This window comes from Xanthomonas pisi DSM 18956 (genome assembly GCF_001010415.1).
Lineage (GTDB): Bacteria > Pseudomonadota > Gammaproteobacteria > Xanthomonadales > Xanthomonadaceae > Xanthomonas > Xanthomonas pisi.
In genome coordinates this window covers 1-57,671 of the sequence record NZ_JPLE01000028.1, presented here as the reverse complement: position 1 = coordinate 57,671, position 57,671 = coordinate 1, and the positions used below count along the sequence as shown (strand labels likewise).

Sequence of the window (57,671 nt, the reverse complement as noted above, 5' to 3'; positions counted from 1 at the left end):
CGAACCACTTGCCAAGGTGCTTGGAATCGTCGGGGAAGCGCGCGCCATCAGCGCTGATGAAAAGGCCGTATGGCGCAAGCTGGCTGCGACTGCCATGACGCTAGCCATAGGGGTGTCGCTCGCCCTACCTGTGCGTGCAGAGGCGGTGGTAAAGGGCTTCAAAGCACCTACCAGGCTATACATTATGCGAAATGACGTATCGGGCGGCCCGAGTGCGGCTGCGCTGGATCTGGCTTTGGATCAAATCTTGCCTGCCCAACCGTTCCCCTAGCGAAACGGAAATCGCGGCATGACTGACACGTACAACCTCGACCTTCGCCCGCCGTGCTGGCCTGTTGGCGAGCAATGCCCGAACAGCTGCGCAGAAGATCTACACCGCCGTGTCGTCACCAACCACGTGGAGCTCACCGGGCCTTGGGCTGGCTGGCAATTGGCTGGACGCGACCTCGTTGCACCCAGCGGCGAACGGATACCAGAACGCCGGCTGCGCGGATTGCTCTGGCATGCCAATGCGAGCGACATACGGGATTCTGTCCGCAGGCGGAACGCCAAACGCAAGGCGGTTCGGCAGTCGATGGTCAAGGTGGTCGTGGTGGATCTTGGCGAATGGCGAGACCGCCACTTCGGGCGCATTGCGGGATAGGCATTATCTGTAGGGGCTGTGCCCCTACACCCCCGCTCTACAATGCGTGCTCACACAACGGGGGCGGCATGGAACGCAGGTACAGAGAAACAGAATCAACAGATCTGTGGTGGCAGATTGCACTGGGTGGATTCATCGCTCTGTTAGCTCACAGCATCGTGGTTGGGCTATACACCAGATATGAGACGCGACAGGCGCTCGCACAGCTTCAGAAAGAAGCGAAGAGTGCATCCCAACAGATCCAGCGCTCAGTTGCGCAAAGTATCCCGGCACAGAGGCCATCTCAGGACGTGCCCGAATATGAGCCGCGAAGACCAGTGAGCGACGGCGAACGCTGCTTACAAGGGCGCCGGTTCAAACGTGTCTCCAACGGGTGGGTACAGCTGCCCCATGATCCTTGCTGATGAGGCGTTATACGTAGGGGCTATGCCCCTATAGCTCAGGTCATGCGAGATTATTTAATCGTCAGGTTATCCCTTCGCCTACAAGAGCATTCCTCCCAAGGCCTCAATGCGCTTGCCGGGATCCAACGACTGCCTCCCGCCAGGTCATCAGTACTCTAGAATTCCGCCTCCTTGGTAGCAGCAGGTTGCAGCACTTGCTGTCCTAGATCATTGCCGATGTTGAGGAACCCGATCCCGCCCGACAGCCCCTGTGCTCGCATAGCCTGCGGTTGCACGACCGAAGAATAATCCGCAAAGAAATCGGGCTTGCGCCATTGCGCGGAAATCGAATCGCGACTGCCGCCCAGGTCGTTGTTCCAGGTTACGGCCTTCTGCGAACCAGGCGAACCGAACTTGCGCTTGAGCAGCTCCATCACACGCGGCTGCGCCTCGAACCCCGTGGTGTTGAAGCGCAAGGCGATCACACGCCCGTTATGCAGCAACACCAGGCCGCCCGCACCTTCCAGAGAGAAAGCGTCACCTGCGCCCGCGCCGATTGACATGCCGATCGGCGCAACCCACGCCGGGAACTCAGCCGTGGCGAACACCAGGTAACCGTACTCGCCTGGCCCAAACTCGGTATTGCCCACCGCCATGTTTGTCGTGCCGGGCGCGACGCACAACCCTGTTGCGGGCGGGGTGGCCTTCAGCGGCTCCGGCGGCGGGGCCGTCAGCTTGTTGAACGCCCTAGCCCCCAACCCGATGTTGCTCCTGCGGGCAGCTGGAGCGGGTGAGGAGAGCTCGCAAACGGGCAGCGTTAGTGGTGCCCCTAACTTGATGCCGAATATGTCAATTTCCGCCGCAGATACCGAGACGGTGGACGACATGGTCAGTAAAGCGACAAGCGAGCTGGCGGCTGCAGTGAAACGCATGGGCTGTAATTCAAACTGGATCACGATTGAGGCGGAAGTATATCCCCTGCTCTGTCGAGCAAGTGCACAGCGGTCCCCTGCACTCTCCATTGGCATTGCTACCGGCAAGCGATGACATGCAGAACAGACGCGGCAGCCCATTGCGCAGCGATAACTCGCCACCTCAAGCGAACGCGAGCTTTCCCGCGAAGCGCGCGCTCATGCATGTACGCAAGTGTCGAAGCGTAGATTTGTGCATCCGCGCGCTTTTGTTATAGGATAACAAAAAGGGGATACACCGTAACAATTCGACCATGCGCAGATCTACGGCGTGGCCATTAGTCGCGCTTACATATCACCGGCCAGTATGAAAAACCTTTCTGTTGTCAGTTCGCCAGCGTTGCTGGCTGCGAGCATCATTGCCCTATTGTCTGCCGCCCCGCCGCTGCAGGCGCAGCAAATCCCCCTCACCGAGGCAGGCGATCTTGCGGAGAACGCAGAGGCCGTTTCCGGCTATCGCGCAACGACGCTTGCGCCGGTGCTTGTAACCGGCAGCCATATCCGGGAGACCGCGGCCGGCGGTGCGTCTCCAGTCATCGTTTTCGAGAAGGAAGCGATCGAGCGGGTCGGTGTGGCGACGCTGCAGCAATTCTTCGAAAAGCTGCCGCAGAATTTCGGTGGTGGCGCCAATGGTGCCAATGTCGCCAATTTGGGCCTGGACCGCGACACCGGGAACAACTTCGGTCAAGGCACTTCAATCAATCTGCGGGGATTGGGCACCGGTACGACGCTGACGCTGATCAATGGCCACCGTATCGCCTCGTCCAACCGCTACCAATATGTCGATGTGTCGCTAATTCCGCTCAGCGCGGTGGAGCGCGTTGAAATCCTCACCGATGGCGCATCTGCCATTTACGGCGCGGACGCGGTTGGTGGCGTCGTCAACATCATCTTGCGCCGTGATTTCACCGGGTATGAAACTGCGGTCCGTGCCGGGACCACCACAGCGGGTGGCATGCACGAGTACCAGGCATCGCAAGCCGGCGGTTGGGCATGGGACGGTGGCCATCTGCTGGCCAGCTATGAATTCCTGAAGCAAGACAACCTGTCTGCAACCGACAGGGATTTTTCCAAGGATGTCACCGTCAAACCGTACGATCTGTACCCGGGGTCCAGGCGCCACAGCCTGTATGTCGATGGTGCCCAACAACTCACCGACACGCTGCTGCTGACGGTCACCGGCTCCTTCGCCCAGCGCGACATGGACACCACCATCTCGGGAACTAACGATGAAACCCATCTGTTCCCGCAGACACGGCAGTTCGATCTCTTCGCCGGATTGACACTGGACCTGCCGCGCCAGTGGCAGGCACGCTTGAATGGCGGATATGGAAGAAACACGGTGCGCTACGAGCGCACCACGATCGCCGGCACCTCTGCAATCACGGCGCGTCCCACAGAGATGCGCTCTGATACGCGCTATCTGGAACTGATCGCAGACGGCGAATTGGTGACCCTGCCCGCCGGTGCTGCACGCGCGGCGCTTGGAACCAGCATCCGGCGCGACAGCTATGATTTTTATGATTATCGCGGGTTGGAAAAACCGTTCGACGTGCACCGCACCATCACCTCGGCCTTTGGCGAGTTGAACGTGCCGCTGCTGAAGGATCTTCCCGGGCTGCGCAAACTGTCACTCACAGCAGCAGTGCGTTACGACGACTACAGCGACTTCGGCTCCACCCTCAATCCCAAGCTTGGCCTGCTGTGGGAAGCCACTGAAGGGCTGACCCTGCGCGGCACCTATGGGCGCTCGTACCGGGCACCGGTGTATCAGGACATGCAGCCGAACAACACGGCGGTGGTGGCAAACATTCCCAACCCGAATGCACCCACCGGGCGCACGGTGCTGTTGATGCTGGCCAACGGCAACCCGGATCTGGGTGCGGAACGTGCCAAGACCTGGACTGGCGGGTTGTCATTCGCACCAGCTGTTGTTCCGGGGTTGAAGATCGATGCCAGCTACTATCGCATCACCTACGAAGACCGCATCGATAGCGGGTTCGCAGGCAGCTTTCCCTCGCTGTTCCTGGGGCCTACTGCAGCCTATGCCGACATCCTGACGTTCGCGCCAACGCCCGAGCAGATCCAGAGCGCCCGGCAGATCGGGCTGGCCGGTCTGGGCCTGTTCGTCTCGCGGGTCGGCCCGTTCGCGCTCGCGCCCGGAACGGACGAAACAAGTACCGAGGTCATTCTCGACAATCGCTTCCGCAACAACGCCTCCACCGCGCAGCGCGGGGTCGATCTGGATGCGTCATACGCGTTTGATGCAGGCCAGACCAACATCGCGCTGAACCTGGCTGGGCAGTACATCATCGATTCCACGCGTCGGGTGACCAGCACTGCCCCGGAGGTGGATGCTTTGAACGCCGTGTATCTGCCAATCGATCTCAAGCTGCGTGGTGGGCTGGCCATGACCCGGCGCCAGCTGTCGGGCGGCGTATTCGTCAATTACGCCGACCGCTATCGTGATCCGGCAAACCGGGTCGATCCGCACGTTGCGTCCTGGACTACGGTGGATCTGAACATCGGGTACCGCTTTGGCGTATCGACACGATCGCAGGACGGGACACGCCTCGCCCTCACTGTGCAAAACCTCTTTGACCGGGATCCGCCCTTCGTCATCAACGGTATCAACACCGGGTTCGATCCCACCAATGCCACTGCCTTGGGACGCTTTGTGTCCATGACGCTGACGCATCAGTGGTAATCGACACAGGAGTCTTGCATGGCCGCTCGCGTTGCCGATGACACCGTCGTGGTGCCTGCGCTATCCCAAACAGTCGGCATCGCCGCAGCGCAACTCGTCCTGATGTGGCGCGAAAGGCGCGTGCTGTGGCTGGCGCTCGGGGTGCTGTTTCTGGCCTGCACCTCGATCGTGACCAACGCTGTGCACCTGTCGGCTCAGGCGCGAGAGCGGCAGGCAGTTGCCGCCGAAGAAGCCCGGCTTTGGAACAGCCAGGGCGCGATCGATCCGCATGCGGCCGCGCACGTTGGCCGCGCCATTCCGGCGCCGATACGGCCACTGGCGAGCTTCGATCCAGGGATCTCGAATGTGGTTGGCTCCTCGGTGTTCATCGAGGGCCATGCACAGAACCCGGCACGCCATCGACCGATCGAGGAAGGCGCGGCGCTGAGCCGCTTCGGCGGTTTTTCGGCGGCCTGGGCGCTGCAGGTCGTCGCGCCTTTACTGCTGATCCTTGCCGGTTTTTCCACCATGTCCGGCGATGTGGCACGGGAACGGCTGCGCCAGGAACTTGCTGCCGGCGGCGCCACCTCGGCCTTGGTGGGTGGACGGTTGCTCGCCCTGGTGACAACGGCTGGTTTGCTTGCCGTCGCGCTGCTGAGCGTCAGTCTGCCAGCGATCGTCCTGCAGGACGCAGGCCGTGCCGAGCTGAGCGCACTGCTGGCCATTGGCGCCGGCTACCTGCTCTACCTGGTGGCGTTCTGTGGGCTGACAGTTGCGATCTCGGGGCTGTGCGCTTCGGCGCGCATGTCCCTGGTGGTACTGCTGTGTTTTTGGGTGGTGGCGACCCTGCTTGCACCGCGCATAGCGCCGGCGGTCGCCGAAAGCCTGGTACCCACACCCTCTGCGCCGGCCTTCAGGGCGGCCGTCAGCGAGGAGGCCGAACGCGGAGCCGATGGGCACGATCCGGCCGACAAGCGTCTGGAGGCCATCAGGGCTGCGCTGCTGGCCCGGTATAACGTCAAGGACGTTACGGACCTGCCAGTCAACTTCAGGGGCGTTGCCTTGGAATTTGCCGAGAGCAACTCAACGCAGACCTATGCACGGCACTTCGAGCGCCTTTACGCCGCGTATCAGCAACAGGAACAGGTGCAGCGCACTTTGGCTGCCATCTCGCCGACACTCGCGTTGCAGCCATGGTCGCGCGCTTTTGCCGGGACCGACTTCGCCACCCACCTGGCCTACCTGCGCGGTGTGGAAGACTACCGCTACCGGCTGATTCAAGCACTGAATCATGAAGTCAAAACCCACAAGCCCGCACCTGGCGAGCATCACCATCTTGCCGATATCGCAACGCTGACGCGTGCGGTGGTCTACGCGCCGCAAGTGCAGACGCTGACCACCACCGCTGTCGCGCAGGCACCGAATCTGGCCATCCTGCTGGGCTGGGCGCTACTGAGCCTGTGCCTGGCGATGATCTCTGCTGCACGTCTGGGGCGGTTGGTATGAGCAGCCTGGCAGTCACTGGTTACGAGATACGCCGCCTGCTGCGCGACCGCGCCCTGGTCAGCTTGCTGCTCTTGCTTGCCGCACTCGCCACCTATGCCGCGTGGAACGGACGCGCATGGGTGGACCAGCGCACGACAGCTATCAGGCTACTGACCGCTGAGGAGCAGCAGATGCTCACGCGCGCACGCAGCTTTGTCGGGAGGGCGCCGTCGGTACTGCCACGTGTGCAGCCGGTACTGCCGCCGGGGCAGATGGCCGCGGTGTCGATCGGCCAGGCCGATGCCTATCCTTTTACTGCCGACGTCGTTGCGCTGGGCGACGCTACCGCCCTGTTCAAACACGTCTGGGCGGATATCGGCAGCCCCACTGCCCGAGCAGCGGGACCGTTCGATCTGGCCTTTGTCATCGTCTTCTTGTTGCCGCTCGTGGTTCTGGCAGTCAGCTACGACCTATGGTCGCGCGAGCGCGAACGGGGTGTCGCGGCCATGGTGGTGTCGCAACCGGTCGCGATGGGCGGACTGATTGCCGTGAAAGCGCTGGCGCGCGGCGTGATCGTGCTGCTGCCGGCCATGGCGATTATCGTTGCCGCAGCCGCATGGGCCGGTGCGCGGGATCCGCGCGGGCTGGCCTGTCTGGCGGTGATCGTTCTCAGCTACGGCGGCTTCTGGCTGGCCGTAGCCGTGCTGATCGGTCTGCGCGCGCGGCGCTCCACTGAAGCGGCGATCGCCGCAGGCGCGGTCTGGCTGTTGCTTGTGGTCATGGCGCCGTCGCTGGCATTGGCCGGCATTGATCTGCGCCTGCCCCCCCCGTCGGAAATGCGCCTTGCCACTGATGTGAAAGCGCGGATGACCGAGATTGCCGAGCGTCAACGCCTGCATCATCTGGCCGATCCACTGCGCGTACGGACGCCGCCGCCCAGCATTCCAGATCAAGTGCGCGTCAGCTATGCCGACCTGGTTGCGACCGACCGGCAGCTGGCCCCGATGCTTGCCGATCACCGGCGAGCCCGGGACGCACGCCGCGACGTAATGGACACCGTGCGTCTGCTGCTGCCGTCGGTGGCCGCACAGGATGCGCTGGACCGTCTCGCTGGCGCGGATGCCGATCGCGCGCTTGCCTTCCAGGACCAGGTCACCAGGTTCTGGCAGCAACGTCGACAGCAACACCAACACTACCTGGAACGCGATGCTCCCCAGACGCTGGCCGAGTACGACGCCCTGCCGCGCTTTGAATTCCAAGATGGTGGCGGCCACGTGCAAGCCGGCGTGCTGGCCGATCTGGGAGCCCTGTTCACTGCCATCGGGTTGCTGCTGATCGCCACCTGGGCCATGCGTGGCCAACTGACAACGCCCTGAGGACATACCGCATGCTTAGCGCAACGCATTTGACCAAGCACCACGGCGCGCTTCGGGCACTGGACGATGTGAACTTCACCGTCGCGCCCGGGGAAATCTATTGCCTGCTCGGTGCCAACGGTGCCGGCAAGTCAACCACGATCAAGCTGTTTCTCGGCTTCATGACGCCAACCTCGGGCGCAGCCGAAGTGGACGGCCTCAATGCCCAACGCGCGCCGCAGGCGGTACGGCGCCGTCTGCTCTACATCCCCGAGACGGTCGCGCTCTACGAGGAGCTGAGCGGCTACGAGAATCTCGATTACTTCGCGCGGTTGGCGCAGGTGGCCGACCGCTCGCCTGCACGCCTGCGCGAGGCCCTTGCAGCGGCGGGATTGAAATCGAACGTCTTCGATCGCCGCGTTGGCCATTATTCGAAGGGCATGCGGCAAAAGGTCGGCATTGCGCTGGCTATCGTCAAGCAGGCAAAGGCCTTGTTGCTGGACGAGCCCACCTCAGGCCTGGACCCTGAGGCGTCTGCCGAGTTCCACGACCTGCTCGTGCGCCAGCGCGACCGTGGCGCAGCGATCCTGATGGCGACCCACGACCTGTTCCGTGCACGCGAAGTGGCCACCACCATCGGCCTCATGCAGGCCGGTCGCCTGCGCCGCACGGTCGACGCAGGCAGCATGACCGCTAACGATCTGGAACAGCTCTACCTTGAGGAGATGAGCCGGCACCGCTAGGCCACGATGGCTTGGCCGCCTGCAGCATGCGCCGACCAGCGACGTAGCCAGGCTTCGATATTCAACTGTGGACCAAAGATTCCCAGCGCCTGTAGCGAGTGATCCGGGCTGACGCGGTAGATGCCCGCATCGGCCAGCTGGCTGTCGATCAGTCCGCGTTGGGCCAGGCGCCCGTCGACCAACAGGCGTCGGATGAAGTCCCTATGGTGCCGGGTGACCGCAACCGAATGATCGTCCAGGTAGCACTTCACCTTGCGCGACAGGATCGCGGGCGGAAGCAAGCCTTCAAAGGCACGGCGGGCGATCGTTCGATCCTCCGCATCGGCCATGAGCAGATGCAGCGGGATGCGCGCGAACAACTCCACCACCGGCTGCGCGGTGATCGGCGACACGCCATGCCACTGCCCCGCACCCTCGAAGGGGTCCAGCACGCTAACGGGAAACACCATTCGGCCGATGTGCGCCATCTTGTACGGCGAAACGCGGTGCCCCTGGGCAATCGCATGCCGCATCCAGGATGGCTGCGGGGCAGCCTGCGCGCTGGCGTCCACCAACACCCACTCGCACGGATTCCCCCAGTTCTCGTTGATGCGTGCCGGCCGCTTGAGGATGCCGTGAAGCAACGCATCCTTGATCACCCCATAGAACGAATCGCCCGACTGCGCGGTCTCGAACGCCACACGCAGGAAGTTACGATCGATTCCGCGCTGCCAGGCGTAGTCGATTGCGGCTGCGTTGCCTTTGAAACGGAGAAAGACCCCATCGCCCCCGACTCCGGTGAATTGCACTGGCTCCTGGTCCGGGTTCTTCCCCAATCCCGTGCGCCGATGGAGCAGATAGCCCGAACAATGCGCAGGCCTGGCCGTCACCGGAAAGGCCATGATGCCTTCCAGCGCGCACTGCGGCGCGCGCTCGTATTGGATGAACTCGCAGCTGCGCCCCGACGACGCGCACGCCCCCTCCACGGCCATGCGTGCAAATGTCCTTTCGTCTGCGCCAATACCGGAATCGTAGTGATGGACACACTGCACTTGCGGATGCGAGGGTGCATTGAGCAGCCCGGCGAGAATGATCGAAGAATCCAGGCCGCCGGAGAGCTGCAGTTGCACTTGTGCATGCTCGCCGGCCAAGGCGCCGATGCATCCCAGCAAGGTGGATCGCGCCAACCGCACGGCTTCGTCCAAATCGGTGATCGGGTTCTCGACGGCCTGCTTCACCACGTCCCAGTGACACTGCCGTGCAATCGGTCTTCCGGCCTGGATCGTGATGCCCTCCCCGCCCTCGAGCGCCTGGACCTCTTCAAAAGCGGTCTGCGCCGTTTCGCGGAATGGAAACAACAGCGAGTAGGTCAGGTAGGACCAGCGAATGGAGAACTCCTTGAGTTCCAACTTCAGGCAATCCTCCATACTGGAAAACACGATGGTCAGCGCCCCGATCACCGTGATGAAGCATGGAAGTTCTGCAGTGGGATCACGCACGGCAAACCAGCTACGCGCTGCGGCGTCGTAGCCGAAGGCGACGTAGCGTCCCCAGTAGCGCTGTACCAGAATTCCACCTTGCGTCGTGCATACCGCATGCGCTGCGCTGTCATCGAACAAGGCCTTTTCCGGCACCACGCCGTCAGCAAAGGACTTGGGGAACACTTTGCCGAGGATGACGAGGTGCTGTGCTCTGGTGCACTCGAAGAAGCTCGGGGTGTCGGTCTGGCAATACATCGCCGCACCATGCTCGTGCAGCGCGCATGAGACGCCCGGAAGGACCGCCTGTATCCGTTGGGTGACCCGGGTTGCCTGCTCGACCGATGCCGGTGATTCCACGTTCCAGAAGACAGCAAGATAGCGATACATAGGCTCGCAGCGTCAGAGCACGAGGATGGGAACCATCCGGCGCAGGTTGAATGGAATATCGGTCAGCACATAGTCGCCGTACTGCAACCAGCAGTGCGCCGTGAACGGGGATGTTCTCACCGCAAACACCCATGTCGGGAAGAACCCGTAGCTGGACAAAAATTCGCTTAGCGCGAAGCAATACAGAAAGCATTCGTCCGTTTTTCTGAACGCAAGCGGCCGCAGCCAATCGAAGATGCGGACCAACGCGGCTAGCTGATCCAGTTGCGCGTCGGGTCGCGATTGGCGCAACGATCGTCGCTGCGCTCGGGTTACGATGGTCTTGAGTGAAGCGCACTTCTTGGCGCACCCGGCAAAGGCCGCCGAAAACGCAAATCGGCGCAGATCGCGCAGCGCGAAGTCCGGACGGCCTCGCGGCTCGCCTTCGCGCAGCCACCGCACCGGTAGCGCAATTGTCGCGCCTGTCGCAGGCTTGCCCAGCGCCGGATCGGTGGTCACAAGACGTCGCTCGATCAATGTTTGCAGGACCGGAGAGATGTCTTGACCCTGCGCCTGCACCGGCCAGCCCAGGATATGACGGCCCAGCAAGGCCGCCTGTTGCCTGCCGATGGACAGATACTTTCCGGTGGCAACGTCCAGCAGCACGATGATTCCGCCGGCAACACACACGTGCGCATCTGTGGACAGCAGATAAGACGGTGGCGAGGCCATCGCGCGCATGCAATCTCCTTCTACAAGAAGGGCGATGCATGGGCTACATGCACCGCCCTAACCTTCAGCAGTGTCGGTTACGGAGACGTGGTCGGAAAGATGCCGTCCCACAACGTTCCATGGCCGTGCGCCTTTGTTTCAGACACCACGGCGCCCAGCTCGATGAGGTCGCTGCCAGCATCCTGATCCTGCTGGATGGACTGTTCTGCCAAGCCGAGTTCGATCAATGCGTTCATGAACATCTCCTCTGGTCATTTAGTGGGCGCGTCCAACGGTGATGTCGTTGGACGCGAATGAAACAGCCGCAGCTTGCGTCGGATTCTGCAATTGCGTGTGCGGCAAGCCAATGTTACAAGGTAACAATTGAGAAAGTCCCGATTTATTCTTTGAAACTGGAATCCCCGCGTGACAATAATCACAGAACAGCACAACGCAGCTGCCGGAAACTCCCCCATCAAGAACCCCGCAACAGAAGCGGGCATGCATGTTGAAGACACGACCGATGCATTTGACCCGACGCTGGTGCTGCATGGGCTGTTCCCCTTGTCCAGGCTGATTCGGTTCGTGCGCGAACGCTGCCCACCCGGGCATGTGGACGAAGCAGAGCAACTTCAACGATGGCGAGACGCACGCGCTGTGGCACTAGAGCTTGCTGCCAGCGAAGCGGGCTATGCCGATGCGATCGACGTGCAAGCGCTGCCGGACGATTTGCAGGCTCTGGGGGCGGCAGCCTTGCGACAACCGTCGATGCACCGCATCACCAGCTTGGTGCCGCGTGCATGGCGCATGGTGGAGGTGGATCGCATGGTGGTCTTCCAGGATTCCCTCAATCTTCGTCATCTCGCGACGCTGAGGGAGTTTTTTCCTGCCGCTCCGAGCGCTCGCGAGGTGATGGCGCTTGCCGCCGGCCAAGGAGTTGGTGCGCATCCGCCAGTGCGCTATTCCCAGGCCGACGGGGACTACGCGTTTGCCTCGGCATCCAACGACCTGCGCTTTCTCGATGTTGCAGTGCTCGACCCATCCGCGATTACGTCCTACGAGCCATTCGGCGCAGCCAGCCATGCGATCGTGATCTATCTTGGCTTCAGCGATAATGTCATCAGCGCAACCCGGTTCGGCGACCGCATCATCCTGACAAATGGCTCCCACCGCGCCCATCTGCTGCGCTCGCTTGGCATCCGCCACATCCCCTGCCTGGTGACGGACGCCAGTGATAACGACATATCTGACATTCTATTGCCTGCAGCGATCAAGCAGGAGCGTGAGTTCTACCTGCGCGCGGCCCGGCCACCGTTATTCAAGGATTACAGCGATGCGCGCCTGACGCAGGTCGTGCCCGTGGTCAGGAAGAACTATGTGCTACGTGCAAAGCTGGATCTGAAGCGAACGACAGTGCCGGCTGCCTAGCGCGTGACGCAGACGTACAGGCGCAAGCAGGTGGAATGGCGGATCTCGTGGCGGCACGATTGCGGAGGTGTGCCACGTTGGCAGCGATTACGTTGACAGTGCCTTGTACGCTTCTCCGAGTGACTGAGAGCTCGCGCATTTTGGATGAGTTGGGTGTGTCTTGGGTCGCGCTCATCCGAACCGGTCCGCCCGCTAACGGTTGCGCAGGCGAATCACAGAGCACGCGCAAGTTTCCCTTCAAGCGATGTCGACCGGCTGCGGCGCTGTGTTCCTTCCACCATTCAGCCTGATCACCCGATCGGTCTGTGCCACCCCGCCCTGTCGGTGCGTGATGGCAAGTACCGTCACTTTTCCAGCAAGTGCACGCAAGTGCGCCATCACCACCTGTTGCGTCCCCTCGTCCAGTGCGGAACTGGCTTCGTCCAGCAGCAGGATCGCCGGGTCTCCATAAAGTGCGCGCGCGATTGCAATGCGCTGACGTTCGCCACCGGAGAGTTTGAGGCCGCGTTCGCCAACGGCGGTGTCCAGGCCACGTGGCAATGCGTCGATGAGCGGCAGGATGGCGGCGTTGGCAACGACCTCCCGCAGACGGGCTTCATTCCGTGGGCGACCGAGCAGGATATTGTCTGCCAGCGTTTCGTTGAGCAGCACGACATCCTGTGGGACGACCGCCACACATGCATGCCAGTTGGCACGATCGATGTACGCGAGGTCGACCCCATCGATCAGGATGCGGCCTGCATCCGGTTCGATGCTCTTCAGTGCGAGCTTGAAGAGCGTTGACTTCCCTGCTCCCGTATCGCCCATCAGGAAGGTAATGCCACCCCGCTCGGCGTGGAAACTTACACCCGCCACACCACGCCCAGTGGCGTAATGATAGTCGACGGCATCGAACACGATACGTCCATCGCTCGGGATAAAACGCTGCGCATCGTGCAGGCGCGGCTCCTCGGGGGCGGCCCACAGCGTTACCAGCGGGACCAGCATTGCCCTGGCACGTGCGACATCATCAATGGCCCGCGCAATCGCTTCGAACGGCGTGTTGAGCTGCAACAGCAATAAATTGAACAGGACCAGATCACCCACGCTGACCGCACCGGCGTGATAGCGCGGGAGCAGCAACTGGAACGTGACAGCAAACTGGATCGCCAAACCGAGCCCCAGCAACGCGATATAGCTCAGGCGCTGCAGTACGTAGGCACGCCAGTGGTCACGTACCATTTGCGCACGCTGCTCGAACCGCTGTGTCATCCATGCGTGGCTACCGAACTGGCGCAGCGTCTCCATTGCGTTCATGGCGTTGCCGACAAAGCGGGCATTCTCCTGCCCGGCGTTGGTGGCTGACTCCAGGTGGACGCGCGCACGCCGGGTGGCGATTGTCGATAGACCAATGGCTGCAGCGCCATAGATCACCACGACCAGTACAAGCTGCAGGTCGATCAGTGCGCCCAACGTCGACAGGCTCAGCAGGATCTGCAAGACGCCAGGAATGAAAGCGACCAGCGCCAACTGCACCAGGATTTTCAGCCCGCTGCGCCCACGCTCGCCGGCGGCCTGAATTTCTGCCGGATTATGCTCGATGAAGAAAGCGGTGGTTTTCTTGAGGATGGCTGCAAAGTAGCGGGTGCTCGTAATGAAACCGAGGTTCTCCGAACTCATGAACGACAGGTACTGCACCATCTGTTGCAGCGCTGCACTCAGTCCGAGCAGCGCACCATAAGCCACGAATGCCCACATCAAGGCGGGTGCGCCATCCTGTGGCAAGCGATCGATGAGACGCGAAAACAGCAGGGGCGCAGCCACGGTTGTGGCGCTGGCCAATACCACCACGACGACGACGCGTAGCAGCGCCCGTCGATCGGATTTCAAATACGCCGTCAGGATTTCAATGGCTGGGAAGACCATGGAGGGGGACGGCGTTGCAATGGAAGTTTTCACGCGCAGCACCTGCTCAAGAACATGTCATTCCCACATGCACACATCGGGCTGCGTGCTCGTAGGACCCGCACTGCTGTGCCAAAGGCTCAGGAGGTTCGGTCGATGCGAACGATCGCATCCGCCAGCAGATGCATGTCCCCTACTGGGGTGAAGATTTGTGGTGTCACTCGGATACACGAGCCGCTGTGCAAGTCGCTCCGAACGACAGTGAAGATACCGAACTCATCCTGCAACCGTTGTTGCAGCGCCGTGACGTCTGACTTCGACGATCGGCCGCGGAAGCGGAAGGCCCCCATGCCGGACGCATTGTGATCGCTTGCCGCTCCCAGCAGCTCGACCGCCTCCACTGCGCGCAACCGACTGGTCCACACATGGCGTAAATAGCTCAGGCGCGCTGCCTTGTTGGCGCCACCGATCGACTGATGGAAGCTCATGGCAGCGGGAACCGTCATGAACGCTGCAAAGTCGGAAGTAGCCAGATGCACGCGGTTGGCGACATCAGCATCGCCGTCGGGTTCGCCCGGAAACGGTCTGACCTGCTCCAGCGTGCCTTGCCGCATGTACAAGGCGCCGATGCCTACAGGCGAGCCTATCCATTTGTGTAGGTTGAACACTGCCCAATCCACGTCCAATGCGTCAACGGTAAAATCGAGCAGCCCCCAGGACTGGGCGCAATCGCAGATGACCTGGATCCCGCGTTGTCTGGCAAGCGCCGCAATTCGCCGTACTGGCAGTACCAGCCCATGCTGATTGCTGACATGGGTCAGCAGCAGCAACTTCAGCTGTGGATAGGTGTCGAATGCCTGTTCGTAGGCCCTTACGTAGTCGTCATCGTTGCCGGTGCTGGGAAGCGCGAGCATAAAACCCTGCACCTGCCGCGTGTCGGCCAGCCAGGCCATCATGCGCTTGAACTCCGGATAGTCCACATCGGCCCAGGCGATTGCATCACCTGGCGACAGTCCATCGTACTGCGTGATCAGATTGACGAAAGACTCCGTCGCATTACGCGTAAGCATCACCTCGTTGACGCTGGCGCCGAGCGCTTCGGCGACCACGGCCCGCGCAGCCATGAAATCGCGGTCGTAATCACGGCGTGCATACCACGATAGATCACGGTTGACTCGGTGCGTGTGGTGCGCCAAGACCTGCTCCACGGAGGTGGACATCTTTCCCCAATAGCCGTGTTCGAGGTTGATGATCTCGTCCTGGGTTGAGTAGAGTCTGCGGACTGCATGCCAGTGCGCTTCGTCGCGTGCAAGTTCCTGCGGAGGCTTGTCCGAGAATGGGATGCCGACTTCGCTCTTTGCAACCGCACCCTCAGGCACCAACGACGTGGCCGCCAACGATGCCGACACCTTCAGAAAGTTCCTGCGGCTCCCCATCATTCTTCCTCCGTCAATTGCTTGGTTTCGACACGGGTGACAGCACGCCTAGAACGTGAGCCCGGCCCGGATAAACAATGCGCGCCCAGCAAAGCCGAACGGCGATGTGGCGTTATACGGATGCGTGCCTGCGTTGTCCGAGCCATTGGTTCCCACTGCGACACTGGCCGCAGTGGATGCGATGTTCTCGTCCGGATAGACGTCAAACAGGTTCTGCGCGCCAATGCTCAGCCGCAGTGCCGGTGTCACCTGCGCGGACAGTTCCAGATCGGTGATGATCTTTGGCGAGAAGGTCTGGATGATGTCGTATGTGGTGGCCGACGCCGGTACCAGGCGCGTGTCGTAGCCTGGCGTGAGCACTGCGACCTGCGCTGCGTTCCTGCCGGTCAGGGCGACGCTGGAGACTTGGCCATAGCGGGTGTTGGTCAGGTTTGCCGAGAAGCGGCCATGCACATAGTTCAGATGGAACATGAGCTTGTCGCGAGGCTGGCTGTCGGAGTAGCGCAGCTGCTGGGTCAGGTCGAATAGCGGCGTGGTTATGCCCAGCGCAGCAATCGGTGCCGGCGTGCCAGCAATCCGGTCGAAATCGGTCGTGTTGTAGTTCCCGGCGAAAGTACCGGTCAGCACTCCACCGCGTTCAAGCTGACGCCGATAGTTGATGACCAGATCCATGCCACGTGTGACGGTATCCACGGCGTTGGTCAAGAAGGAGATCGCTGCGAAACCAGATTGCCCATTGGCGGCCAGGTAGCTGGTCAGGCGGGGATCCTGGAACGTTGAGGAGATCGCAATGCGGTCGCGGACCTTGATCTGGTAGGCATCCAGCGATGCTGACCAGTTGCCCGCCTGAAACACCGTGCCAAGCGAGACGTTGTTGGACGTTTCGGGCTTGAGATCGGTCGCTCCTGCCAACTGCGCCGCATCGGTTCCCACTGCGGCAACCCGCACAATCGCCTGCGAGCCGTTGAGGATCAGCGTATTGGACGCGTTATAGCCAGACTGCGCTAACGCGGGAGCACGGAAGCCAGTGTTGTAGGAGCTCCGCAGTGCCCATTGCTGGCTCAGCTGAAAACGACTCGCTACCTTGACGTTGGTCGTATCGCCGAAGTCGGAGTAGCGCTCATAGCGAGCGGCAGCGCTGAGCAGCAGGCGGTCAGTTGGCGATTGCTCGGCTTCGACGTAGATCGCCTGACTGTTTCGGTCCAGCAACGCGTGGTCGTCCGGGCCATTGCTTGGACCTGGCTGTGCGCCGGGAATCGCCGGCCGACCCGCATTGGGCCCGTCGAGGATGGGAACGCCCCCGTCGATGTATCCGGCTTCGGCACCGGACCACAGCCGATACTGTTCGTAACGATGCTCCGCGCCCAGTGCCAAGCGCAGCGGGTTGAAGCTGCCCAGGGCGATCTCGCGATTCAGATCGAGATTGGTGGTCCACTGATCGAAGTCTGCGCTACTGCGATGGAAACGCGTCGGTGACCTGGCGCCGAGCGAGACATTGACGCTGTCGAAGTAGGAAAGGTCCTGGGTGTTGCGCCCGTAGACAGTCGACACGTCCCACCCGAAGCCCGCCACGTCAGGGCCTCGCAAGCCCATCGCGACCGACGTGTTATCGATGCGAGTGTCCAGCATTGGGCTGTAACCATCCGGATAAATGGCGCGCAGCGTTTCGTCCTGGCCGGCGCGCCGAAAGAAGTAGGTGATATCTCCATCCAGGCGGCTGTGGCCGCCGAAGGAATAGAGCTCCACTGCGTCAGACAGGGGCGTTATCAAGTTGTAGAACAGCTGCCGATTGGTGCTTGGCTGGGTGCCCTGGAAGAACACGTCACGGCCAAAGCCTGCCTCGCGCGCATCGAGCGTGCCATTCGACGGAGTCAGCCCTGTCCCGGAGCCGTAGTTGCCGGATGGCATGACGGGCGCGCCCGCAGCGTTGGTGCCGAAATACTGCTGCCGCGTATCGGGACGCGCTCGGTTGCTGGCGCCGATGTCTTGCGTGGCCGCGGTTAGGCGCAACACGCCCTCTTCGCCAAGCTTAAAGCCGGTGGCAGCAGCGATCTCATGCGTTTCCCCATCGCCCCTGCTTGTCGTGACGTAAGTCGCGTGGGCAGTTGTTTCAAGCGACCGATCCAGGGTGAGGTTGATGACGCCGGAGATCGCATCCGACCCATACTGTGCCGCCGCACCATCGCGGAGAACTTCGACGCGAGATAGCGCCAGTGATGGGATGGCATTGAAATCGATGGAGATATCGCCTCGTCCGACGCCGTTGCTTGCGTTGAGATCCGCCGACGTGTGGCGACGCTTGCCATTGATCAGCACCAGCACCTCACCTGGGCCCAGTCCCCTCAGCGAGGGCGGCATCAGGTAGTCACCAGCACCCGATGCGATTGGCCGCGGGATGTTGAAGCTGGGCACCTCGGCCTTGAGCATCTGGAGCAGATCGACGCGACCGCTGCGCTCCATCTCTTCCCTGGAAATCAGATCTACGGGCGTTGCAGACTGCAGCATGGAACGACCGCCAAAGCGGCTGCCAACCGTGATGACCTCGAATTCTTTATCCACCCGCATGGACGGGTTCGCTTCCGTCTCTTCCGCGAAGGCTGGCATTGCCACTGCCAGACCCGTCGACAGCATTCCTGTGACCGCAAAAGCTCCACAACGCAAGGTGACCTCTCCCCAGGACAACTCTATTGTTACATAGTAACAATAGAGTCTGGTTCTTGGGTGATGCCCGGGAATGTTTCACAGCGAAGGTGTTCTCTCGGCGGGCCCGGATGTGCGCAGCGGCTCTCCGTCGTGCGCTGATGACGCTACTTCCTCTCATGACGTTTCGGGCAGCCGAAGGAATTAGCTACAGTCCGGTCCGCCTATCGCCGACAGCGTCCTGGACGATTCTCCTGCACGATAGCGCGTCACCAAGCGGGCCCGACAGCCGGTTACTGACGATAGGGTCAGACGAACTGACGTGGTGAGCACACCGAGCAGCGACACTATTGGGCGTTACCGCACTTCGGCACGTGGGCGAATACCTGCTCACCGCCCACTTCTCCCCTGCTGGCGGGAAACTCCTTCCAGAGCACCCGATTCCCAGACCCGGCGGCATCACACGTCGACGCCAGCCAATCTCCGGGGTTGGCTTCACTGATCGAAGCGCAGCGTATGACTACGCCAGACATTGGATGGCGACGTGCCCTGTGTCGAGCGCGGGCGCGGTCAGCGTGATCGAGTGACAGATGTTCAAGACCGGTTTCAGCCTTCGGGAAGCAGCACTCGATGCGCTCGTCCCAGACACGCAACTGTCGATCGTGTGAACCTCGATCGGTTCGCCTTGCCGACGCCACCGAGCCGGGGCCGTGTCAGACCAGGTCGCGATAGTCCTGCAGAATCACCATCACCAGCTGACTGCGCGAACGCACGTCGAGCTTGTTGAACAGTTGCTGGAAGCTCGCCTTGATGGCGCTTTCCGAGCTACCCAACTGGCGTGCGATCAGCTTGTTGGACTGCCCGCGCAGAAGGCCGCGCAGCACCTCCCGCTCACGGTCCGTGAAGCTGGGCCGGCTTTCCTGGGTGCTCTGCGCCACCAACGACTGGAGATAGCGCTGGTCGATCAGCACTCGCCCCATCGCCACAGCGTGGATGCTGTCGATCAGCTCATCGGTGGACACGTCCTTGCGGCAGATACCTGAGACGCCCAACCGGATCAACGCCAGCGCGTCCCGCTCGGGCAAGCCTGCAGTCACCACCAGCGTGGCAGGACGGCGCGCCTGCTCGGCCTGGCGCCGCATGTAATCCAGGGCGTTGTACTCACCCATGTCGTAGTCGAGGATGACCACATCCGGCTCCAGTGAGGCGATCTGCACGATGGCCTGCGCCAAGGTGCCCGATTGCCCCACTACGTCGAAACGCGCGTCGGCGCCGAGCAGCCGCAGCAGCCCTTCACGGAACAAGGTGTGGTCGTCCAGCAGGTAAAGCCGAACCGGCTGCCGTGGTGAATCATCCATCCAGCGCCTCCCGATGCGATGCGTGCGCGAGTGGCAGATGCAACTCGAAACAGGCGCCGTCTCCGCCGGGCGCATAGCGTAGCAGGCCGCCCTGGTTGGACATCAGCGCCCGTGAGATGTAGAGCCCCAACCCGGAGCCGTCACTGTCGCTGCGGAACGGTTGGAATAGCCGACCAGGCTCGGCAATTCCCGGTCCGGTATCGCGCACGCTCATCACGGCTCCCCCCTGTTCGAGGCGCGCGCTCACGATCAACTGACGGCGCTGCGGCGGCAGCCCTTGCACCGCACGTAGCGAATTGCGCGCCAGATTGAGCAGGACCTGCAGCAGCGCGTGGCGGTCGCCCTGCACAGAGGGAAAGTCGGCGGGAATCTGCATGACCAGCTGGCCTTCGATGTCCTCCCAATCCGAGCGGATGATGACGTCCAACTCGCTATAGAGCGTCTGCAACCGGGTTTCATGCACTTCGTCCGGCAGCTGTCGCCGCAGGTTGAAGGAGGCCAGTTCCATCAATGCAGCCACCAGGCTGCGCAATGCGGCCAGGTCTGGGTCTGCACCGATATCCGGGTGCCGGGCGAGGTTGGAGGTAACCACGCCGGCCGCCGAACAGAGGTTTCGGATTTCATGCGAGACCGCACCGGCCAGTAGGCGATTGTTCTTCAGTACATCGTCGAAGTGCGCCGACTCCCGCGCACGCACTTCTTCGCTGGTGTCCACCAGGATTGCGGCGAGGTGGCGCTCTTCGCTGTCGTCGTAGACGGAGAACCATGTGGTCGCGGGGAATCTGGAGCCATCGCTGCGGCAGCCCCAGGTGCTGGCGGAGGTGCGCATGCCGTCCAGGTTGGCGCTCATGCTGAGCGCATCGTCCAGCAGCGGCAGAAACTCGCGCACCGCACGACCTTCCAGGCCATTGTCTTCGCCCATGTCCAGGATCTCGTGGGCGGCCCGGTTGGCTGCCACGATGCGGCCGTCGCCGGCCACGGTCAGCAGCGCCGCAGGGCTGCTTTCAGCCAGCATGCGCAGCTGCCGTTCCAGGCGTCGACGCAGCCGCTGCTCGGCACGCAACTGCACATAGTGCGCCAGGATCACCCGGCGGGTGCGACTGATCTCGGCGACCAGCAGACCACAGCCCGCATAGGCGATGGTCGCCATGAAGAAGCGCAGCGCCTGTTCGACCGCCGTCTCGTTGGTGACGAACAGGCCGCGCAATACCGCGCAGGCGATGGCGGCGATGACGATGTCCCGTCGCGACAGCACGGTGGCTGCCAACACGACCGGCAGGATGTAGAGCAGCCCGAGCGACACGCCAAGATGCGAGTACCATTCTGCCCACACCAGCGACCCCAGCATTGCCAGGGACGCCCAAAGTGTCGGGCCACGATTGAGCTTGACCACCTGCCCGCGCCACTTGAATGGCAGTCTCAGTCTATCCATTGCGTACCCGCGCAATCACGCCGCGATTTCACTCCGTTCTCGTCCTGGCTGGGTCACAGCATTGCGGCCCGGCCTGCACATTTCACCCTATCGAAAGATAGCCCGACCACATCGTTCGGACGGCCTCGGCACTGTCCGACGCTGGCGCAAGGATGGCAGACACGACCGTAGAGGCTGGGTGTAATGCACCTACCCCACGTCAATGTTGCCTCTCCATGATTACGCGCGATACGTTTCCGTTGCGACGCATCTGGCCCAAGACCTACAAACGACTGCTGGTGCTGCTGGCTTTCGATTGCGCCGTGGCCGCCCTCTACACCTTCTTCGATTGGCATTGGCTGTCGATCGAAGCGCTACCTCTTGCACAACTCGGCTCGGCGCTCACCATCTTTCTGGCCTTCCGCGCCAACGCGGCGTACGGCCGCTGGTGGGAAGCCAGACAACTCTGGGGCTCGTTGGTCAATACCTCGCGCGCCATTGCGCGCCAGGCACTGACCGCATTGGATGTAGCTCCAGCAGATCCGCGTCAAAGCAGACTGCGCGACGACATCGTGGTGCATCAGGTGGCGTTTGTGCATGCGTTGCGCTGCCATCTGCGACGCCAGAACCCTTTCCCCGAGCTGGCCGGGCTGCTCGGCCAGGTACGTGCCGACGAACTGCGCGGCTACGCCAACATCCCCAACGCGCTGACCCTGCGCCTGGGCCAGCAACTGCAACAGGCGCGCGACTGGGGAATGCTGGACAGTCTGCGATGGTCGGCACTGGATGCCAACCTCACCACGCTGGCCAACATCCAGGGCGCGTGCGAACGCATCAAGAACACTCCGCTTCCGCGGCAGTTCTCGTCGCTACCCCGGACGCTGGTGAACATGTATTGCTGGCTCGTTCCCCTGGGCCTCATCGCCGGCATGGGCTTGGCCATGCCAATCGCCTCGGTGTTGATCAGCTTCACGTTGATCGCCATCGACAGCGCCAGCAGCGCCATCGAAGACCCGTTCGAGAACACCGTGCACGACACACCGATGACCGCCCTCTCGCGCGGCATCGAACTGACGCTGCGCGAAATGCTGGGCCAGCGCGTCGCACTGCGCGAAGTCCGCGCCATCGACGGTTTCATTTACTGATAGTGGAGACAGCCATGCAGACCACCCCCACGCACCTCATTTTCGCCACCAATTTTTCCGAGACCTGCCACGCCGCCATCCCCACGGTGGCGCAACTGGTGGATCGCCTGCGCGCACGCCTGACCATCCTGCACGTCCATGCCAAGGGCAAGCGCGTGCAGGCCCAGCAGTCGCTGGAAGCCTTCTTCGCCGAGGCATCGAACTATCCGGGCTGCGAACGTGCACTTGCCAGCGGCCCTGCGGCCGCCGGCATCGTTTCTTTCTGCCGCAGCCGAGACGACGCCTTGCTGATCATGCCCCCGTCCGAGCGCATTGGGCTCCCCCGCCCCTTGCATGTTTCGCTGCGCGCGCGTGTGCTTCAGCGCGTCGCCACCCCGATGCTGACCTTGCCCTATGCCGATGCAATCCCGCGCGACGGCGCGGTGGGCGGCCATGTGGCCTGCTGGATCACCGGACGTGAAACCAGCCTGGAATCGTTGCGTGACGCTGCCGCACTGGCACGCCGCCGTGGCGCCGATCTGCACCTGCTGCATGTCATGCCGGAGCTGAGCGAAGGGTTGCTCGTGGACAGCCTGTTCAACGACAAGCCGCTGACGGAAAGCGCAGCGGCCAGTTGGCTCGGCGATCTGGCCCTGCAGCTGCAAGATGACGATCTGCGGGTGCGCATCCATGTGGCGGCCGGCAACCCGCGCCGTGAAATCGCCGGCCTACTCAAGCGGGCGTGCGCCGACGTGCTGGTGGTAGAACGCGACGCCCTGGTCCGGCGCGGCGTCTGGCGCTCGTCGTTGCAGTCCACGCTTGCAAGAAGTCCATGCGTGCTGATCTGCTTGCCGCCACGCCAGGCGCGCCGCTCGGCGCTAGGCACGGATGCCAACCCGACAAGAGCCTTTGCTGGCCGACGCTTGGCCAGGTGGTTGCTGCGCGCTTGACTGCACTACGATCAGCGCGCCATGTAACCAGAGCCGCATATTCCTTGATCTGCCGACGTCCCCCCGGACCTGGAAGCGGTCGAGTTTGGAGTCCGACCCGAATGATCTCGGTGCTGGCAAGACATGCAGCATAAGCGGGCCGGGGTCATGCCGCCGATTGCCTTCGTGGGTCGGTCGCGTCGCCAGCGCTCGATCTCGGTGCGCGCATGCAGCAGTGTTGGGAATCAGCTCCGCACTCGCTGCGCCACAGATGGCGCGAGACCCTGCTGAAGCCGGGGCCCGGCATAGGTGCTTGGTTGCCACGCCCGCATGAGTCTCGTGCAGCAGCCGATGCTCTGCTCTTCAGAAAAACGCGACTTCACGTCCCGTTTCCTTGTGACAGGCAACTGGACCCAAAACTGGCGGACTACTCAGCGTCGGGGTACGTCGTTCGTTTTTTCAGAGTGCGTTGTCTACAGATAACGCTGGACCGCACCGCACACGTCGCAAAATCGCCTCTATTTTCGCCGGGATCTGGCGCCACCAGGCTCAGCCCGCGATGGTAAATACCGAGCCCGAGTCCACGCGCACGCCGGCACCGTTGATGAAGCTGGCGCGCTCCGAGCACAGAAACGCGACCACCGAGGCCACTTCCTCTGGCCGGCCGCGCCGCTTGAGCACCATGCCGGGGCGTTCTTCGTCCAGGAACGACGAGATGGCCTCCTCTACACTGGTTCCGTTCTCCTGTGCGCGTTTTTGCATCATCTTGTCGGTCATCGGCGTTGCGATGAAGGCAGGCGACACCGTGTTGACCAACACATTGTCGGCGCCATAGGCCTTGGAGAGTCCCTTGGCCAGGCTCAGGATTCCAGCCTTGGACGCGCAGTAGGCCAATTCGTCCACGTACGGCTGCACCGCATCCTCGGACGCGAACAACACGATCCGCCCCCACTGCCTGCGACGCATGGCGGGAATGGCCTGGCGGCACATGCGCACCGCGCCCATCAGATTGATGTCCAGTGTTTCCAGCCAGCCGGCGTCGCTGACCTCCAGGAAGTCGCCGGTCGCGCCGGTGACACCCGCGGCGTTGATATAGATATCCGGTTCGCCCAGTTGCGCGCGCACCTGGGTCCAGATGGCGGCGACATCCTGTTCCCGCGTCACGTCACCTTCGATGGCGATGATCTCTCCCAGGCCGGACAGCTCGGCCAAGGCCTGATCGAGCGTGCCGTTGGGAAGATCGGTGATCGCCACGCGTACGCCTGCTTCGAGCAGCTGGCGTGCAGTCTCTTTGCCCATGCCAGAGTCGCCGCCGCTGATGAGGGCGATCCGCTGTCTGATTCCAAGGTCCATGTCGAGCTCCTGGTCGTTGAATAAGCTGGCGCGCAGGTACGCTAGCGCGCGAGGAAACGTTCTGCGGTGCGCAGCGCGAGTGCCATTTGGGTCAGCGCCGGATTGGCCGCCAGTGCACTGGGAAACACCGAGTTGTCGCAGATGTAGAGGTTGGGCACATCGAAGGCGCGGCCATCGGGATCGACCACGGCCTGCGCGGGATCGGTACCCATTCGGCAGGTACCGAGCGTGTGCGCCGAACGTGCAGCCGCGAAGATGTTGCGGGCGCCAGCGGCTTGCCAGATCGCCTGAAGCCGTGCGCGCGCATGGGCATCGATAGCCTGCTCGTTCGGCCCGTAACTGAAATCGATGCGCGCCTTGCGCTGCCCGAAGGCGTCCCGTTCGTCCGACAAGACCAGGCGATTGGCATCGTGCGGCAGGCATTCGCCATTGATGCCGATACCGGCCAGGCGGTTGTAGCGCAGCATGGTGTCGACCAGTTCCCTGCCCCACAGGCCGGCACCGCGCGCCAGCGTGTTGGCCAGCGTGATCGGCTGCACGCCCAGGCTTTGCACTAGATAGCCGCCGACGAAGTCAGCATCGGCTGGACGCAGCATGTCCTCGGTGATGAGCGAGGACGGGTAGCCTCGATTCATGCGCATGTCTGCGTCGAACTCCCCCCACACCTGGGTCGCCACATGCGCCATGAAATTGCGGCCCACCTGCCCGCTGGAGTTGGCCAGCCCCAGATTGAGCAACAAGCGCGGCGTCTCCACCCCGCCCCCGCACAGGAACACAGTGCTGCAACGCTGGCGATACTCCTGCCCATGCTTGCGGTAGATCACCGCGGTAAGCGCACCGCGGCCATCGCGTTCAAGATCGATCACCCGGCTGTCGGTACGCAGCTGCGCACCATGCGCCCTGGCCAGAGGAAGCCATGTGGTATCCACGCTCACCTTGGCGGCGTTGCTGCAACCCTGGTGACATGCGCCACAGTTGCTGCACGCTGCGCGTTGGCCCCAATGCGGCTGCTGATGCGGTCTGGTGACCAACGCGGCGGGTGCATCGGTTGTTCGAATGCCGAGGGCGTGGCAACCACGCTCCATGGCAGCGGCCGACGCATTGCGTTGGGGGGGCGGATACGCATAGCTGCGCTCGGGGTCCCATGGATAATGCGTGGGGCCGGAGACGCCGATGAAGGTCTCCACACGACGGATGTAGGACAGCAACTCTTCGTGCGCGATGGGCCAATCGGCGCCATGGCCGGTCTGGGTCAGAAGGCCGAGATCGCGCTTGTCCGGCCGTGGGCAGAAGGCGCCCCAATGCAGGGTGGAACCGCCTAGCCCGGAACCCGAATTGTTCGGCCCGAACGCAGTCGGCGTCTGCCCACCGCTCAGACGCTCGTCCATCCAGTAGATGCCGGTGGTCAGCTCATCGGGGATGTGGGATTCCGGTGTAAATGCCGCGCCCGCTTCCAGCACCACGACCGACACGCCCGCTTGCGCAAGCCGTGCCGCCAGCGGGCCGCCCCCCGCTCCGCTGCCGACCACCACTGCATCGACAACGTCTTGGCTGCCAGCGACGCTCATCGCACCACCCCAGTCACACGCAGCTGCCAGCGCTCCTGCCGATCCGCTGCGGTTTCTGCATAGCCCAGGGGACCGTTGCCGGTATCGTTGCCCACGGCAAAACCGTCGTAGCCCAGCGCGGCCATGGTGGCGGGAAGGCTGGTCCAGGTGCGTACCACGTCGGCGCGCACATCCTCGAACCAATGCGCCAGCTGCGTGGCATCCAGGCCATACGTTGAGGTGTTGCCCACCACTGAGTGTGCGATGTCCCGCAGCCAACGGTCCTGGCCATCGGCAGACTGTTCGGCAAAGCCGCCGGCCAGCGCATCGAGCGCATCCAGCCCTAGCGGGAGTGCCAGGCGATCTTCCGGCAGGTCAGCGTACCGCCAGCCATCTCCGCCGCCTTCGGCGAGCGCGATGTCGATACGTCGCGCAATCTGCCGCGCATTTCCCGCGCCATCCAGCACGCGTGCGGCTACCGCTGCGAGCACGTCCAACTGGCGCGGGCTCAACACGCGCTTGCCCGCAGCGGGCGGGCCTGCGTGCCGTGCGAGTAGCGTCGCCCGCATGCGCGGCGCAACGCGCTCTGAGTTCAGCAGGGCGATGAAGTCCTCAGGCAGGCAGTGCGCAATGCAGCAGTCCACATGCGCCGCGATCAACTGCGCCAACTCCTGCGGCTGCTCATAGGAAATCAGATGCGCGGCATCGACCACGATGGCGAGTTGCGCGTGCGCATAATGCGGCGCATTCAAGCGCCGCTGCGCGGCCTCGCCCAGATCGCCATCCTGACCGCCGGCGACAATCACTGCCGGCACGCCGATGCACCCGGCCTGCGCGGTGCAGTCTTCGCGACTGCCGCGCGTGAGCCATGCACTCCATGCACTGGGCGCGGTGCGCAGGACGTCATCGATCGCAGCATTCCTGCAGTCGTCCGGCAGCACAGCGGCGCAGTTGGCATCCACGAACTGCCCTGCCTCCTCACGCGTAGGCTGCCCTGTCTGGAACCAGGCAAGCATCGTGCGCCGTCGTGATTCTTCCATGGGTTCGGGTGCCGGGGGCGACGCAGCAACGAGCACGACGCCTGCCAGACCGGCCAGGCCTGCCACCCCATCGCGCGCCCGCGCGGCCGTCAACGTCGCGATCTTTCCGCCCATGCTGTGCCCGATCGCGAACCAACAGGATGGTTGCCGATCGATGACTTCAGCGCTAAACCAGTCGACCAGCGCCTCGGTGTCGAAGTGGTCCGGCGGATCCGCATCGCCGAATCCCGGAATGTCCAAGGCAACACAGTCGAAGCGATCGCCCAACTGCGCGACGACACGGCTCCACGCATGCCGGCTGCCTCCGAGGGCATGTAGGAAGAACAGCGTTGGTTTGGCCATGTCGCACCTTGATCCGTCAGCTCGGCATGGTGGCGCACGCTTCGTCCACGCCTCGTGCAGATGGTGTCGAAAGCCGGTCAGTCGCTGACAGATGTTGGCTGGTTGACTGCCGTCCCTAAAAGGCGGCGATGTTCAACCGCAGAGACATGCCACGTCGCTGGTGTAGCTAGACAGCAACCGTGCAGTTGCCAAAGCAATGGAAGCAAATTCTGATGCAAGGCATTCGCCGGCCGGGTTACACAAGCGCGGGCGTGGTACTGACATCACTTCTCAACGATGTCTCCCCCTGACCACACAACGGTTATGCAGGCACACATGGCAAGACTTCCAACTGCTTCAAGAAATCCGAGAAGCCACCAAGGGCCCGTGCATGCCTGCGCGCACTGGTCCACACCACCGAGCGTGGCGACCACGCGATCGGGGCCTTGATCGCCTGCAGCGCGTGGACCAGCGCAACGTCTTCGCTGCAGGTCAACGCAGAGAAGCCACCGCATTGTTGATACAGCGCAGTACTCACGCCCAGGTTGGCGCCGTGAACGCGCCCATGGCCTTCGCCGGTTGCCTGGGTCTGTTCGAACCTGCGGCGTACCTCGTCGGAATAATCCAGCCAGTCATCCACTTCCACCACGCCGCAGAACACACCGGCCCCTGCCCTGCGTTGTTCCACCAGCCAATCGGCCGGCACGCGCGAATCGGCATCGGTGACGGCCAGCCAGTCGGCGCCCAGCTCGATGGCCTTGGCTGCGGCCGCAGCCCTTGCGATGCCGACACCACCAGGTGTGGGTACGTCGACCACGCGCGCGCCCAACGCCAACGCCAGTTCGGCGGTGGCATCCGTGCAGCGGTCCACCGCGACGATCACTTCCACTGGCTCGTGCAGGTCGGGATGCGATCTGGCGCGGAAAACCGATGCAAGGCAGGCGGCCAGGTACTCGGCCTCGTTATGCGCAGGAATGATCACGGCGATCACCGCAGGCCTTCCTGCTGTGCCACCGAAAGCGGCTGCGCTGTCCATGCTTCCAGCAGGAAATCGCTGTCTTCGTAGCGATAACTCAGCGGCAAGCTGAGCAGGCCGGCGAGACAGGCGTGGACCGCGATGCCATCTTGTTGTGCCTGTTCGAACGGATGCTTCCAGTGGCAGGCCACCAACAATCCGTCCGGCGTGAGCGCCAGCTGGAGACGCGCGACCAAGTCGTCGAGTTCGGCGGCGGCGAAGTAGTAGCCGACCTCGCTCAGCACGACCAGGTCGAAACGTCCCACCGGCCATTGCTGCGGATGGCAGGCCTGCACGATCTCGACGTTGCTTCGCTCACCCACGCGTTGCCTGGCTTGCTCCACGGCAGCTTGCGACATGTCGGTTGCCAGCAAGCGCTCGCAGCGGGCGGCGAGCCCGCGTGTGGCCTCGCCATTGGAACATCCCAGTTCCCATCCACGTGCAAATCCCATCCGAGGCAGCGTTGCCAGCAGGATGTCGCGTTTGCGTTTTTCGTACCAACGCGTCCCGTAGCCGAAAGGATCGTGGCTTTGGTAGATACCGTCGAAATAGTCTGCGTTGGCCTGGGCATTCATGGGAGATAGACCTCGAAGTCGCGCCGAAACCGGGCCAGCGCCCAATCGGGAAGGATGGGGTTGGACAGCGCAGGCGTGACATGACCGGTCTGTGTCTTGAACGCTGACATTGCCTGCATCTTGGCGGCATGAGCAGCGGGCGAAAGCTGGAGACGTGTAGCCGATGCCAGCATCTGACTATGGTCAGGGCTGTCCCAATGCCACGCCCACACCGGGAACTGGATTAACCGCGCTCCGCATCGTGCAACTGCGTTGCTCGCGGCATCTGCGCATGCTTCGTGATCGGGGTGGCCGTCGCGTGCATACGTGACAAACACCGCGTCGCCGGGCTGCAGCAGATCGGCGATCTGTGCCCCAAGTGCGGTGATGCGCGCTCGCACCTGGCCATCTCCCGCGTTCAGCCTGACGATGTTGGACGGATCGATGCCCAGGCATGCCAGCGCATCACGCAACTCGTCACGACGCGCCACCGCCAGCCGCGCCGGCGGCCATGCGTCGTCCTGCGGATAGGCTGCTTCACCGTCGGTCACGGAAACGATCAGTACCTGCCTTCCTGCTTCGAGCGCCATCGCAAGCAGCCCGCCGCATCCCAGCACCTCGTCATCCGGATGCGGAGAAACCACCACGACACGCGTCGTGGCGCCCAGCAGCTGTTCCAGACTGGTGGTGGGGAGCTCAATCAACTGGCGCGATGCGCGCCAGCGCGCTTCGCTGACGCCTTGGCCTTCGATGTGCTCGCCTCTTACAACAGCCATGGACTGACCTCGCGCGCGTGCAGCTGCTCCCCCATCCACTGCTCGTCCTTCTCGCCGTGGGATTGGCGGATGAAGGCGGCCAGGTCTGCGCAGCGTTGCGCATGCTCGGCATCGCAACACAGCGAGACGGGTCCCAATGCCAATGCAGCGCGTTCGATCACGTCCCGGCAGACCCGGTCCATCAGGCTACGCAAGCGGATCACAGCGAACTGATGGCTGTCGGTCGGCGCGTTGTCGATCGCAGCTGCCAGGTCCTGCAGCATCAGCCGCGCGCCCGTCAGTTGTTCGTCGATGGCACCCAGGTGTGCTGCAGAAAAAGGGTTGTGCATCGCCCTTGGCGAACGGCGGACCTGCTCGGCAATGGCCGTGGCGGCGCCATACCAGCAGGCGGCAATGCCTGCACCGCCGTGCCAAAACCCCGGCCGTTGCAGATAGAAGTCCGGCTCACCCAGCAGCCTTGCCGGCGCACCTGCGAAATGGCCGTCACCGGTGGGAATACCGACCATGCCCGGACCGTGCCACTGACTTGCGTCGAGCTCGAAGTGGCCCTGCGTCAACGTCACTGCGGCGAGCGGATTCCGGTCGGCGCTCCTCACCGTCACCAATGCATGTGTCACGACGCCCGGCACTGCGCTACACCAGGGTTTGATACCGGAGACAGTACATGAGTCCGCTTCATACGCGGCGGTGTCGTGCGGCCCACCCGCTGCCCACACTGCCCAGACAGCTCCATTCGAAGGCAACGGCTGGCCGGCCTCGGAAAAGATGGACAACGCGTCGTAATGCGCTTCCAGCACCTTGGCAAGCGGCAAGCTCTCGGCACCGAGCCTGCTCAATGCCTGCCAGCGTGCGCGCGTGCGTCCTGCGCCGGGATGGGGAAGCTGCGGCGTCAAACGCACATGCTCGCGCACGCTTTGCGCGAGCGCCGAATCTGACGATGTCGGAGAGGTGCCCGGCAGGTCATTGCGGGCGAAGGCGGGTTGATGCATAGGCCAACCTAGGCGAAGGCTCGTCAACCTCGAGTGAGCCGGATATCCCTTCTCCTCACATGGAGGAGACGTTGGATCACCCATGTGAGAAGCAGTCACGACCGCGGATCAGGGCCGCACATCGTTCATGCCCTGCCCGAAGTCATTCGCATTCATGGAGATGCGGGACAGGTGCCGGACTGGCTGACGCAACTGTCGCACTGATTGGCGGTGTGCAGCGCCTGGAGCGGCCCGGTGAGGTCGAGCACGTTCATCTGCTCGTGGGCGAGCAGCATGACGTGACACGATGGGGAAGAGTCGGACATGGGCGCCTTGTGCAGTCAACGCGGGAAATCGGGATATTCGAACGCCAGCGCGACGCCCCTGGACGTCGCACGACCGTATCGCTGCATGATGCCATCGAGCGCAGTCTCCAGCGCCGCCACCGGCGTCAGATCGGCGGCGATCACCAGCGCAGCGCCACCGCCCGCCTTGCGCGCACGATCGGGCAGGATACGCAGTCCGTGACGCGTCACAAACGGCTCGCCAGTGGCAGACACCACAAAGGCCTGGCTGCGGCCCGTCGTCGAGTACGCATCGATCGTCAATGCAAGGGTGCCCTCATCGATTCCCGCCCTGCCCAGTACGTCGACCTGGTCGCGGCCGTGCAACCATCGGTTGGTGTACGGCACTTTTGACAGTGGCATCGCCGTCGTGCCCAACCGCGGCGAAAAGGCATCGCTGTCATGCTGCGCCGACCACGCCACGGCACCGACGCCCCGGGCGACGTCCCGCGCCGTCTCAGGCCCGCTGATGGCCTCCACCAGTGCGATGGATGCGGGATGGCGGCGCTGACGCCCGCGGTCGATATCCAGTTTCCATCGGCAACATAGCGTCGATTCGGCGTCCAGCGTATTGCCGGATACTGCCGTGTCCGCGCGGCGCCGGTCGACCAATGCGCGGTGGCGTGCCGTCCGTCGAGCATCCCCATCTGCGCGGCGACCAGGGCGCCGTTGCAGATGGTGACGATCGTGGCTCCCTGCCGGGACTGCCGCTTCAGCCACGCAAGCAGGCGCGGTGTGGATGCCTGCGCCGGCACGATGATGTAGTCGGCGCCCAGTGGATGCATCGCATCGAATTGCGCCACCGTGGTTTCGGTCGCGATCCGGAACCCGGGCCTGCCAAGATCGGTGAATGTGGAAAGCGGCCCCGCCTCGAGCGTTACCGCCGATACATCCATGGCGGCGGCGCGGGACAGGATCGCGAACCGCACCAGGAAATCACTGACTTCCACGCCTGCGTTCTCTCCCACCACCGCAATCACTGCGCGCGAGCAGTTGGGACGCGCCCGATAGGCGGGGCTCGACGTATCCTCGGTGGTTGACGTTCTCGATGTCCCGGCTGCAAGTGGCGTCGCCCTCGATGGCGGCCCAGCGCACCCGGCGAGTAATACGCATGCAGCCAATGCGGTGTGCCGAACCACTCCAGGGAAGATGCCGGGTGCCATGGTGCTGCCGTCGCTGGGTGGAGTGCGGGCATTCTTCGCCCGCCCCCCTGCGGCAACAATGCCGCTGTTGCGTCATTTCCTGCCAGGCGCCGGTGCCGATCTGCGAGGCTGGCGGGTGTCGCCCGATCCGGCCTGCGGTCCACGACGCATGTTGGCGACGCGCCGTGCGACGTGTGCACACGCATCCCCCGATCGAGTCATCGGACCCTGCCCCAACGCGGTGTTCTTGATTGGACGCGATATGTCCAGCATGGACGACACCGCTGGCGCCACGCAACGCCATGACCCAGCGATTCCCATCCAGAGAGGTCGCGTCCATGACGATGTCTGATTTGTCGGGCCGGAGCCGGACGCTCGCGCCCGGTTTATTCCCCTCGCCTCGCGACCAGGCACGTTGGCTGGCGGCGATTCGCACACGTCATCTGCTGCAGGCGTGCGCGGAGCGCGCTTCAAACAGGAGAGTCGCACGATGAAGCCCTATTTGCTCTCGCTCGGCGCCGGCCTGCTGGTCGGCATGATCTACAGCCTGCTCAACGTGCGCTCGCCTGCGCCACCGGTCATTGCATTGGTCGGTTTGCTTGGCATCCTGGTCGGCGAGCAATTGCCGCCCCTTGTGCGTCAGCTGACAACGCGCAGCCAGGCCGAAGCCTCATGGATCGGCCATCAGGTCAAGCCGCATATGTTTGGGCGTCTGCCCGCGGGCAAACGCGCATCGACGGATGCACCGCAAGCGCCATCGCCGCCACCCGCGCGAACCGACGGCGGCGCTACGTAAGCGCGCTTGTCCATGCGGCCTGACGGTGCATGCTGCCTGCGCACGGCCGATTGCTTCGCTGTTCGGAGCCCACATAGACGGCGCGTCGATCAGCCGATTGTTGCGAGTGGTGATGCGCCGCGAGCTACTGAACGGATCGCTGGCTCGATCGACCAGACCCGACACCACACGCGGCGTGTAGCAGGCGGCGTCCTGGCTCAAACGGCGTGCAAGAACGCTTCGCGTACAGACACCCCTTGCCGCAATGGCATCGATTGCCCATGGCTGGCAATGCCGTCGCTTCCCCCTTTCCCGAAGGAACTTACATGCGTCCGTTACTCTCCCTGAGCCTGTCCGCTGCGCTGGTGTTGAGCGCGATCCTCCCGGTCGTTGCCGACGCCGCAGCACCGGTGTCGGTCGGTCCGCAATACGACACCACGCACGTCTATGTGGCACCTGCCGATGTGGATGCGTTCGCGCACAGCTTCGCGGCAACCTTCGGCGGGCAAAGCACGCGCCAGGTGATCGCCACGGTCACGCCAACGCCCAGCAGCACCAGCTCGCAGCTGGTACAGACGCCGGCAGGCACCGTGTCGTTGTTCGGATTCCGCACGCCAGTGCCCCATCCCTTCGGCAGCGAGCGCACCGGCTACCTGGTGACCGACATGCAGCAGGCAATCACCGCCGCACGCGCTGCCGGAGCGGAGGTGCTGGTTGCACCGTTCAAGGATCCGATCGGCATGGATGCGGTGATCGCCTGGCCGGGCGGCGTCACCATGCAGCTGTACTGGCACGACACCGCCCCGCATTACGCACCGCTGGCGACGATTCCGGAGAACCGCGTCTACGTCTCGGCCGATCGCGCCGATGCGTTTGTCAAAGCCTGGCTGAGGTTTTCGCATGGCAAGCTGCTGCACGACGACCACCATGCGGACGCAACGCTGATCGGCCGACCTGGAGCGACGTACCGGAGCATCGTCATCAGCTCCGGCTTCGGTGCGCTGCAGGTGCTGGTGACCGACGGCCACCTGCCCTATCCATACGGCCACGAGCTCACCGGATATGCCGTCGACGACCTTGCAGCAACGCTCGCCCGCGCCACCGCTTCCGGCGCCAAGGTGTTGGTGCCTACCGTGGCCGCGTCGGGCCGACAGTCGGCGATGGTGGAATTTCCTGGTGGATATGTCGCCGAGCTGCACGCCGATATCCACTCCTGATTGCATATGTCGTTACGCCTCACACTGCCCCTGGTGTTGCTGCTGTGCCCGTGCATCGATGCATGGGCACAGTCTTCCATCGATGCCACCGCCGCGACACCGCTGCGCCCTGCCATCAAGTCGAACCGCTGGCAGGAAGACTGGTCGCCACTTGTCGATCCGGCGCTGCGTACGCATCCATTCGATCGCCTGAAATATGTGCCGCTTGGCGAGGCGGGCCATGCATCGTTTGGCATCAACCTGCGCGAACGCTTCGAAAGCAACCACACGCCTGCGCTGGGGATCGGGCGCGACAGCGACAGCTATCTGTTGCACCGGCTGCAGGCGCATCTGGACGTGCGGGTCGGCGAGCACGTGCAGCTCTTCACCCAACTGGAAGACGTCCGCGCAGTGGACAAACGCCGCATCGGCCCGGCCGATGCCAATCGCGTCGACCTGCGCATGGCCTTCCTCGCCTACACCGCGCCGCTGGGCGCTGGCCAGATCAAGCTGCGCATGGGCCGGCAGGAGTTTGCCTTCGATCTGCAGCGGTTCGTCTCGCTGCGTGACGGCCCGAATGTGCGCCAGTCCTTCGATGCGGTGTGGGTCGACTACGAGACCGGCCCATGGCGCTGGATTGCGTTTGTCAGCCAGCCGGTGCAGTACGCCGATGTGCGCAATTTCGACGATCTCTCCAACCGGCATCTGCGCCTGGATACCGTGCGCGTCGAACGCCACGTCCTGGGCAGCGACGAACTGTCGCTGTATTACGCGCGCTATCGGCAGGACGACGCCAGCTTTCTCGACGCCGCCGGCAACGAGCGACGCGACATCCTCGATGCCCGCTTCGCAGGGGTGCATACTGCCCTGGACTGGGATCTCGAGGCGATGGGGCAACGTGGAAAGGTCGGCAACAGCCGCGCGCGTGCCTGGGCGCTCGGCCTCAAGGCCGGCTACACCTTGCAGGACACTGCGCTGACCCCACGTCTGGGGCTGCAAGTCGATACCGCCTCCGGCGACCGGCATCCGAACGATGGACAGCTTGAAACCTTCAACCCGCTGTTCCCGAACGGCGCGTACATCAACCTGGCAGGCTACACCGGCTATAGCAACCTGCTGCTGGTCAAACCGATGCTCACCCTGCGTCCCAGCACGCGCCTGAGCGTCACCGCCGCGCTGGGGCTGCTATGGCGGCAGAGCACGGCCGATGCGGTGTATGTGCAGCCGGATATCCCGCTGGCCGGCACTGCAGGCACCGGCAATCACTGGACGGGCCGCTATCTCCAGCTGCGCGGTGACTGGAAGCTCAACCCACAGCTGCAGACCGCCATCGAAGCGGTCCATTACCAGGCCGGTGACACTGTGCGCGCCGCCGGCGGTCACGACAGCAACTACATTGGCTGTGAGATGAAGTTCATGTGGTAGCGGGCGCTGGATCGCCTGCGGCCGCGCTGAAACTGTTGATGACCAGGACGGCATGGCAACGAGGGTCCTTGAGTGTCTGCGGAACCCTGGGCGTATCACTGCTGCCGTGGGCGCCCCCATCGGCGGAGCGGGAGGCGCGTTGTTTGTCGGTATTGGCGAGTTGGTGGGTCGCGGACGCGACCCTGTCCAGGGCAAGATTGGCCGGAACGACCCCAACGGGTCTGCAGCCGACACCATCGACATGAACTCACCGAACAGCAATTCCGGCACCGGCACGATCATCGACAACACGCTTCCGTATATTCGCCCCGGGTCGAAGGTCATCGTGGCAGGCAAGGTCGCCTTCACTGCGCCGAAGGCAGGTTCGCTTGTTCTGAGCGATGCCTCGACCTGGTTCTCCCAGCAGATCGCGCGCTTGCCGGAGATGATCGATACCTCGCTGCCTGTTGCCGCCCAGTTCGAACAGGCCTACCAGTTACGCCAGATGCTGCGCGCGTCTGGTGCGAACAGCCTGGTCGACAGCACGCTGCGCGGCGAGTTCCTTGAAGAATTCGTGCTGGCCTCCCGCGAGAACATCCGTGCGGAATTCTCCGACAAGCTCTCCGGCGATCCCCTTTACCGCAAGATGCTCGCCGAGGTGCTCACCAAGGTCGATGACACCATTGCCTCGGAACCCAGCTGTTTCATCGCGGGTACGTTTGTGTGGACCCCAATAGGCCGCAGGCCACGCTTCCCACCTTTGCGCAGCGTGACCCAGACCTCTGCCGAGAAGCTGGGAGACGGAAGGCTCTTCCCCTGGATCGTCTTCGAAGACGGCAACGCGGGAAGGCACGACTTACCGCGCCGGTTAGCCTGGGCGCGCCTTACCAACGTAGAGTTGTCCGTGCCACCTTTTGATATATATCCTCCACCTTGGAACCGAGAAGAATGGGGGAATCGACGATATGGGTTACTCCGTTCAAACCGTCGCAGTCCGTTCCGAAACTGTCTATGACTTCCACGATTTTATTGCCACCACCTTTGACCCATTGCTCCACGCTAATCTTGAGGCGATAGGTATAGGGCCTTTGCATGCCCTGCGGATTTAGGTCCATCGCTTCTCTCGCTTCAATCACTCTCCCGGTGATGACAAGGTCGGAATGCTGGACCTCTTCCTCTTCGGTGAATTCGTTGAACGGGCCTTTGCCAATGGGCTGGCAGGCAAAGGAACAGAGCGGAAATAAAAGAACGAATATGGCGACCGGTAGGTGCGAAAGAGTTTTCATGAAATTGATTTCGGAGTGAGTGGCGCCACCGGCGCGGCATGGAGTCGAATGACGTACGGCAGCGGAACGTCAACGCGGTAACGCATGACTTCTGCTCCCCAGCACGACCATCGTCGGAACAAGCATGCCACAAGCGAAATCACGCTGCTTGCCGGGGCAAGTGCCGCACACGGCGACCAAATTCCATTACTAACGTGGTGCAGCTACCACCGCCACACCCGCTTCCTAAGCAGATCCGAAGCTACCGCCTAAACTTGCGTAACGGTGATGCCGATATCAGCATCACCCCCGGCGTGGGGTCTTGCGATATGGCCAGAGGTGCGCGTTGCAAGGTGAAGCTGCTCGTCGTTATTTACAAGAATCCGGGAACTCTGCATGCAAGCCCGTCAATTGGTTTTGATCGCCACCCTGACCGCAGGGCTAGTGATGAACGCCCCATCCGAGGCGCAAAGTCGCCCCTCCGTTACCGCAGTGCCTGATGCCGGTATCCCGGAAGGTCGGCCCATCAACCCAGATTGGTCTCATGTTGGCATGTCGATGCGGGCGCTGGAGCGAGCCTACATCGAATCTTATGAGCAGTCCGGATTCCGGCTGGCCAGGCGGGATGTGTCGCCGCCCCCAGGCAACTGGTTGATCGAACTCACGTTTCAGTTGAAGAGTGCGCCGAAGGGACCCGACGCGCCTGGCACCATACTGCGCATCTCTAGCCCCCAGCCAGCCAGATGCGCATGCTCCGTGAGCAGGCTAGACTTCAGGTGGGCTGACACCGGCAGTTCCGATCTGGCAGCATCCGCACGGGGAGAACGTCTTCTCATCAAAGCCGATACCGCTGCGCTGGCAAAGGTCAGGCAACGGTTGGGGGTAAGCCTGCCCGTTATCGAGCTCACACCCCCAGACTCACACAAGAGCACTGCATCGCCGCTCGCCGAATGATCCCGGCGTCCACCTGACCCGGGCGTTTCTCATCCACGGCGCATCTCGCGGCACACAGATTTAGGCCTGACTGACGGGGTAAACTAACCGGTCCAGGTTCAACTAACGGGGAGCAGGTTCACTTCCCATCGGGTTACGACGACATCGTCGTCAACCTGGGAGCGTCCAGTCAGCCCGTGATCGACTGGACCGCGACGGTGGGAGCGTATCCAACGGGGCTGGGGAACACTGGATGGGCCGCGCTGCTGGGCTGCACGGTGTCGGGGATCGATCTGCTCGTTGCGCAGACAGGTCTGGTGGTACGGCGCGACTGAGCGATGGCCGCCCCGAAGAGCGGCGGCAGTTGAAACTTATATCGGATGCAAGATGTTCCAGAGAACGGAGAACACTACATGCAAGCCCGTCGATTGCTATTGATCGCCACCCTGACCTTGGGGCTATTAATGAACCACCCATCCCCCGCACAAGGTCAAATACCCAGCGATGTGCCTCATACCGGCATGTCGCTGCAGGCTCTGGAACGCGCCTACATCGAATCCTATGAGCAATCCGGATTTCGGTTGGCTAGCCGCCATGAGGAGTCGAATTCCTTTGGTTCCTTGACGATCGATCTCGTTTTCCAGTTAAAGAGTGCACCGAAGGGACCAGACGCGCCCGGCACCACGCTGAGAATCTTGAGCGATCGGCCGCCCGGATGCGGATGCGCCCTGGTCAGGCAAAGCTTCAGAGGATTCGACGCCGATAGTCCCGACTGGCCGACAGTCGCTCGGGGAGAGCATGCTCTCGTAAAGGCCGATACGGCTGCGTTGGCAAAGGTCCGGCAACGATTGGGAGTGAGCTTACCCGCCATGGATATGCCCATACCCTGACGCTACTGCTTCTAAGATTCACGCTATACCTGGGCAGCCATGGGGATAAACAGGCGGCAGTGACAAAGACTTAACTGAGTCAGGCCGTCTGGAAAGCTCACTTCCTCATCCTGGCATGACCCTCCAACGTCCAATGGACTGCACAGCCCAACCGCAACGTGGAAAACCCCTAGCGCGTTGACGGCACCTGTCGAGTCTTGGTGCTTCGGCCTCTGTTGGAAGCGTCCAGAGCGGTGGCTACATCGTGGTCAATCCGGGCACGTCCAGCCAACCGGTAATCTACTGGACGGCCGCGGCCGGAACATACCCGACGGGATTGGCGAACACTGGATGGGCCGCACTACTGGGCGGCCAGATTTCGGGGATCGATCTGCTCGTTGCGCAGACAGGTCTGGTGGTACGGCGCGACTGAGCGATGGCCGCCTTGCCGGGCGGCGGCCGTTGAAATTCATATCGAGGCAAGATGTCTCAAGGACCGGAGACCGCAATATGCAAGCCCGTCGATTGATGCTGATCGCCACCCTGACCATGGGACTACTGATGAACCACCCATCCGCCGCGGTTACTCCCGTTGGCGAAGTGCCTCATGACGGCATGTCACCGCAGGCCCTGGAACGTGCCTACGTCGAATCCTATGAGCAGTCTGGATTCCGCTTGGCAGGCCGCGACAGGCAGGTGGATCCCGGCGGCACTTGGACGATCGACCTAGTATTCCAGTTGAACAATGCACCAAAGGGACCCAACGAGCCTGGTACCACGCTTCGTCTTTCGGGCAGTCACCCAACCCTATGCGCGTGCGACCTGAGAAGGCAAAGCTTCGTTGGGCCTGATGCCGACAGTCCCGATCTGGCGGCATACGTTCGCGGACTACGTGTTCTCATAGAAGCGGATGCGGCCGCACTGGCAGAGGTTCGGCACCGATTAGGGGTGAGCTTGCCCGTCGTGGATATGCCCACCCCCTGATGCTGTTGCTTTCAACCGCTATCTCATATGGCTACATGACCGTGCCGAACGACACTATCGCAAACAACGCGTTGCGCAGATGCGTGGCGCACAGCGGCTCAGATCGTTGACCGTCATCGGCGAGCCGGCGTTGACGGAACCAAATGCACGGAAGGCTGCGCTGCAGTCAGCGCAGACACTGCTTGTCCGCTGACTGACCGCTGTAGAAACCCCGCGCCACCACGCTAGTGAACAAGGCTCCGACCCAGCCCTTCCTCTCCCTACTCAGCGTGCTCCGACCGCAACCAGCGGGCAGCGATCGCGACCGCAAGCATGGCGGCGGCAACGAGCATCAGCGCGGTCGTCAGCCCCCAACCGTGGGCGGCGAAGCCGATCAAGGCGGGGCCGGCTAATACTCCGGCGTAACCCAATGTCGTCATCGCGGTGATCGCCATGCCCTCGGGCATGGCACGCTGTTGACCGGCCATCGAAAACAATGCCGGCGCAATGTTGGCGCATCCCACTCCGATCAGCGCATAGCCCAGCAGCGAGAGCTGCCACCAGGGCGTCAATACTGCAATCACAAAGCCCACGCATGCAGCCAGTCCACCTAGCATGATGGATCGGACGCGGCCCACGCGTTCCACCAGTGCGTCGCCAAACAGCCGCATGGCGGTCATGGTCAGTGCAAAGATCACATAGCCCGCGCCGGCCTTGGCGGTATCGACACTGCGAACCTGGGTCAGGAAGACAGCGCTCCAATCCAGGATGGTGCCTTCGGCGAGAAACACGACAAACGCCAGAATACCGATCAACAACACGCTGCCACGCGGCCAGGCCAGCAGCGGGCCCTGCTGGGTGCCCTGCTCCGCTCTCCAGTGCGGCGCAGCCAGCGCAGCGACGATCACGATGCTGAGCATGGCGATCGTCGAAGCGATCGGCGGTGCGATGCCGAGGCTGAGCAGCACCGTCATCAGCAAGGCACCGGCAAAGCCGCCGATGCTGTAGAAGGCGTGGAAGCCGGACATCATCACCCTGCCGCTCTCGCGCTCGACCGCGACTGCCTGCATGTTCATCGTGCAATCCATCGCGCCAACGCCGGCACCGAACAGAAACAACACCGCACCCAATGCCGCCGCCGATTGCATCGCGCTCAAGAACGGCAATGCAACGCACATCATGGCCACGGTTGCCAGCATCACGCGCCTGCAGCCCGCACGTGACGCCCACACCCCGGCGACGGGCATCGCCATCAGCGACCCGGCACCCAGGCACAGCAGGACCAATCCAAGCCTCGCCTCGTCCAATGCCGATTGGTGCTTGGCGAAAGGAACCAGCGGCGCCCAGATCGACACGGCGAATCCGGGAATGAAGAACGCAGCGCGGGTTGCGTGCTGTTGCGCACGGTGGGAAACACGAGAGCTCATCGAGGATCCAACTGCAAGGACACCGCCTGCCGTGAACAGACGACGCAAGAAGCGAACAGGAAATACAGCTAATAGTGACCAGGTCGCCGTGGACTGCGGACTCGGCAACGCAGTGTACGCGTGGCATAGGTCGCACCTCGCACCGACCGATTCAGCCTGGCGATGCGCGCTGTCTTGTTTGTTGGCTGCGCCAAGCGCTCAGGACAGATCGTGCAGGTCCTTGCCCAGCACCGGGCCAAGCGTCCAGTCGGAAAAGTGAACCTTCAAGCCCTCGCGTTCCGGCGTGCAGGTCATCGGGCCCACCAGATAGTGAGCAGCCACCGGGAATGGGCATAGCCGCACCAGCGGCCAGTACTCGCCGTCCCTGGACGCCTGCAAACGCAGGACGCCCTTGTCGACGGTGGCGCGGATCCAGAAGTCCGACGGATCGGCTTCGTACGGACCTGTCGCCCAATCCGACGTGCCATCGGTAAGAACGCTGCTGAGCATCGCGCGACCGTCGCTGAGCTCGATGCCCGCCTTGACCCACTGGCGCTCATTAACGCGGATCATCAGGCCGGCCTGATCGTAGAGCTGCTCGAATTTGGCGCGGACGCGCAGCTGGCAGCTAAACGCAGCCGGCGCCGCGATGCCGAGAAAGTGCCCGCTATCGCGCGTGAACCCGTAATGGGTCTCGCGCCAGAAGTCGGTGCCCTTGTCGGTCACGACCTCCAACACATCGCCGTCCACGATGCGGTGCGATCTGGGCTCGTTCAACCAGCTGCCTTGCTGCCAGCTGGCTGATGGCGCCGCGCCGGCACCGGTTGCCATGACCACGCCACCAGCAGCCAAACCGCCCAGTGTCGCCCTGCGCCCGATATCGACCTGGTGTTTTTTCGAACCCGTCATACGTAATCCTCAAGGCGAAAAGGAGCTGCTCTGCGGTGCCTTCTCGCAGGCATCGTAAAGCCGCCCGCGTCAATTTGTACATCCGTACCAATTGGCAAGTCAACTCTGGATTACCATCGCCTGGTCGATACGTGCGCGAAGACAGATGAGCGGCAGGACCTGGCAGCAAGACCCACATCGAAAAGAACACATCGAGCAGGCCGCCTTGCAGGTGGTTGTCGACCATGGCGTGGCCGGGACGACCTTTCGCAAGGTTGCCGAACAAGCGCAGGTGCCGTTGGGCGCGACCACGTACTACTTCGGCTCCATGCACGAGCTGCTGATCGCGGCATTCACCCGCTTCTCGCAGGAGGTGTCGAAAAACTTCGCTGCCGAGATCCGCGCTGCGAACAACCGCGACCAGGCCTGCGATGCGGTAGTGAACATCATCTTTGCCGACAGCACCGCCTCGCCGCGGATCCTGCTGCTGAGCTACGAGCTTTACGCGTTTGCGCGCCGCCATCCGGAGATGACGGCGATCATGGAGCAATGGATGGCACGCAGCCGCGCGGCGCTGGAGCTGCATTTTTCCAAGCCCGCTGCCAGTGCGATCGATGCCTTGATCGAAGGCATGACGATCCATCGTTCGGTGGTGCGCATGACCAAGAAAAGCGTGCGCAACGCAGTGGGACAGCTGGCCTTGCTGTAATGCATGCTGGGCGCCCTATGGTTGGGCGACGGTGCAGCAGGCCATCGCCTGCATGACGGCGGATGGATCATTCGCATACCGAGTTGTCAGGTGACGTTTCTGCGGATGTGGCTGTCGCTCGTACACCCATGCATGCGTTAGCCAACGCTCTCCCTCGTTCTTTCAAATTCAAAACGCCATGACCAACCCGTAGGCTGAGCTTGAGCTATCTCTCGCTGTTCGCACTGTCGTTGATTGCCGCCACCCTGCTGCCTGCGCAGTCGGAGGCGGCATTGGTTGCGCTGTTGCTGGACGGCGGTTCGGTCGTGGGGCTTGTGGCCGCCGCGAGCCTGGGCAACGTGCTGGGCTCGCTGATCAATTGGTGGATCGGACGCGAGCTGGTGCGCTTCCAGGGGCGACGCTGGTTTCCGGTGACGCCGCAGGCCTTGGCACGCGCGCAAGCCTGGTATGGCAGCTACGGTAAATGGTCCCTGCTCTTGAGCTGGATGCCGATCATCGGCGACCCGCTGACGCTGGCGGCCGGGGTCATGCGTGAGCCGCTGCATGTGTTCCTGCCGTTGGTGGCGGTCGCCAAGACCACGCGTTACGGCGTGCTCGCATGGGCAACGCTGACGCTCGTCCGGTAGCGGCAGGGACGTCAAGCTTGCCGGACACACAGCGCGCATGACGCGGCGCGCCATCGATGCGCGAGGCCGCGCACGGGTTCTTAACGTGGCATGCCTATGCTTGCCACGCGCCGCAGCCCATCTGCTGCGCATCCAGGGACATTGCACAATGGACATTGCAAAGGAGATCGTATGAAGAAGCTGCACAGCATGCTGTTCGCCGGGTGCCTGCTTGGCCTGAGCACCCAGGCCTGGGCCGAGGTGGCCAACCTGACCAATAGCGCCGATGGCGCCAACCGCGAGGCCGGAATCGCAGCGGTGAAGAAGAAACTTCAGGATGCCTGCACCTCCCGTCAGGGCAAGGTCGACATGACCTCGTTCGAGGTGGTGTTCGAAAAGACCAGCGCCAATCCCGACGTTCCCAAGCCGTATTACGTGGACGGCAAGATCAAGTGCGATCTACCGTGATCACCAGACAGGCGTAGCGCGCCGTACCGCGCCGCCGCATGCATCAATGCAAAGCCCCGCAGACGCGGGGCTTTGCATTGATGGCGATCGCGCATCGGTGGTGCGTTGCAGTCGCCGCCGTTGCTGGATCGGCACATCGCGCTGCAGTGTCGCCGCCAGCGCCGCGCTGCACCTGCTGCAGGGCATAGAGTTGCGCACGCAAGACAGATACGCTGCCGGTCTATTAATGACAGGTACTACCGCAACACCGATCAATCGCATGCGTTCGAGCGCGAAACCAAGATCGATGCCAAGCCGGTGAGCGGTAGCGACATCAAGGTCGATACGATCATCGGCACGCGCAACGCGCAGATCCAGGGCGACAATGTGTCTGCCTACCGCACACGGGTACGACGCGAGAGCGATTGACCAGTGGCTACGGCACTGCCTGCGCTTGCCGGGAGCGCAGGACATGCGGCTGCGCTGACAACGATGATGCGGGTCAAGCGTTATCGGTGCCAGCCGTTGCAGCAGCTCGCAGCTGTACGCGCGCCGCGTCCAGCGTTGTCATGATTTGCACTACTTCGTCGAGCGGATGCAGCGGCGACTCGCGACGGCCTTCTCCGATGTAGCGTGCGGCCGCGTTGACCTGCCATGACAGCCCGTCGTAGCCCTGAATACCGGTGGGGTCTGTCCATTCGACAGGCGTTCCGGCGTCGGCGTTGCTGCCAATCCGCAGCCTGGACGGATTGTGGAAGTCCCCGGCCAGGTCGATGCGTCCTTCGGTGCCGGCGACGTAGGCCATTGAACTGCTGCGCGCGACGATGGAGCTGATCAAGGTCGACTGCGCATGCGAGCGATGCGACAGCACGACGGTGGAAAAGGCATCCACGCCGGTGTCGGTGAGTTCGCCGACGGCAGTGATCGCGGTGGGCGCGGACAGGATCATCGAGGAAAACTGCACGGCGTAGACGCCCAGATCCAGCAGCGCGCCGCCGCCAAGGTCGGGCCGTCGTTGCCGATGTGCAGGGTCGCTGGGCCCACGCTGGCTCAGGTCGGCAAACACCTGGCGCACATCGCCAAGCGCGCCGTCGGCAAGCAGTTTGCGGATCACCGAGGTGTGCGGCAGGTAGCGGGTCCACATCGCTTCCATCAAGAACAGACCGCGTGCACGCGCTTGCTGTACCAGCAGGCGCGCGTCGTCGGCGCAGGTGGTGATGGGCTTTTCGATCAGCACATGCTTGCCCGCACGTAGCGCCAGCAGGCCTTGCTCCAGATGCTCGCTATGCGGCGTGGCGATGTAGACGATGTCGACGTTCGGGTCTTCGACCAGCGCCTGATAGCTGTCGTACGCCCGCTCGATCGCCCATGCCTTCGCAAACGCGTTCGCACGCTCCCCGCTACGCGAAGCAACTGCGACAGCGCGTTGGTGGGTATTGCTGCGTAACGCGCGAACGAAGGCGGTTGCAATCACGCCTGGCCCCAGCACGCCCCAGCGCAGGGATGGCTCGCCTTGGCCAGGCACGAACAGATCGGGCTCGGGAACGTGGAGCAGTGACATGGGGTGCCCGCGTTGTCGTGGAGCGGTCGATGCTAGCAAACCACGCGTTGTGATCGGCGCGGCATGGCGGCTGGTGCGCAGCACTGCAACCCAGCGCAGCGAACGCGGCCGGTGCGCGTGCTGCATTGTTTGCATCTCATGCCCGGCCTACCGATCCGGTTTCCTACCTAGCGGGCGGCACGTCGCCAACCGGCCTTGAGCGCATCCTGGGCCGTACAGAAATAGCGCTCGCCCTTGTCGGTGGAGATGCTGGTACGCGCGTAATCGCGTTGACCGGGCATGTGGAAGATCTTGCTGCCCTTGCCCGAAATATTGCCCTTGATGACGCACTTGCCCGGCACAGCTGCCGATACCGTTGCCGACGCGCGCGCAGCAACCTGCTGGCGCTTGCTGCGGCGGTACTCGGCAGGCTGCTGGAAGGTGCCCTGCCAGAGATTGCGTTTTTGCTGCTGTGCGATGCGCTCATCGGCGATGAACGTGGTGGCGTATTGGCGATACGCCACCGCCCAACCGTTGCGCACCATCCAGCCGTTGACCGATTGCCCTTGTACAAAGCAGTCCGCAACGAGCCGTCCGTAACGGTCGGTATCGGTTTGCCGACAACGCACGGTCTTGTCCATCAGGTAGGCGTCCAGCGCCGCTGCCGAACGACGACCGCAGGGCCACGCAACACCATCCGGGTCCTTGCACTGCTGTGCGCTTTCCGGCGCATCGATCCCCCCTAACCGGATGCGCTGGTGCGCCACGGTAATGGTATCGCCATCGGTGACGGTGGCCCGACCGACGAGCTCTGCTGCGCTGGCAGGCAGAACGAGCGCGACTCCAATAACACCCAACACCCATCTCAACAACATCGACAACAACGTCCCTTGGCGAGCGGTAGAAGTCGTCCATGCGTTCTTCCCGTGTATGCATTCTCGGCCGGATGGCAGTGCCCGGCGCTGTCCTGACGCCTGACGTCCACGCGGCAGTGCCGACGCAGGGCCGGCACTGTATGCGAATGCGGCGGGGATGGCTATCTCCTGCAGCTTGCGCGCGACAATCAACTGGCGATGCGATACATCACCATGGACGGCTCACCCCAGGCATAGCGTTCACGTCACACAGGTCACATGCCTCGCGTTGTCGCGTGCCCGTCCTGCTCTACTCGGCGCACTGCAAAGAACCGGCTGTCTAGCCACCTTGCATGATCACAACAACAAAAGAAAACCCGCCCGACGCATGATGCGCGCGGGCGGGTTCTCGCACTGCGGCTTACTGTGGCGCAGCTGTGGTTGCGGCAGCCTCTGGCGTCACGCGCCAGATGATGTTGGCCAGGTCGTCGGCCACGATCAACGCGCCGCGCGGATCGACAGTGACACCGACCGGGCGACCGCGCGTCTTGCCGTCATCGCCATGGAAGTCGGACACGAAGTCGATCGGCTGACCCGCCGGGCGACCGTCGCGGAACGGTACGAACACCACCTTGTAGCCCACTGGCGGGTCGCGGTTCCAGCTGCCGTGTTCGCCGACGAATGCGCCGTCGGCAAACTTCGCGCCCATCACCGGCGACGAGAACGCCACGCCCAGTGCGGCCACATGCGAGCCCAGCGCGTAGTCGGGTGTGATGGCGGAGGCCACTTTCTGCGGATCCTGCGGCATCACCCGTTCGTCGACGTTTTTGCCCCAGTAGCTATAAGGCCAGCCGTAGAAGCCGCCTTCGCGGACCGAGGTCAGATAGTCCGGTACCAGGTTCGGGCCGATTTCATCGCGCTCGTTGACCACTGCCCACAGCGCACCGGTCCCGGGCTGGATGGCCAGTGCGGTAGGGTTACGCAGGCCGGTAGCGTATGGCTTGTGCGCGCCGGTTGCCGCGTCCACCTGCCAGACCTGCGCGCGATCGACCTCGGCAACCATGCCGCGCTCGGTGATGTTGCTGTTGGAGCCGATCGCCACATACAGGTAGCGACCATCCGCACTGGCGGTGAGCGCCTTGGTCCAGTGGTGATTGATCGCCGATGGCAGATCGGTCACCTTGCTCGGTGCGCCGCTGGCCTTGGTCTGACCCTCGCGATAGTCGAAGCGCAGCAGCGCGTCCTGATTGGCGACATAGAGCGCATTGCCGATCAGCGCAAGCCCGTAGGGCGCGTTGAGCTTGTCGGCAAAAACCGTCTTCAGTTCATAGGTGCCATCGCCATCGGCATCGCGCAACAAGGTGAGGCGATTGCCGCTCTTGGCCTTGGACGTGCCCTTGGCCTTGATCGGGCCGGCGATGATGTCCTTGGGCTTGAGGTTTGGCGCAGAGCCGCCGCGGCCTTCGGCCACCAGGATGTCGCCATTCGGCAGCACCAGCGTCTGGCGCGGAATGCCGAGGTCGGTCGCGATGGCGGTGATGCGATACCCCGCCGGGACAGTCGGCTTGCGGTCGCCCCATGCGGTGGGCTCGGCAATCGTCATGTCGGGCAGTACCCCGCGATCCGGGGCCGGCAGTTCCGGCGTGGCGCCGTGCTGATCGAGCTCAGGCGCTTTGCCGCAGGCGGCCAGTGCAGCGGCAAGGACGGAGACTGCAAGCACATGTGTGTAGCGGCTCATCGTGCACCTCCCATGCGCAGACCCGACAGCCCCGCCCAGGTAGCGATCAACGCGAACAGCGTGGCGATTGCCGACAGCGTCAATGCCGCCGGCATGATGGCCCAGGCATCGCGCGCGTGATGCAGCGCATCGAAGAATCCGACGATCCAGGTTGCCACCAAGGCGACCACATAGATGACGTTGCGGCTGCCGCGCACAAGCCCGACGGTGGCGGCCACAAGCGCGATGGTGGTCACCACCATGGCCCCGACCAACAGCCAGGACGCGAAGTTGCTCCATTGGATCTGGTAGCTGCTCCAGTAGGCGTAGTCGCTCAATAGCGCGCCAAGGAACAAGGGCCACACGCCGCCGAGCACGGCTGCATGGAACGGATGGATGGCCCAGCGACGGGGCGAAACGACAGCTGCATTCATGGCGGACTCGTTGGGGCAATGGCGAAACGTGTCCCGATGCTGCCAGCTGGCGTGTGACGAGCAGGACGATTTTGCGTGCACCGCCTTGGCTCATGCCATGAACGCACTGTTGCACGCGCCAGGTCGTTGCGCGATTGCGCCTGACGATGCGCAAAGGCCACCTGGCACCGTCCTGCTGTCGGCATCCATCGGTGCCCGCTCGCGCAGTTCGACCAGACAGCTCGCCGCTCATCCCGCCACACGACCGCTGGACCGGCACACCGACCACAGGTCATGGAGTGCTCGGTGCAGCGAGAACGCGCTTTTAGGCTGGCCGCATCCACTCAGGGAGCAGGCAGATGAAGACGATCGGAGCAGTGATGCTGGCAGCGGTATTGAGCGCAGCCGGGGTAGCGCGTGCTGCACCACCTGCGGTGACTGCGCCCGCCACCATAGAATTGGAACGCGAGGCCGATGCATTTTTCAAGGGCAATCAACCCGGTGGCGTGGTGCTGGTCACACGCGGCGACACGGTCTTGCTGCGCCGGGCGTACGGCATGGCCGATATCGAAAACGGGCTGGCGATGCAGCCGGATGCCGCGCTGCGGCTGGCGTCGATGAGCAAGCAGTTCACCGCGGTGGCCGTGTTGCAGCTGGTCCAGGCAGGCAAGCTGAGCCTGGACGCGACGGTGGTGTCGCTCGATCCGGCGCTGAGCGGCCCGCTGGCGCAGGTGACCGTGCGGCAGCTGCTCACCCACACCTCAGGCATCAAGAATGTCAGCAGCATCGCGGCCTCGCGCGCAGCACGGCGCGACGACACCGATGCGCCGAGCCTGATGAACTACTTCAAGGACCTGCCGCTGGAGTTCGCTGCGGGCACCCGGTTCGGTTACAGCAACTCCAACTACATCGTGCTGACCCATCTGATCGAACGTCTCTCCGGTCAGTCCTACGCTGCCTACCTGCAGCAGGCGCTGTTCCAGCCCCTGGGCATGCAGCACACGCGCTATGACAGCCACCTGGCCATCATCGCCAAGCGGGCCCATGGCTACCGTCGCAGCAAGGGCGAACTGCAGAACGCGGACTTCATCAGCATGACGCAGCCGCAAGGCGCCGGTGGCCTGATCAGTACCGTGGACGACCTGGCCATCTGGCACCGTGCATTACGCGATGGCGTGCCGGTGCCCGCATCGCTACTGGCGCAGGCGATGCACAAGACCGTACTGGCCGATGGCAGCGCTTCGCCTTACGGATTCGGCTGGATCATCGGCCAGGCCAATGGCATCGCCGATGTCGAGCACGGTGGTTTCATCAATGGCTTCAACAGCTACGTGGTGCGCCTGCAGCAACCGGACGTCTTCGTCACCGTGTTGACCAATGCGGAGTTTCTGGACCCGACCACGCTCAGCGTGCGCCTAGCGGCCATCGCCGCAGGCACACCGTATGCACCGGCCCTTGTGGCGCGTAACGACGCCCGGGCGTGGCTCGGCCGCTACCGCTTTGCCAAGGACGACGTACGGATACTGGCCAGCGTGGACGGCGCGTTGCAGCTGCAACGCGAAGGCGAGGATGCGCTTGCGGTCACGCCGCATGCCGACGGACGCTACTACCTGGGCGACACCCTGGACGCGTTGAGCTTTGCCGTCGACAGCAGCGGACGGGCTGTGATGACGCTGCACGACCGTTTGCTGGGCGACAGCAGCGGCATCGGCGAAGTGGCAGCAGGCGCTGCGCGCTAAAGGCTCAGCATCTCCCGGAACCGCACGCTCTGCCGACGTGAGATGTCCACTTCCAGCCCGCCGCGCAGGGTGAGCATCAGCCCCCCATTGCTCCACGGCGCCACCTGCTCCACGAAATCGAGATTGACGATGTACTTGCGGCTAGCGCGGAAAAATTTCTCCGGCGCCAGCTGCGTTTCGATCGCACCCAGTGGGCGATACAGCAGCGGCGAGTGGTTCTGGAAGTACACGCGGCTGTAGTTGCCCACTGCCTCGATCGCACGGATGTCGCGTGGCTTGACCAGAAAGCAGTGTTCGCCATCCTTGATGAAGATGGCGCTGTCCATCGAGCGCCTCAGCGGCGCGGTGGGCAAAGCCTCGCCCACCTTGGCGATGGCCTGCGCAAGTCGCTGCGGCGCGATCGGCTTGAGCAGGTAATCCACGGTGTTGTAGCCGAAGGCCTTGAGTGCGTGGGCGTCGAATGCGGTGGTGAAGATGATGCGCGGTACCTGGCTCAGCCGCTCCAGCACATCGAACGCATTGCCGCCGGGCAGATCGATGTCCAGAAAGACCAGCGCCGGTGCGCTCGATTCGATCAGCTCCACCGCGGCATCCACGTCGCCGGCATGCCCCAGCACGCGTATCTGCGGGTAGCCCTTGAGCTGATGCTCCAGTTCGAAACGGGCCAGCTCCGAATCCTCCACGATCACTGCATCGATCACGCACCACCTCCGATCCAGACCTGGGCAATCACGCACCCGCCCTCTCCCTGCAGGCCCAGGCCGGCGCCTGCGCCGAACGACAGTTGCAGGCGTTGCCGCAGATTCGCAAGGCCGGTGCCGCCGTTGCCGGTGTGCTGCAAGCGGCCGCTGTTGCGCACGTCGATCTGCAGACGCGTGCCCTGCAAGGCGATCTGCACATGCAGCTCGCCTCCGCTGCTGCTTGGCCCCAGGCCATGCTTGATGGCGTTTTCCACCAGCAGCTGCACGCAAAAACGCGGGACCTGCCGCGGCAACGCACGCGGGTCCAGCTGTTCGGTATAGCGCAGGCGTTTGCCCAGCTGCATGCCGACCAGGCCCAGATAATCGCGCACCACCGCCATTTCGTCGTCAACCGTGACCAGGGCTTCTTCGCCGCCGCTGAACTGGTAGCGCAGCGTGCTGGCAAAGCGCGTGATCTGTTCGCGCGCCAGCTCCGGGTCCATCAGGATGAGCGCGCGGATGTTGTTGAGCGTGTTGAAGGTGAAGTGCGGGCTGATATGGCCGAGCAGCCGCTGCAACTGCGCCTCCTTGAGCGCCAGGCGCAAGTCGTTCTGGTGGCGTGTGGCCTCGGCCAGGCGCGTCTGCCTGCTGATCGACAGATACAGCAGACTCCAGGCGATATAGGCGGGAAACAGCAAGGGTGTACTGGAGATCATCGGCTGCGCGTCATGCAATGCCATCGTCGCAGGCGACAGATCGCGCAACAGCCACAGCACGCCGTGCACGGCAAGATCGACGCCAACCGCCATCGCCAGGCTGCCGACGAACAGCAGCCCCAGCCAGCGCAACTCGCCATACCCATCGGCCTGCAGCCTTCGATACAGCCAACGCAGCACCAGGCTGCCCAGCAACCCGCCCATGCTCAGACCGACCACTGCAGCAAGCTGGAGCGCGTCGGGCACCCGTTCTTCGCTCGGCCGCGCCAGGTAGGCGATCGCCAGGAACAGCGCCCATCCCAAGGTCTGCATCAGCCAGAACATGCGTCTTACCCCGCGCATGCGTGCCGCCTTCCTGCATCGATCAAACGCGTCCGCTCCGTTGGCGCTCAGGCAGGACATCCCTGCTGCAGGCTGACGCGTAGCATAGGACGCCGAGGCATGCAGTGCATCACTCCTGCGGAAACGGTGTCTCCATCCGGAGGCGTCTTGCGCCTACGCAAAGCGCTACGCGCTGACGTGCTGGCGGCCGCTGGGTAGTGCGTTGCCTGTCTGATCGTTGGTTGCCGTCCAGCCGCCTACAGATGGCGTCGGCGCATCAAACGATCTCATCGCATCACACCGTTATCGCCACGCGGTAATGAGCGCACCTCATCACTGCATGCGGTACACGCGGCTGGAACGGCGAGGCGGATACGGCATGCTGGCGCCCTGTCCTGTCCAGACGCATCGCGGTGCGTGCATGACCCATCGCGCAGCCACCCAGGCCTGCGGTTATCGCATCACGCAAGGAGATAACGCTTGGATTCCAGCGCAGCGACCCCTAGATCTGTATCTGACAGACAGACCACGTCGGTGCGTCGGCCTCATGTGCTCGCGCGCGTGGTGGCCTGCGTCCTCGCCGCGGTCGCTGTCTGTGTGGTTGCCCCCTCCCCCGCGGCAACACGTTCCCCGGAGTCCATCGGTATGCCCATCTCGGAAAGTCTGTCGCCCCGACAGCAAGCCATCGCACCGATCGCCGCGTTTGCGGCGACTGGCGATATCGACCGTTTGACCACGGCATTGGAGGCAGGCCTGGACACCGGTCTGACCATCAACGAATGCAAGGAAGTGCTGGTACAGGTCTACGCCTATGCCGGCTTTCCGCGCAGCCTCAATGCGCTGTCGGCGCTGATGCAGGTGGTGCAAGCGCGGCAACAGCGCGGCCTTGCCGACGCGCAGGGCGAGCTGCCTGGCCCGGTGCCGACCGGCCCGGAACTGCTTGCGTTGGGCACCGCCAATCAGACGCAGCTGGTGGGGGCGGCGGTCTCTGGGCCGCTGTTCGAGTTCGCGCCGGCCATCGATGCCTACCTGAAGACGCACCTGTTCGGCGACATTTTTGCGCGCGACAACCTCGATTGGATCAGCCGCGAGCTGGCAACGGTGAGCATGCTCGCGGCGCTGGAGGGGGTGGATTCGCAATTGCAGTCGCATCTGAAGATCAGCATGAACATCGGCATGAGCAGCGCGCAGCTCAACGCGCTGGCGCAGGTGCTGGACAAACGGGTCGGTGCGGCGGCCGGCACCCGCGCCAAGGCCGCCCTGGCCAAGACGCAGTAAGGATGCTGACAAGCTGATGCAGCCGCCGGGCAAGCGGTTCGCCCGATGTACTGCTGCGTGGCTGGGAGCGACCTGGCCACAGGTGGAACCGCTGCTGCGGCATGCGTGTTTGCCTGCGGAATAGGCCCATTTGTTGCCAAGCCGGGCTTGCTGCCTAGCTGCGCCGCGCTCTGCATCGACCAGGCCGCAGGTGCTCGCCAACAGTCCCGAATGCCTCCTCATCTGACGCATCCTCGACAGGGCCTGCAGTTCGGCGAGTCGGCAGGCAATCAACGAGGCGCCGCCGACACTGCCGGCGCCGTCACCCGCTACTTGCAAGCTGCGGGACGCATTGTTGCGGAAAGAGCGGCCACCACGCGCGCTGCAAAGGCTGCACCTTCAACCGTCAATCCAACTCTGCGTGTCTTGTACTGCGACCACGCGCTGTTTACCTCGGTGAGCTGCCTGTCCGCGCACCGCTAGCGCTCCATGGACCATTCGGGAGCTACCGGGGGCTTGGCCATTGGTTTAAGCGCGCCGGACCTTCCGAGCCGCATGCGCGTGGTGGGCCGCTCTTACAGACGTTCAGCGGTGGCATTTGCCCAAAAACCTGCTGACGCACGACCGGTCTGTCGACGTGAACGCCCATGCCCGCCCGTGCAGGTAGTGCAGGTAAGGAGCCGGTCTCCGCTCCGTGCCGTGCATGAAGACTTCCCGCCCTGGCTGAGCAGACCGCTCAAACCTTCACAGCCTCGACTTACCGCCTTGCGCGATACACCTGAGGCAGAGGTCACCGGCGTGAGCGCCAAGCGGGCTGGACCTCTGCAGGCTTCGAAGGCTGACTATGCGAAACGCTTGTCCACGCCGCCCCCCGCATAAATTCACCGAAGAAGCTCGCCAGAACTCAAAGGTCGGATAATTAAATAACACCCAGATCACTCCAAGGCGCCCCAAAAAACGGCAGCCTTAAAAAAACTCGAAAAATAAACTAAATTATTCAAATCATTCATTTTCGATGCAACCGATTGCGTAATCGATGCCTTTTGACGTGGAATTTCGCACAATCGGACGAGGTCGCTCGGCGTCGCGAGAGGGCGTTTTATCGCAATGACATCGGGAGACAATCCTGATTTCTGACAGCTTAAACAATCGTCGCAAGCAAACTATTCAAAATTCCGCCGCGTACAGCAGAGTCCGTTAGAACGCCTAACTTCCGGTTGAATTCGCTACAATGCGTGAGGGATTTACCCACATCTTCGACATCATTCCCTGATTCCTCGCGCTCTTCGTCGCATTTAGGATAGCCGCCCTCTGCGAAATGTGACGGGGTATTGTTGCGTTCGGTCTGACAGTTTTCTGAATTTTCATCTGTTAGCGGCCTTTTAATCCGATATCGCTATGAAGTGAATCGGTGTTTCCTATCGCACGATCTTTTTCTCTGAATAGCAACTGTCCATTCAGACTTTAGAGTTAATGGCTAGCGCCGTTAAACAAACCGCAAGCACACGGCGAGTGCATCAGCGTATTTGCCGGGCGCTTCGGCAGCACAAGTCCGAGAGGATGGACCGCTGCAGTTGAAGTGAATAACACGTGAAATTAAACGCCTTCGTTGGTGACCGCCAGCGCTGGGACCTTCTGCGCCAAATTTCAGAATCGGCAGTAGCGGCGCGCCTACAACGGAATCGACCACGCTTATGAATCGCTCGCTACTTGCAACCACCATCGCCTCCTGTCTTGTCCTGACCGCATGTGGCGGCGGTGGCGGTGGCGGCAACGTCCGCAGTGAGCCGCCGCAGAGTACGGTGATTGCGCCGGCACCCACGCCGACCGCGCCGACCACCCCGGGTACCACGTCCGATCCGCTGCCCAAGACCGCGCCGGTTCCGACGCCTGCGCCTGCCCGCTATCAAGGCGTCGGCAGCAATCTGCTGGTGCCGATCAATGCCGATCTGGCGCAGCAGGCCGGTGCCCGCGGCCAGGGCGTGAAGCTGGCTGTGCTGGACGACAACCTGGTGCCGAGTTACGCGCCGATTGCCGGCAAGGTCGATGGTTTCACCGACTACACCGCTAGCCCGGGTACGCCCGAGTCGTCGTCCAATGCGCTGCGCGGCCATGGCACGATCGTTTCGGCGCTGGTGCTGGGCTCGGCGCAGGACGGCTTTGCCGGTGGCGTCGCTCCGGATGCGGACCTGTTCTATGCACGGATCTGCGCAGAGAATTCCTGCGGTACCCAGCAGGCCCGCCGCGCGGCGGTGGATCTGGCGGCCTCCGGCGTGCGCATCGCCAACCTGTCGCTGGGCGCCTCGTATGCCGACGCCGCCGGCAGCGCCAACGCGGCAGCCGCCTGGCGATATGCGCTGACCCCGCTGGTGCAGACAGACGCGCTGATCGTCGCCTCGACAGGCAACGAAGGCGCCGCCGAAGCCTCGTATCCGGCGGCGACACCGGTGCAGGAAGCCAGCGTGCGCAACAACTGGCTGGCGGTGGGCGCGATCAATGTCGACAGTGCCGGCAATGCGGCTGGTCTGACCAGCTATTCCAACCATTGCGGCGCCGCCGCGCAGTGGTGCCTGGTGGCACCGGGCAGCTTCACCGCTCCGGCGCTGGCCGGCACCGAATTGCAGGGCCAGATCGCCGGCACCTCGTTCTCCACCGCTGCGGTCAGCGGCGTCGCGGCGCAGGTACTGGGCGTGTATCCGTGGATGAGCGCCTCCAACCTGCAGCAGACCCTGCTGACCACCGCGACCGACCTAGGCGACCCGGGGGTGGATGCGCTGTATGGCTGGGGCCTGGTCAACGCGGCCAAGGCGATCAGGGGACCGGGCCGGTTCGCCAGCAACTGGTCGGCCACTGTGGGTGCCGGCTACGACAGCACCTTCAGCAACGACATTTCCGGCAGCGGCAGCCTGACCAAGAATGGCAGCGGCAAACTCACCCTGAGCGGCAACAACAGCTATACCGGCGGCACCACGATTGCTGACGGCGTGCTGGCGCTCTCCGGCAGCCTGCGCTCGGATCTTCTGGTGGCCAACTCGGCCACCTTCGAGTCGCGCGGCGGCGTGATCAACGGCGGCTACAGCCTGGTCAACAACACCGGCACCACCGCCATCCAATTGGGCAAGGGCCTGACCGTCACCGGCGTGGCCAGCCTGAAGGGCAATCTGCTGTTGCTGCCGGAAGCGTCCGGCTACAGCGTCGGCAGCAGCGAGAAGATCGTCAGTGCCGGTGTCCTGCAGGGCACGTTCGACCGTGTGCAGTACGCCAACAATTTCTTCTGGACCGCGTCGCTTGCCTACGACCCGACCACCGTCACCGCAACCCTGACCCGTAATGCATCCGCCGCCAGCGCGCAGGCCGCGGGTGCGCCGCAGGCAGTGGTCAACGGCGCTGCCCAGGCCGATGCGCTGGTCAAGGTGCTGGACACCCGCGTGGCATCCGGCGACACCGCAAATCTGGGTGGCCTGATCAGCGCCACCGGCTCGCTGCTGGCGGCATCCAATGCGCAGGTTGCCGCATCGCTGCCGACCCTGGCCGGCCAGGTGCATGGCATCGAGCGCACGCTGGGCTTCCAGTCGGCACTCAACGATGCGCGTGTTGCTGCCGATCGCCTGCCCTACCTGGCCGACACCACCACGCTGACCACCTGGATGCAGGGCAGCTACCTGGATGGCGATCTGAGCCGCAGCGGGTTTGCGTCGGCCGACTACACCCAGCAGGCCACCACCTTCGGTGTGGATCTGCCGATCGGCAGTGCCGGCACGGTGGTGGGCGCGGCGGTGACCTCCGGTCAGGACCGCGCGCACATCGACGCATCGGCCAGCCGTCTGCGCTCGGACCGTTACGCAATGACCGCGTACCTGTACCAGCCGATCGGCCAGGCGTACCTGTCGGGCATCGGTTCCTATGGCATGAGCAATGTGGAGACCGAGCGCAACGTGCAGGCCGGCAGCGTCGGCGAACGCTTGCAGGACCGTCGCCACGACACCAACTGGTCGCTGCGCGCGGAAGTCGGCCTGCTGCCGCATGCCGGGCTGTCGCCCTTCGTGGCCGCAGGTGTGGTCAGCCAGACCCAGGACGCCTTCAGCGAAGCGTCGGTGACCGGTCTGGGCCTGAGCGCCGGCAGCGACACCTTGCGCGCGGGGTATGGCGAGGTGGGCGTGCGCGGTCATCTGGCACGCGGCAAGTGGGGCTTCGATGGTCTGGTCGCCTACCGCTCGTTGCTGGGCAACCCCAACGCCGACTTCAGCGCCTGGTTCACCGGCTTGCCGGAAGCGCGCTTCACTGTGGCCGGGACGCCGGTGTCCAAGCAGGCCGTGCGCGCCTCGGTCGGCGTGCGGTACCAGGTCAACGACGCGTTCTCGCTGTACGGCAATGTGGGTGCCGAGCGTGGCCGTTCCGAGTCCAACAGCATCAACGCCAACGTCGGTCTGCGCTGGCAGTTCTGATCCAGCGATGGCCGGTGGTAACGCGACAGCATCCGCTGGCCGCGTCACGCCAGCGACTGCCAAGGCCCCGGCATGCCGGGGCCTTCGTACGTCCGGGCGTTTCCAAGCGCCAACCTCATCGCCGGCATCCCTGTGCGCATCTGTCCCGGTGCGGCAGCAACGCTACGACGTTGCTGCGTGCAATGCAGCGGATTGCAAAAACGCCTGAAACCCTGTGCGCGCGATCGATGCGGAATGCGCCTTGCGCGCTATCGCCGTGATCTCTCGCCGATCGCGTCCCACGGCCAGCCTACCTGGGTGCATGTCGGTGCCGAGACGCCTGCGCTGGTCGAGACACAGCGCCCGCTGACCGAGCCCGCACCGATCGTCGACCTCATCGACGGCGTCGCATCGATGCGCAGCTGGCCGAGCGGATCGGCACAAAAAAGCCCCGGCATGCCGTAATGCTGTTCACTT

At 63.2% G+C, this 57,671-nt stretch carries 49 protein-coding genes and 1 pseudogene (1 of these 50 running past the window's edge); 22 read left to right on the top strand and 28 right to left on the bottom strand.

What is annotated here, in order from left to right; all coding sequences use genetic code 11:
• Both Y887_RS07605 and Y887_RS21070 read left to right on the top strand, forming a co-directional pair.
• Positions 1–271 carry the 3' portion of a DUF3693 domain-containing protein gene (locus tag Y887_RS07605; RefSeq protein WP_052764970.1) on the top strand. The gene continues 170 nt to the left of window position 1, outside the view, so only the last 271 of its 441 coding nucleotides appear in the window; its start codon lies beyond the left edge, outside the window; its stop codon occupies positions 269–271.
• An 18-nt stretch (positions 272–289) separates the two neighbouring features.
• The gene (locus Y887_RS21070) at positions 290–643 is read left to right on the top strand and encodes a hypothetical protein (protein ID WP_181113197.1); all 354 of its coding nucleotides are present in this window, start codon (positions 290–292) and stop codon (positions 641–643) included.
• A gap of 559 nt (positions 644–1,202) precedes the next feature.
• Here the strand turns inward: Y887_RS21070 and Y887_RS20195 are convergent.
• Positions 1,203–1,958: a hypothetical protein gene (locus Y887_RS20195; protein WP_146093423.1), complete on the bottom strand. Its 756-nt coding sequence runs from the start codon at positions 1,956–1,958 to the stop codon at positions 1,203–1,205.
• A 346-nt stretch (positions 1,959–2,304) separates the two neighbouring features.
• Between Y887_RS20195 and Y887_RS07590 the strand changes: the two genes are divergently transcribed.
• From Y887_RS07590 to Y887_RS07575, 4 genes are read left to right on the top strand one after another with little or no spacing between them, the layout of a single operon-like run.
• Positions 2,305–4,704, top strand: coding sequence for a TonB-dependent receptor plug domain-containing protein (locus tag Y887_RS07590; RefSeq protein WP_046963759.1), 2,400 nt, complete (start codon positions 2,305–2,307; stop codon positions 4,702–4,704).
• 18 nt (positions 4,705–4,722) lie between these two features.
• Complete coding sequence (locus tag Y887_RS07585) at positions 4,723–6,189, top strand: DUF3526 domain-containing protein (RefSeq protein ID WP_046963758.1); 1,467 nt, start codon at positions 4,723–4,725, stop codon at positions 6,187–6,189.
• Positions 6,186–7,544 (top strand): DUF3526 domain-containing protein, encoded by a 1,359-nt coding sequence (locus Y887_RS07580; RefSeq protein WP_046963757.1) that lies wholly within the window; start codon positions 6,186–6,188, stop codon positions 7,542–7,544. Before Y887_RS07585 ends, Y887_RS07580 begins: the two co-directional genes overlap by 4 nt.
• Before the next feature lie 29 nt (positions 7,545–7,573).
• The gene (locus Y887_RS07575) at positions 7,574–8,266 is read left to right on the top strand and encodes an ABC transporter ATP-binding protein (protein WP_245879446.1); all 693 of its coding nucleotides are present in this window, start codon (positions 7,574–7,576) and stop codon (positions 8,264–8,266) included.
• On the opposite strand, the gene Y887_RS07570 is transcribed toward Y887_RS07575, so the two are convergent.
• The 3 genes from Y887_RS07570 to Y887_RS20660 all read right to left on the bottom strand — a co-directional run bounded on the left by Y887_RS07570 (position 8,263) and on the right by Y887_RS20660 (position 11,060).
• The gene (locus Y887_RS07570; protein WP_046963755.1) at positions 8,263–10,113 is read right to left on the bottom strand and encodes an asparagine synthase-related protein; all 1,851 of its coding nucleotides are present in this window, start codon (positions 10,111–10,113) and stop codon (positions 8,263–8,265) included. The genes Y887_RS07575 and Y887_RS07570 overlap by 4 nt on opposite strands.
• A 12-nt stretch (positions 10,114–10,125) precedes the next feature.
• Positions 10,126–10,833, bottom strand: a complete 708-nt coding sequence (locus Y887_RS07565; RefSeq protein ID WP_046963754.1) for a lasso peptide biosynthesis B2 protein — start codon at positions 10,831–10,833, stop codon at positions 10,126–10,128.
• A gap of 68 nt (positions 10,834–10,901) precedes the next feature.
• Positions 10,902–11,060, bottom strand: a complete 159-nt coding sequence (locus Y887_RS20660; RefSeq protein ID WP_162199157.1) for a hypothetical protein — start codon at positions 11,058–11,060, stop codon at positions 10,902–10,904.
• Positions 11,061–11,304: 244 nt separating this feature from the next.
• On the opposite strand from Y887_RS20660, the gene Y887_RS07560 reads away from it, so the two are divergent.
• Positions 11,305–12,231, top strand: a complete 927-nt coding sequence (locus tag Y887_RS07560; protein WP_046963753.1) for a hypothetical protein — start codon at positions 11,305–11,307, stop codon at positions 12,229–12,231.
• Between the two features lie 237 nt (positions 12,232–12,468).
• Here Y887_RS07560 and Y887_RS07555 read toward each other — a convergent pair whose 3' ends face one another.
• The 5 genes from Y887_RS07555 to Y887_RS07535 form a co-directional block, all read right to left on the bottom strand.
• Positions 12,469–14,169 (bottom strand): ABC transporter ATP-binding protein, encoded by a 1,701-nt coding sequence (locus Y887_RS07555; RefSeq protein ID WP_245879448.1) that lies wholly within the window; start codon positions 14,167–14,169, stop codon positions 12,469–12,471.
• A gap of 86 nt (positions 14,170–14,255) precedes the next feature.
• On the bottom strand, positions 14,256–15,554 hold the full coding sequence (locus Y887_RS07550) for an aminotransferase class V-fold PLP-dependent enzyme (protein WP_245879449.1): 1,299 nt from the start codon (positions 15,552–15,554) through the stop codon (positions 14,256–14,258).
• 45 nt (positions 15,555–15,599) lie between these two features.
• Positions 15,600–18,182, bottom strand: a complete 2,583-nt coding sequence (locus Y887_RS07545) for a TonB-dependent receptor plug domain-containing protein (RefSeq protein ID WP_104612170.1) — start codon at positions 18,180–18,182, stop codon at positions 15,600–15,602.
• Between the two features lie 722 nt (positions 18,183–18,904).
• Positions 18,905–19,549, bottom strand: a complete 645-nt coding sequence (locus tag Y887_RS07540) for a LuxR C-terminal-related transcriptional regulator (RefSeq protein WP_046963751.1) — start codon at positions 19,547–19,549, stop codon at positions 18,905–18,907.
• Positions 19,542–20,981, bottom strand: a complete 1,440-nt coding sequence (locus Y887_RS07535) for an ATP-binding protein (protein WP_046963750.1) — start codon at positions 20,979–20,981, stop codon at positions 19,542–19,544. The genes Y887_RS07540 and Y887_RS07535 overlap by 8 nt, the downstream gene beginning before the upstream one ends.
• 215 nt (positions 20,982–21,196) lie before the next feature.
• Between Y887_RS07535 and Y887_RS07530 the strand changes: the two genes are divergently transcribed.
• Both Y887_RS07530 and Y887_RS07525 read left to right on the top strand, forming a co-directional pair.
• The gene (locus Y887_RS07530) at positions 21,197–22,105 is read left to right on the top strand and encodes a bestrophin family protein (RefSeq protein WP_046963749.1); all 909 of its coding nucleotides are present in this window, start codon (positions 21,197–21,199) and stop codon (positions 22,103–22,105) included.
• A gap of 155 nt (positions 22,106–22,260) precedes the next feature.
• Positions 22,261–23,034 (top strand): universal stress protein, encoded by a 774-nt coding sequence (locus Y887_RS07525; protein WP_248827418.1) that lies wholly within the window; start codon positions 22,261–22,263, stop codon positions 23,032–23,034.
• A gap of 88 nt (positions 23,035–23,122) precedes the next feature.
• On the opposite strand, the pseudogene Y887_RS20190 reads toward Y887_RS07525, so the two are convergent.
• The 11 genes and pseudogenes from Y887_RS20190 to Y887_RS21300 all read right to left on the bottom strand — a co-directional run.
• Positions 23,123–23,258 (bottom strand): annotated as a pseudogene (locus Y887_RS20190) (integrase core domain-containing protein); the annotation flags it as partial.
• Between the two features lie 304 nt (positions 23,259–23,562).
• A complete protein-coding gene (locus Y887_RS07520; RefSeq protein ID WP_046963747.1) occupies positions 23,563–24,366 on the bottom strand; it encodes an SDR family NAD(P)-dependent oxidoreductase in 804 nt (267 codons plus the stop codon).
• Positions 24,367–24,407: 41 nt separating this feature from the next.
• Positions 24,408–25,934, bottom strand: a complete 1,527-nt coding sequence (locus tag Y887_RS07515; protein ID WP_046963746.1) for a GMC family oxidoreductase — start codon at positions 25,932–25,934, stop codon at positions 24,408–24,410.
• Positions 25,931–27,295: an alpha/beta hydrolase gene (locus Y887_RS07510; protein WP_046963745.1), complete on the bottom strand. Its 1,365-nt coding sequence runs from the start codon at positions 27,293–27,295 to the stop codon at positions 25,931–25,933. Before Y887_RS07510 ends, Y887_RS07515 begins: the two co-directional genes overlap by 4 nt.
• 301 nt (positions 27,296–27,596) lie before the next feature.
• A complete protein-coding gene (locus tag Y887_RS07505) occupies positions 27,597–28,265 on the bottom strand; it encodes a glycosyltransferase family 2 protein (RefSeq protein WP_046963744.1) in 669 nt (222 codons plus the stop codon).
• Positions 28,262–28,864, bottom strand: a complete 603-nt coding sequence (locus tag Y887_RS07500; RefSeq protein WP_046963743.1) for a class I SAM-dependent DNA methyltransferase — start codon at positions 28,862–28,864, stop codon at positions 28,262–28,264. The genes Y887_RS07505 and Y887_RS07500 overlap by 4 nt, the downstream gene beginning before the upstream one ends.
• Positions 28,861–29,619, bottom strand: coding sequence for a PIG-L deacetylase family protein (locus tag Y887_RS07495; RefSeq protein ID WP_046963742.1), 759 nt, complete (start codon positions 29,617–29,619; stop codon positions 28,861–28,863). Before Y887_RS07495 ends, Y887_RS07500 begins: the two co-directional genes overlap by 4 nt.
• On the bottom strand, positions 29,607–30,125 hold the full coding sequence (locus Y887_RS07490; protein WP_046963782.1) for an acyl-CoA dehydrogenase family protein: 519 nt from the start codon (positions 30,123–30,125) through the stop codon (positions 29,607–29,609). The genes Y887_RS07495 and Y887_RS07490 overlap by 13 nt, the downstream gene beginning before the upstream one ends.
• A 635-nt stretch (positions 30,126–30,760) precedes the next feature.
• Positions 30,761–30,913 carry a hypothetical protein gene (locus Y887_RS20655; RefSeq protein WP_162199156.1) on the bottom strand — a complete coding sequence of 51 codons (153 nt, stop codon included), beginning with the start codon at positions 30,911–30,913 and terminating at the stop codon, positions 30,761–30,763.
• Between the two features lie 15 nt (positions 30,914–30,928).
• A complete protein-coding gene (locus tag Y887_RS21305; RefSeq protein WP_248827417.1) occupies positions 30,929–31,195 on the bottom strand; it encodes a hypothetical protein in 267 nt (88 codons plus the stop codon).
• Positions 31,192–31,827 carry a DJ-1/PfpI family protein gene (locus tag Y887_RS21300; RefSeq protein ID WP_245879453.1) on the bottom strand — a complete coding sequence of 212 codons (636 nt, stop codon included), beginning with the start codon at positions 31,825–31,827 and terminating at the stop codon, positions 31,192–31,194. Before Y887_RS21300 ends, Y887_RS21305 begins: the two co-directional genes overlap by 4 nt.
• 736 nt (positions 31,828–32,563) lie before the next feature.
• Here Y887_RS21300 and Y887_RS07480 point away from each other — a divergent pair.
• The 5 genes from Y887_RS07480 to Y887_RS20180 all read left to right on the top strand — a co-directional run bounded on the left by Y887_RS07480 (position 32,564) and on the right by Y887_RS20180 (position 38,536).
• Positions 32,564–32,869, top strand: coding sequence for a XapX domain-containing protein (locus tag Y887_RS07480; RefSeq protein ID WP_046963741.1), 306 nt, complete (start codon positions 32,564–32,566; stop codon positions 32,867–32,869).
• Between the two features lie 305 nt (positions 32,870–33,174).
• Positions 33,175–34,065, top strand: coding sequence for a hypothetical protein (locus tag Y887_RS07475; RefSeq protein WP_046963740.1), 891 nt, complete (start codon positions 33,175–33,177; stop codon positions 34,063–34,065).
• 6 nt (positions 34,066–34,071) lie between these two features.
• Complete coding sequence (locus Y887_RS07470; RefSeq protein WP_046963739.1) at positions 34,072–35,469, top strand: alginate export family protein; 1,398 nt, start codon at positions 34,072–34,074, stop codon at positions 35,467–35,469.
• 139 nt (positions 35,470–35,608) lie between these two features.
• Positions 35,609–36,463, top strand: coding sequence for a hypothetical protein (locus tag Y887_RS07465; RefSeq protein ID WP_046963738.1), 855 nt, complete (start codon positions 35,609–35,611; stop codon positions 36,461–36,463).
• Between the two features lie 1,596 nt (positions 36,464–38,059).
• Complete coding sequence (locus Y887_RS20180) at positions 38,060–38,536, top strand: hypothetical protein (RefSeq protein ID WP_146093424.1); 477 nt, start codon at positions 38,060–38,062, stop codon at positions 38,534–38,536.
• Between the two features lie 1,223 nt (positions 38,537–39,759).
• Here Y887_RS20180 and Y887_RS07460 read toward each other — a convergent pair.
• Positions 39,760–40,905 (bottom strand): MFS transporter, encoded by a 1,146-nt coding sequence (locus Y887_RS07460; RefSeq protein ID WP_046963737.1) that lies wholly within the window; start codon positions 40,903–40,905, stop codon positions 39,760–39,762.
• Between the two features lie 198 nt (positions 40,906–41,103).
• On the bottom strand, positions 41,104–41,715 hold the full coding sequence (locus Y887_RS07455; RefSeq protein WP_211256988.1) for a DUF1349 domain-containing protein: 612 nt from the start codon (positions 41,713–41,715) through the stop codon (positions 41,104–41,106).
• Positions 41,716–41,938: 223 nt separating this feature from the next.
• Here Y887_RS07455 and Y887_RS07450 point away from each other — a divergent pair, with 223 nt between their 5' ends.
• The 4 genes from Y887_RS07450 to Y887_RS07435 all read left to right on the top strand — a co-directional run bounded on the left by Y887_RS07450 (position 41,939) and on the right by Y887_RS07435 (position 43,962).
• Entirely contained in the window at positions 41,939–42,481 is a 543-nt protein-coding gene (locus Y887_RS07450; protein WP_046963735.1) for a TetR/AcrR family transcriptional regulator, read from the top strand.
• Positions 42,482–42,681: 200 nt separating this feature from the next.
• Positions 42,682–43,107, top strand: a complete 426-nt coding sequence (locus Y887_RS07445; RefSeq protein WP_046963734.1) for a YqaA family protein — start codon at positions 42,682–42,684, stop codon at positions 43,105–43,107.
• Positions 43,108–43,278: 171 nt separating this feature from the next.
• A complete protein-coding gene (locus Y887_RS07440) occupies positions 43,279–43,554 on the top strand; it encodes a hypothetical protein (protein ID WP_046963733.1) in 276 nt (91 codons plus the stop codon).
• A gap of 105 nt (positions 43,555–43,659) precedes the next feature.
• Complete coding sequence (locus Y887_RS07435) at positions 43,660–43,962, top strand: hypothetical protein (protein WP_104612172.1); 303 nt, start codon at positions 43,660–43,662, stop codon at positions 43,960–43,962.
• Between the two features lie 73 nt (positions 43,963–44,035).
• Here the strand turns inward: Y887_RS07435 and Y887_RS07430 are convergent, their stop codons facing one another.
• The 4 genes from Y887_RS07430 to Y887_RS07415 all read right to left on the bottom strand — a co-directional run bounded on the left by Y887_RS07430 (position 44,036) and on the right by Y887_RS07415 (position 48,078).
• Entirely contained in the window at positions 44,036–45,094 is a 1,059-nt protein-coding gene (locus Y887_RS07430) for a Gfo/Idh/MocA family protein (RefSeq protein ID WP_046963732.1), read from the bottom strand.
• 167 nt (positions 45,095–45,261) lie between these two features.
• Complete coding sequence (locus tag Y887_RS07425) at positions 45,262–45,948, bottom strand: thermonuclease family protein (protein WP_046963780.1); 687 nt, start codon at positions 45,946–45,948, stop codon at positions 45,262–45,264.
• A gap of 400 nt (positions 45,949–46,348) precedes the next feature.
• On the bottom strand, positions 46,349–47,665 hold the full coding sequence (locus tag Y887_RS07420; protein WP_046963731.1) for a PQQ-dependent sugar dehydrogenase: 1,317 nt from the start codon (positions 47,663–47,665) through the stop codon (positions 46,349–46,351).
• Positions 47,662–48,078, bottom strand: coding sequence for a hypothetical protein (locus Y887_RS07415; protein WP_046963730.1), 417 nt, complete (start codon positions 48,076–48,078; stop codon positions 47,662–47,664). Before Y887_RS07415 ends, Y887_RS07420 begins: the two co-directional genes overlap by 4 nt.
• Before the next feature lie 338 nt (positions 48,079–48,416).
• On the opposite strand from Y887_RS07415, the gene Y887_RS07410 reads away from it, so the two are divergent.
• Positions 48,417–49,796, top strand: coding sequence for a serine hydrolase domain-containing protein (locus tag Y887_RS07410; protein WP_046963729.1), 1,380 nt, complete (start codon positions 48,417–48,419; stop codon positions 49,794–49,796).
• On the opposite strand, the gene Y887_RS07405 is transcribed toward Y887_RS07410, so the two are convergent.
• Positions 49,793–50,497 (bottom strand): LytR/AlgR family response regulator transcription factor, encoded by a 705-nt coding sequence (locus Y887_RS07405; protein ID WP_046963728.1) that lies wholly within the window; start codon positions 50,495–50,497, stop codon positions 49,793–49,795. The two genes, Y887_RS07410 and Y887_RS07405, sit on opposite strands and share 4 nt — an antisense overlap.
• Positions 50,494–51,534 (bottom strand): sensor histidine kinase, encoded by a 1,041-nt coding sequence (locus Y887_RS07400; protein WP_245879451.1) that lies wholly within the window; start codon positions 51,532–51,534, stop codon positions 50,494–50,496. The genes Y887_RS07405 and Y887_RS07400 overlap by 4 nt, the downstream gene beginning before the upstream one ends.
• 624 nt (positions 51,535–52,158) lie before the next feature.
• Here Y887_RS07400 and Y887_RS07395 point away from each other — a divergent pair.
• From Y887_RS07395 to Y887_RS07385, 3 genes are all read left to right on the top strand, one after another.
• Positions 52,159–52,791, top strand: coding sequence for a carboxymuconolactone decarboxylase family protein (locus Y887_RS07395; RefSeq protein ID WP_046963726.1), 633 nt, complete (start codon positions 52,159–52,161; stop codon positions 52,789–52,791).
• A 1,673-nt stretch (positions 52,792–54,464) separates the two neighbouring features.
• Positions 54,465–57,215: a S8 family serine peptidase gene (locus tag Y887_RS07390; protein ID WP_046963725.1), complete on the top strand. Its 2,751-nt coding sequence runs from the start codon at positions 54,465–54,467 to the stop codon at positions 57,213–57,215.
• Positions 57,216–57,449: 234 nt separating this feature from the next.
• Positions 57,450–57,659, top strand: a complete 210-nt coding sequence (locus Y887_RS07385; protein ID WP_046963724.1) for a hypothetical protein — start codon at positions 57,450–57,452, stop codon at positions 57,657–57,659.
• Positions 57,660–57,671 lie beyond the last annotated feature (12 nt).

Coding starts and splice junctions, on each gene's coding strand:
- Y887_RS07425 (WP_046963780.1), bottom strand. CDS start 45,948: ATGTTGTTGAGATGGGTGTTGGGTGTTATTGGAGTCGCGCTCGTTCTG.
- Y887_RS07490 (WP_046963782.1), bottom strand. CDS start 30,125: ATGGTCGGTATTCCCACCGGTGACGGCCATTTCGCAGGTGCGCCGGCA.
- Y887_RS07450 (WP_046963735.1), top strand. CDS start 41,939: ATGAGCGGCAGGACCTGGCAGCAAGACCCACATCGAAAAGAACACATC.
- Y887_RS07480 (WP_046963741.1), top strand. CDS start 32,564: ATGAAGCCCTATTTGCTCTCGCTCGGCGCCGGCCTGCTGGTCGGCATG.
- Y887_RS20660 (WP_162199157.1), bottom strand. CDS start 11,060: ATGAACGCATTGATCGAACTCGGCTTGGCAGAACAGTCCATCCAGCAG.
- Y887_RS07400 (WP_245879451.1), bottom strand. CDS start 51,534: ATGCGCGGGGTAAGACGCATGTTCTGGCTGATGCAGACCTTGGGATGG.
- Y887_RS07580 (WP_046963757.1), top strand. CDS start 6,186: ATGAGCAGCCTGGCAGTCACTGGTTACGAGATACGCCGCCTGCTGCGC.
- Y887_RS07545 (WP_104612170.1), bottom strand. CDS start 18,182: ATGCTGTCGACGGGTCTGGCAGTGGCAATGCCAGCCTTCGCGGAAGAG.
- Y887_RS07540 (WP_046963751.1), bottom strand. CDS start 19,549: ATGGATGATTCACCACGGCAGCCGGTTCGGCTTTACCTGCTGGACGAC.
- Y887_RS07420 (WP_046963731.1), bottom strand. CDS start 47,665: ATGAGCCGCTACACACATGTGCTTGCAGTCTCCGTCCTTGCCGCTGCA.
- Y887_RS07470 (WP_046963739.1), top strand. CDS start 34,072: ATGTCGTTACGCCTCACACTGCCCCTGGTGTTGCTGCTGTGCCCGTGC.
- Y887_RS07560 (WP_046963753.1), top strand. CDS start 11,305: ATGCATGTTGAAGACACGACCGATGCATTTGACCCGACGCTGGTGCTG.
- Y887_RS07585 (WP_046963758.1), top strand. CDS start 4,723: ATGGCCGCTCGCGTTGCCGATGACACCGTCGTGGTGCCTGCGCTATCC.
- Y887_RS20180 (WP_146093424.1), top strand. CDS start 38,060: ATGCAAGCCCGTCGATTGCTATTGATCGCCACCCTGACCTTGGGGCTA.
- Y887_RS21070 (WP_181113197.1), top strand. CDS start 290: ATGACTGACACGTACAACCTCGACCTTCGCCCGCCGTGCTGGCCTGTT.
- Y887_RS07530 (WP_046963749.1), top strand. CDS start 21,197: ATGATTACGCGCGATACGTTTCCGTTGCGACGCATCTGGCCCAAGACC.
- Y887_RS07390 (WP_046963725.1), top strand. CDS start 54,465: ATGAATCGCTCGCTACTTGCAACCACCATCGCCTCCTGTCTTGTCCTG.
- Y887_RS07510 (WP_046963745.1), bottom strand. CDS start 27,295: ATGGCCAAACCAACGCTGTTCTTCCTACATGCCCTCGGAGGCAGCCGG.
- Y887_RS07590 (WP_046963759.1), top strand. CDS start 2,305: ATGAAAAACCTTTCTGTTGTCAGTTCGCCAGCGTTGCTGGCTGCGAGC.
- Y887_RS07385 (WP_046963724.1), top strand. CDS start 57,450: ATGCGCCTTGCGCGCTATCGCCGTGATCTCTCGCCGATCGCGTCCCAC.
- Y887_RS07500 (WP_046963743.1), bottom strand. CDS start 28,864: ATGAATGCCCAGGCCAACGCAGACTATTTCGACGGTATCTACCAAAGC.
- Y887_RS07535 (WP_046963750.1), bottom strand. CDS start 20,981: ATGGATAGACTGAGACTGCCATTCAAGTGGCGCGGGCAGGTGGTCAAG.
- Y887_RS07515 (WP_046963746.1), bottom strand. CDS start 25,934: ATGAGCGTCGCTGGCAGCCAAGACGTTGTCGATGCAGTGGTGGTCGGC.
- Y887_RS07475 (WP_046963740.1), top strand. CDS start 33,175: ATGCGTCCGTTACTCTCCCTGAGCCTGTCCGCTGCGCTGGTGTTGAGC.
- Y887_RS07395 (WP_046963726.1), top strand. CDS start 52,159: ATGCCCATCTCGGAAAGTCTGTCGCCCCGACAGCAAGCCATCGCACCG.
- Y887_RS07495 (WP_046963742.1), bottom strand. CDS start 29,619: ATGGCTGTTGTAAGAGGCGAGCACATCGAAGGCCAAGGCGTCAGCGAA.
- Y887_RS07415 (WP_046963730.1), bottom strand. CDS start 48,078: ATGAATGCAGCTGTCGTTTCGCCCCGTCGCTGGGCCATCCATCCGTTC.
- Y887_RS07550 (WP_245879449.1), bottom strand. CDS start 15,554: ATGATGGGGAGCCGCAGGAACTTTCTGAAGGTGTCGGCATCGTTGGCG.
- Y887_RS07410 (WP_046963729.1), top strand. CDS start 48,417: ATGAAGACGATCGGAGCAGTGATGCTGGCAGCGGTATTGAGCGCAGCC.
- Y887_RS07565 (WP_046963754.1), bottom strand. CDS start 10,833: ATGCGCGCGATGGCCTCGCCACCGTCTTATCTGCTGTCCACAGATGCG.
- Y887_RS21300 (WP_245879453.1), bottom strand. CDS start 31,827: ATGGATGTATCGGCGGTAACGCTCGAGGCGGGGCCGCTTTCCACATTC.
- Y887_RS07460 (WP_046963737.1), bottom strand. CDS start 40,905: ATGAGCTCTCGTGTTTCCCACCGTGCGCAACAGCACGCAACCCGCGCT.
- Y887_RS20655 (WP_162199156.1), bottom strand. CDS start 30,913: ATGTCCGACTCTTCCCCATCGTGTCACGTCATGCTGCTCGCCCACGAG.
- Y887_RS07570 (WP_046963755.1), bottom strand. CDS start 10,113: ATGTATCGCTATCTTGCTGTCTTCTGGAACGTGGAATCACCGGCATCG.
- Y887_RS07520 (WP_046963747.1), bottom strand. CDS start 24,366: ATGGACCTTGGAATCAGACAGCGGATCGCCCTCATCAGCGGCGGCGAC.
- Y887_RS20195 (WP_146093423.1), bottom strand. CDS start 1,958: ATGCGTTTCACTGCAGCCGCCAGCTCGCTTGTCGCTTTACTGACCATG.
- Y887_RS07455 (WP_211256988.1), bottom strand. CDS start 41,715: ATGGCAACCGGTGCCGGCGCGGCGCCATCAGCCAGCTGGCAGCAAGGC.
- Y887_RS07440 (WP_046963733.1), top strand. CDS start 43,279: ATGAAGAAGCTGCACAGCATGCTGTTCGCCGGGTGCCTGCTTGGCCTG.
- Y887_RS07430 (WP_046963732.1), bottom strand. CDS start 45,094: ATGTCACTGCTCCACGTTCCCGAGCCCGATCTGTTCGTGCCTGGCCAA.